We start from the raw sequence: 56891 nt of genomic DNA, 5'->3' as shown, positions 1-56891 counted from the left end.
TAAGAACAAAAATAAGGATACCAAGGCAACGACCAAGCCGCCAAAAACGAACTACAAAACGGATACTAATGGTTTGTTGAGTACCGCGACCAAAAGTGTAGGAGGCGCAGCGAAAGGCGTCTTGAAGGGTCTTGGTGTGCTTGGCACCATGGCAAATGTCGGTTTCTCTGCCTATGATCTTTATGGAGCAGCCAAAGAGAAAGGCTGGCGGGAAGCTATCTCCACTCAAGGCGGTTCAACGGTCGGGAGTTTGGCTGGCGGAACCATCGGGGGGATACTGGGGTCATTTGTTGGTCCACTCGGCACAGCTGCAGGTGCAGCCGTAGGTAGTTGGGCAGGGGAGAAGTTAGGCGCTCTTGCGGATTCCAGCGGAATAACCAGAGGTGTAGTCGATGCTGTTGCCGGTTTAACAGATAAGGTTAAAGGTTTGTTTGGATATGACAAGAAAGACGAGGTTGTCGGACCCCCGCCTCCGCCACCAAAAGCTGAGATCACAATTAATGCTGGGGTGTCCACTGAAGGTCAAACCAAAATTAAAGAAACCATGGAAAACATCCACTCTAATATTGTGAAGAGCGGACTAAGGCAAGGTCTTAGCGATGCGATCGATCAGAGCGGCGTTACAAAAGCTGCAGATGAGATTAAAGATAAGATTGTGGGCATGTTCAAAGGTTCCGATTCCAAAGAGGCGGAGAGCAACGTCAAGGCTGTTGGAACAGCTGCCAAAGAGACGGAGCAGAAGGCAAAGGATATGGGCATAACAGCAAAGAACAGCTCCAAGGATGTTGTAAGCGGGAATGGACAGGCAGCATCTAGTTTCAATGGTGTGGCTGTAGCAGCGAGAAGTGCAGTAAGCCAGGCACGAAGTGACTTGATGTCTCTGAGCAGCATATCCAGTCAAGGCAGTACCTGGGGAAGCAATCTCATTTCCATGATGGCATCGGGTATGCAAAGTAAATTCCCGACACTGACGTCTGTCGTGTCTAATGCAGCGGGGATTATGAAAAAATTCCTCGGTTTTGCTTCACCTACGGATGAAGGTCCAGCGAGTAATTCGGACAAGTGGGCTCCTAACTTCGTATCGATGTTCGCCGATGGGTTACGACCGGATTCGATCCGGGAGCGTATGAACTTGATCGCGGGAACAATGCGTGATGGCGTGGATGGCATGGAAGGTCCTAGTTTGTCGAGTAGTAACATTCCCGTTCGGACAACGCCACTATCAGCTCAAACAGCTACGGCTGGCAAATCGGTAACAATCGGCAATATCACCATGGATCTTGGTGGGCTTGCTGCCGGGATCACAGATTTTCAATCGTTCGCCAAAGCTATGACGAGCCCTGAAGGTCGAGCATTAATTCGGGATGTATTCGGCGAAGAATTGTACAAAGCATTGGAGACAGGGGGTTAACGAATGCTGGCAATGTCACAAGGGGCTATCCGGTTGACCTTCCCGATTACTCCTGCAGAGGTGCAAATTACAACGGGTAACGATGTCGATTCATTCAACGTTATTACCGGACAAGAGCGAACCGGGAAACCCACTGCCAAGCTGCAGCGGGTTTCTTTTTCGACCATTTTGCCGCGTGAGTGGCGGGAACTGTGGGAGACGGATAAGAAGCAGACTGTTACGTATAAACGGCCGGAAACAACCTGGCAATTGCTTGAGAAGTGGAAGCCCAAGCCTGTCGTGCTGAACTTTGAAGAATTGTTTTCCCAGACCATGTTGATCGAAAACATGGAGATCGTTTATAAAGATGGCCAAGGCAATATCCACATCACCATGAGCCTCGTACAGCATAAGCCGGTCAAGATTATTTCGTATAGTAACACGAAGCAGCTCCTGAAGCCTGGCGTGATTATTACCAAGGCCAGCAAGAGCCGTCCGAACACCACGAGCAAGACCGACAAGAAGGACGATAAAAAGAAGTCTACTGCCAAGAAAAAGGCAGAGGACAAGAAAAAGAGTACAGCTGCTGCCAAGGATGCAGCCGACAATGCAACAGGTGCGTTTGATTACACGGGTCGCAAGAACAAAATAGCAGCTGCTACGAACAAAGCGCACTATATACAAAGCTAGACAAGGAGGGCGACCATGGATAAATTCGCAGTGATATACGGTAAAAATGATGCCAGGTCTGCGCTGACTCCTGCAGTAACGGATATATCATGGTCTTCCCAAAGGGATGAAATTGCACGCAGCATGACCGTTCGGCTGCGTGATATCCCCACGGTGAGTGTGGCCGGTATGCTGATGTGCTTTTCCCATCGAATTGGGACACAGCTCCTTCATCACAAAAACCAGTTCTTCCATGGCCCGATTATTGATTATGAGAAGGACGAGTTTACGGGGGCATGGGAGATCAAAGCCCGAGAGATTGGGTGGTATCTGGCAAAGAACAAAGGGACTCGGCCATATCTGAAGGGTGAGGCAGGAGCTGAGCTGCAGAAGTACATCCAGACGACTGGGGTTGATTTTCGTTGTCCCAAACTCGGGTTCAATATCGATGAGCGATATGGGACGATGGCACATTCCGAGATCATTTTGGATGTGCTGCAAAAAGCATATGAGCGGAGCGGCTACCGGTACCATGTGGATGCGATCCGGACAGAGAAACATTTTTATCTGCAGGTTGTGAGGGAAGGCACCAATGATAAGGTGCCTATTTTTGTTCCTGAACAAATGGAAGCCAGCAGCTCAGGATACAACATCGAGGACACATATACAGTTGTCACCGCTCAGAAGTACAAGGATGACAAACTATCTGCTTCAGTCACGAAGACGGATGCCAGTGCCCTGAAGACGTTCGGCCGCATGGAAGAGATCATTGAGATTGAGGAAGACGAGAATCCGACCACAGTCGCAACGCAACGAGTGAAGGCGATGGCCAAACCCAAACAGATCAAGAAGATCACGGTACGTCATGAAGATTTCACACTAGCAGGTCTGCGGGCTGGTTGGCTTGTGCTGATCAAGACGACAGTCGTCACCAAATGGATCGTAGAGAGTGCAGACACAAGTTGGAGCAACGGCGTATTCACAGTGAAGCTGGTTTTGGAACGGAGGGAGGCGTAATGCTAAGTGATGCGATCAAGTTGATGAAAGACAAGATGAAAGGTCACATCGATGCGCGGGACACTGAACGCGCCACTCTCCTGAGCTGGCCAGATGCCAAGATTGAAGTGGATGGAGATCCGTACCCTTATGAGTCGGGAAGCCTGGTCTTCGCCGATTATCTGCAGGAACGTGAAATTGAGGTCACGTTTGATGTGATAGAGCCTGCTCCAACAACCATGAAAGGGAAGCTCGTGATACCGAGTCCACTTCAGGTTGGTGATCGACTCCTGGTGTCACGTATGACTGGCCAACGATATTACGTACTTGGAAAGGAGAGGTAACCCGTGGAAGAGGACGAAACGTTATTTCCCGCGATGGAGCTGGAAGAGGTAGACGTCACCGATCTGGTGGACAGTATCCCATCGGAGACCAAATGGACGTACAAGATGGACTACCGGAACCGTCGGGCTGTCCTGGATGAGTATGGACGGCCTGTCCGGACAACCAGCTATGAAGAATTCTTGGTTGAGACGGCCATGAAGATCCTTTGCACTGAACGCTTTCAGTATGTCGTGTACGGCGCAGACGTGGGTGTCGAGAAATCCGAGTGGCATGGATGGGAGGATGCCGAGATAACAAGGGATATCGAAGAAGCCTTAACTGCCCATCCAGAGATTGAACAGGCTGAAGTGACAGCTATGGTGCGGGTAGATCGTGGAATGGACCTGACCATTCAAATAACTGGATTGGTCGGTACTGCAGAATTAAGTGAGGTGATCGATTCATGAGTTTGGTATTGAATGACTTGCCCAAATTCCCATCGATGCCGATTTTGGAAGAGACCCCGGAAATGATCTATCAGCGATGGGTCAACCGAGCGGTTACGATGGCCAATGAGAGAGGGCTTCCACCGCCTCCTGTGGGCGAAGGGGAATACTTCTATGATCTTTGGTACCCCATTGCTCAGGAGATTGCTGAACAGCAAGAATTGTGGGGCTATGGCGTGCTGCAGTCCACGCCGATCTGGGCCGATGATGAGTTTTTGGACGCGCATGGTTGGGCAGATGGTATGGTCCGGAAAGATGGTGAATCCAACGATGACTATCGGCTTCGGATCCTCGACCGAGCTTTTACGGAAGAGGGAAGCGGCCGCCGAAAAGATTATGAGAGCTGGGCCAAAGAGATCCAGGGCGTGGGGGCTGCTGTGGCCAGAGAGAAGGAACGGCACGATAATTCCATTGATTTGTACCTTACTGACATGAACGGACAGCCGATTACGCTGGAATTTGCGGAGCAAGTCAAAGTATTGATGTGGGATGATTACCGCATCGCTGGCCATGACTTAGCGGTGTATCCAGCTCCGGTGTTTGTTGTCACCGTTAAAGCGACGTTGGAAACGACAGAAGATATTCAGCAGCTGGCCGAAATGATCCGGCAGCGTGTGGTCACGTATGCGAATGGACGCAGTAAGTTGCTTTACAACTATATTGCGGCGTTATTGCTGGTTCCTGGTGTGGAGAATTATAGTGGTTTCACCTTGAATGATGATGTTCAAGACGTAGACATCCCGCCTGTTTCGCTCCTGCAGGTTGAGGTGATCCTTTCATGATTCCAATTCGGTACCGTGAAGTATTACCGCCATATTGGTACGAAAATGAGGTAGCAGGCTGGCACTTTGGCGTAATGGAGGAAGAGATCGATCTACGCGGAAAGAAGATGAATGAGCTCGTAGATCAGTTCTTGCTGCAGCGGGCGACTTGGGGACTGGGCCTATGGGAATGGATTTACTTTCGAACGGAACAGATCGGCACCATCACCCAACGACGAGAAGCAATCCGCAGGAAGCGACTGGCCAAGAAGCCATTCAAACTCCCTATCCTTCGGCAGCTCGGTTCACAATATGGAAAACTCCTGCAGGTGAAAGAAGAGTTTTTGGCCAAAGAGATTCATTTCGAGTATGACAGCAGCTCCCCCATTAATGTGGCGGGGCTATTTGATGATTTTGAGTACATTCGGCCCGTTCATATTAACCGGGCCGTGCCGGTGGCCAAAACATCAACGCCGGCCATAACGTTGGGCGGTAAGGGCTATTACCATACTGTGGACTTTCCGATCTGCGGTCTGGAAATGCCGCTGGAGCTGGGTACAAGTGGAGTTTTGGCCACTCAGAATATGACAGTTACTGCAGCTGTAGCTCATTCCCGAATTGATAGCCCAATAACAGGATTTGAAATACCCATGCAAGGAGGGACGCCATAATGGCAGATGTTATTCAACCCCTAATGCTTGATTATGCAGTTTCAGATGCAGATTCACACTTTGATCACGCACTAGTCAACATTAGCGGAGAATTGGTGAAATATCCGATCCACAATACCGTGATCTCAGGAAGATCGATCCGCAAATACGTGTTTTTGAACGATACTGAAGTCATTGGGAAACAAATCCTTGGTGCTTCACTTATGGACGATCAAGGCCGGACACTTGCTAACCAGGCGTTGAATGTTGTGAAGAACGATCGGGGCTTTCTGATCGGGTTCGAATTTACGATTAAGCTGGAGGTGAAGGCAGTTGTATAAGAAACAAACGTGGTTGGACGAGATCCCCGATATGACAAAGCCCATCTATGACGCATCAGGGAAACAGAAAACAGATCCACAGACGGGGCGGCCATTGTTTGAGTTGGTTCAAGTCGGTACTCGAATCACTTCAAATCGCCTTAACACGATAGAAGGCGGTATCGAAGCAGCTCATACATTGGTTGAACAGTTGGCCAAAGAACTAGGCGGTAACTTTGTTGCCACAATCAATGGAACAATGGGACTTCAATGCAGCGCGCAGGGCCTCAAAGCATCCTGGACATCTGGAGTTGCCTATGTGGGTGGACGACGGTACCAGGTAGCTGCAGGCGAAATATCATTGAATCCAACTCAGGGACAGTACTTGTATGTGCACACCGATGGAGTTGTCAAAAAGACGACATCAGAGGCAACAGCCACAGCTGGCTTGCTGCTTTTTTATGTAGCCACAGACACTAGTGGAGTTATATCCTCCACTGATCATCGTGTCGATATCTCTCTTGAAGAGATCATAAAAAAGTTGGAGAGCGATCAAGTCCCGGATGCATCACTCATAGAAAAAGGTAAGGTAAAATTGTCTAATAAGGTGGATGACACATCACAAACGGATGCGGCCACACCAAAGGCTGTCAATGATGCCCGGCAAGCTGCGATTAATGCAGCGGCTGCTTATACAGAAACAACGGTTGTCCAAGGCTATAAAGATGCCCAGAACTATGTTGACAGTAAACCGTGGCAAAAGGTGGAGGTTACCAGCGCGTCTGGTTTCGCCCTTAATATATCAAGCGCGAACCTTAATGATCCTCGAAATACCGGGTGGTACATGGGTACTGAAGTTGTAAACGCTCCTTCAAACGAATGGCATTTTTTCGAAATCATTCGACACAACAACTTGTGGGAAGTTCAAAAAGCGTACAATTTTAACGGTGTGTCTTTCCGGCAAAGGATGAAGCAAAACGGGGTTTGGACCGCTTGGAGTCCTGACGTTTTTCAATCTGGCGTTGACGCGAAGCAGGGCATTGTAAATGCCATCAACGCCAAGGGCGGCAGTGCTTCGACGAACGATACATGGGCGCAATTAGCGGCAAAGATAAACGCAATTCAAACAGGCGCTAAGTACGCGACCGGAACAGTCATTTCTTCTGATTTGGATGGTCGAGTTATTTATACAAGAAGCACCATGGAAACAATTTTACGACCTTCAGTTGTGGTTTCCGGTTTAGGGTTTAAGCCAAGTATGATTTTTATCGGTGCTAAAGGTGTATTTAATAATGGCGAAGCCTTCACCACATTGAACGGCATGTACTCCAAAAGCATAAAACATGCTGCTTGGCCTTCGTATAGTTGGTACTGGGGTCCGGGTTATACTAGCACGCCAGAGTTGTGGAGGGTTATAGAGGATTCGATCCCTGCTCAGGACGCTTATGTCACTAATGGCGGTTTTAGACTTCCATTCATGTATACGGATTATAATTTAGTGTGGGAAGCCTACGGATAAGGAGGGATAGTCGTGGAGATTGGCGCAAAGATTTATTATGACAAAGAAACAGGCATCGTCATCCAAGAAGTTGGCGAACGTTCGGGGGGAGTCGTAGAAACGACTACAGAACAGGACTTTACCGTGTATTCTGCACTTGCTGAGCGTGTTCCTGATACCGTGGGCATGATTCAGTTTGAGTACATGGAACATGAGCAAGATCGTGAAGAGGGAGGGCGTATTACTCGTATTGATTTGAACACACTGGAACCACTGTTCACTTATCCCGAGTCCGTCGATCCCGAAACGCCACAGGAACCGCGCCCGGCACTCAGCAAACAGGTAGATGAGATGCAACGTGAGAACGGGGAACTTAAACAGGCTGTAGCAGAGCTGAGTTTGGTTCTGGCTGCAGTCATGGGAGGAGGTGAATAACCATGACATACACAAAAGATAGTGGCTTGGTGAAGGTGTGGGTCGGTCTTGTGATGACTGGAGTGTATAAAGTTGAACAGGTTCCGGCATTGTTCAACTTAAAAGTAGTAGTGACGGAAGTTGTCAACGGCACAACATCAGCTTAACAAGCGTTCCGAAATCGGAGCGCTATTTTTATGCCCTCTGGAGTGGTCAGGGGCTTTTCATATTAGAAGATGGGGGATGTTGAGATGGAGAATTTGGGGAAATGGCTATTGGTAGTGGGTAGCTGGCTGGTGTCTTACTTATTTGGGGGTTGGTCTGCTGTGTTGGGGGTATTGTTGTTCTTTGTAATTCTGGACTATTTAACAGGGGTGGCTGCCGGCGGAGCTACCGGCAAGCTAAAAAGCAAAATCGGCTTGATCGGAATTGCTCGGAAAGTATTTATTTTTGCCATGGTTGCGGTTGGCCATTTGGTGGATGGGATTTTAGGCGATGGCCATATATTTCGGGATACTGTAGCGTTCTTCTATATTGCAAATGAATTGTTATCTATCACGGAGAATGGCGGAAAACTGGGAGCACCTATTCCAAACGTGATCAAACAAGCCATTGAAGTGTTGAAGGGCAAAGGTGGTAACAACAACGATAAAGGAGCTGGTACAAATGTATAAAGTATGGATCGATGCAGGACACGGTGGTAAGGACCCTGGAGCAGTGGCTAACGGTATCCAGGAGAAAGACGTTGCTTTGAAGGTATCTCTTGGCATTAAGGAGCGACTGGAAGAAGGCTACGAAGACGTGCAGGTGTTGCTGTCGAGATCCACGGATATATTTCTGGAGTTGAAGGACCGAACAAACAAAGCGAATGCTGCCGGTGCAGATATCCTAGTATCGATTCACTGTAATGCTGGTGGCGGTAAGGGTGGCTTTGAATCATTTCGCTATACTTCTGCGTCCCAAAACAGTATCAGGCTTCAAGAAGCATTACACAAGGCTATTATAGGCAAACTTGGAGGGATTGACCGCGGAAAGAAGGCACAGAATCTGCACATGGTCCGAGAATCCAAGATGCCTGCAGTGTTGACCGAAAACCTGTTTGTTGATGTAGCAGCTGATGCGAATCGACTCAAACAGTACATTGTGCTCGATTCAATGATTGATGGCCACGTTCAAGGAATCGCTAATTATCTGGGACTCTCCAAGAAGACGAAGGGGGAAAAGACAATAACGCAGGAACGTGATATCAACGTGCCTAGCAAGTGGGCTGAAGAATCCTGGAAGGAAGCGCAGGCTAATGGATATTTTGATGGATCGCGTCCTGGTGCTCTGATTACAAGGGAAGAAATGGCTATAGTGATTAACCGATTGACAGAGGATATATTGGCACTTATTGCTGCAGTAAACAGAGACTTGAAAGTGCTGAATAAACGCTTGGGAAATTTTGAATCCGAAGGTTGAATTGAAACGTAAATCTTAATAATTCTGTAAATATTGGTTTAGATTCTAATTAATCAAACAATGTCCAATGATCACCCCAAATATCATCTCAAAATCATCTCAAAATCATCCCAAAATCATCTCAAAATCATCCCAAAATCATCCGAAAATCATCAAATTCTCGGCATCAGCAAAAGTGTTAAGGATTATTATTAGGTTATTAGTGCTCTTTATATTCAAAAAAAAGGAGATGAGGTTTAAATGTCGAATATCCAGTCATTACATACTTTCAATATGTAGCAATATGAGCTGGAGGAGTGTTTATGACATCCATGTTGAGCAATGCCAAGTTAAGTTACATTGTGATCTGTGAGGAAGCACAAATGATTAACACTGGACCAGGTGAAATGCGGACAGTAATTGTTCAACCAATACTTAAGCAGATTGTACCTTTTGTCCCTACTCAAATTACTTTTAACGTTGTAGTAGGTCTATTTCTAGAAAAAGTCCAGGCTTTCAAGATTGGCTTTTTTCTATACGCTCCTTCTGGAGAGCAGATATACGGTCATGAAGAAGTATCTGCTTATAATCCAGATGCTAATTTAACTAACCCTACGGTACAACTGGGGTTTGGACTAAAAAATGTAATCATTAAAGAAGAAGGAATCTTCACATTTAAGGTCTCATATGATGGAGAAGAAATTGGTGAGCAAGTTTTTAGAATTGAGAAGCAGGTGAATTAATAATGGGTCGATCTTCTGAACCTGTTTCATTATTTCCGGCGGAGAGAATTGTTGATGACGACTTACGAGTGTTATTCACTGAATTTAATGGGGGAGTAAGCGGAGACACGGTAGATAAGAATTCTTTAGCGAAGACCGTATATCAGCTAATACGAAAAGGGGATACTGGTAATACTTTATCTCAAAACATTAATAGTCAGCCTTTACAATCAATCAAGCCCCCAGGAAAGGGTGATGAAATGGACGAATCAACAAAAATGATGATGGAGAGGCTTGAGCGTGATTCGCGTGAACGTGAAGAGAGATATCATAAAGACGCGCAAGAACGTGAACAACGCTTCAGAGATGAAATTAAGGAACAGGCTGATCTATATAGACAGGAAGCAAAAGAACGTGAAGAACGAATTGAAAAGATGATTAATGGTTTGAGTTCCGAGATCAAAGAGGTTAGATCTGAAGCATCTCAAACTACTAAACATGTTCAATCGATGGTCACATCAAATACTTGGGGGTTTATAGCAACTGTTTTAGCTATCGTAGCCTTAACAGTTACACTGTTTATTGCCTTAAGCCCTTCAAATAAGGGTGAAACGGGCTCACCACCTCCTACACAAGTTGAAAGTACAAAGTGACCTTTTTAGATTGAAACTGAAGGACGATTGTGGTAGTATATGGTTAATCCGAAAGCATCGGTAAAAGAGGCTGGCAGCACTATGTTGACAGCCTCTTTATTTTGTTTGGAAAGGTATGTTTATAGATTACTAATAGCAGCTTTAACCCAGGTACGTGTATCCGTTTGGCATATCCAAGATAATCGAGAACAACTGATGGATTACGGTGGACCAATAGAGGAGTATAGCCCTCTATCCATTAAAATAATGGGTGGAAGATACTTTCGTAATATGTACGAATTCAGAGTACAAAAATAGAGCAGGAGGGATAACCTCACTGCTCTTTTTCTTCAGTTTGTTGTATATTCACTAACCTCAAACGTCAAAATCTTATCAAAGATTACATAGTCAGTACGTTTAGTGAACGGACCTTTATTGTTACTGTACTTATTAATGGCGAATTTTGCCGGTCCGCTTCCTACATCACGAGCATCATACCAATTAAGAAAGGCATTCACATCACTCATTGGAAGGTCGTATTCTTTCTCTAAGCCAGTTGTCATTGTGACTACAAGGATAGCACGGTCTCCAGATGGTTGCTCGGGCTGTGGATTTGGATTAGAAGGTTGCTCAGGATCTACTGGATCAGGTTCAGTTGGTTCTGGATTAGGATTAGTTTCTACAGGCTCGTATGGACTTAGCGGCCCATCAGTATCAAAGCCGAAAAGCGCTACGTATTCTTTTGTATTGTTAACAAATTCAATAGAGTGTTCTCCGTAACTTAAGTCAAGTTTCTCAAACATAACTCTCTTTGAACTATCATTGGAACCATGAAGTGAGATTTTTTCAATTAATTCTCCATCAATGAATACATCAATATCTTTTGAGAAGGACCACCATGTTGTTGAAATAAGTCTAATCTTTGTACCTGTAAAATTAAATTTTAACACAGCTCCTTCTTTTTGCCATTGAGAAGCATAAGTTGCTGGTCCCACATTTGCCTTCCAGTCTCCGCCTAGATATGTAATCTCCTCAGCGTCATAGCTGTGACGCGTCCAACCTTCCTCAGGTTTATCAAGAATATCTCCAACTGATGCTGCAAAGGTTTTGCTTTGAAATACCCCCATAATTAAAAAGAAGCTAAGTAATGCTAGTACCGAAACTTTTCTAAAACTTTTCATATGTATTCTCCTTAAAAATGTATTTACAGAGTCGATAATACAGTTTCCATATATCCATGTCTAAACAATAATGTCTATATATTCAATTAAGTGTTAGAAGCAATAAAAAAGCTCTATCGACCCTCAAAGTCGATAAAGCGTTCTATTCGTTTATCAAACGATAAACTCCTCAAACACAGGCGTCCTCAACAATCCGGATTTCGTCCAATTCCTCATCTTAACCTTTGCTTGTATCCTTGGTTCCAGGTATACATGATTCTTATCCTCACCTGTAACCAAATGCTTGCATACACCACGAAAGGCTTGCTTATGCTTCGGACTTGGTCCGTGCTCAATTATTCCTGCTGGCCGTAACTGCCCGGATGTATCCGGAACTGCTGCAAGCCATCCAAACTCAGCCTTTTTGTATCCCGTAATATACACATCTGCATATGACCAGTTGATGATCTTCTGCCACTCTCTGGACCGCCTGCTGACGTACTGGCTATCCTTGCGCTTACCGACTATACCTTCCATTCCCATCGACTCTATCTGGGCAAACAGTTCTTCTCCAGCTCCTTCAATATGCGGAATTACTCCAAAACTAGAAGAGGGTAAGGAGAGGCTGTGGAGAATCGCTTTGCGCTCTATAAGGGGCAGCTTGCGGAGGTCCTGACCTTTGTACTGAAGGATATCAAATATAGCGAAGGTGACCGGTAAAGTCCTGGTCAGTTGCTGAACTTTCGAGTGCTGCCGAGTGCTGAATCGGCTCATGACTGCCTCGAAGTCATCTAAACCCGTCTCCGGATCGGTGCATGCAACTTCGCCATCTAGAATAATGTCAGAGTCAAATGGCAGGATCAACTCTGGATACTGACGAGTGCAGTCGTTGTTGTGGCGTGTATATAACCGGACGTTACCGGACTGTTGCGAAAATATAAGACGGTGACCATCTACTTTCGGTTCAAAAATGAAATCCGAATGAGAGAAGGGACCTGGTGCTGTTTCAAGTAACATTGGACTAATAAACATAAAAAAACACCTCAACTCATTATAGCGTTTTGCCATAAAGAGTAGAGGTGGTAAGTTTTAGTGAGGCAGATCGTTCTCCTTCTTATCTTTGTAATATTGAGCTAACGTTTCCCGTTAGCGTAACGCCAAAGCTGAAATTCTGTTAAATACCTACAGAAGAATTCATATGTTCATTTAATAAAGAAGTTTTAACTATTTAAGAACGTTTTACCCCATACCCGCATCGCCTCTAATACTGGAAGGAATTGTTTCCCTTGCTCAGTCAGTGAATACTCTACTTTTGGTGGTACCACCTTATAGACTTCACGATGAACAGCCCCGTCCTCTTCTAATTCTCGTAATTGGCGTGTTAAGATCCCTTTTGATACGCCTGGTATCATACGTAAAAGATCATTAAAGCGAATCACACCATGCTCATGTAAATGCGATAAGATGATGATTTTCCATCGTCCAGCAATAACGTCCTGCGCTTTCGTCAGCGGACAAATTTGTTGTACTGTATCTATCGTCATGTTATTTGGGTCATACTGGTGTCTAGCCACTTTTTCCACTCCTTAAGTCACATTTTTGTTACTATGTCATAAAAATGTGCGTACTTACATTAACATTTATAATCCTCTATTATAGCGTTAAGAAATAAAAAATCTAGTTATAAGTGGAGGATGAATATATACATGAAATTTTTAGTAACCGGTGCTACAGGTAGATTAGGTGGCAAAATCATTGAGTTTCTAGCAAAAAAATTGCCGATTACGGATATTATTGCCGGGACAACAAACCCAACTTCTGAAAATGCACAATCTTTAAAAGCACAAGGTTTTGAAGTGCGTAAAACGGATTTCGAAGATCAAGCTTCGTTAGTTGAAGCGTTTACGGACATTGATAAAGTGTATATCGTTTCCACTTTTCCTGATGTCGAAATGGCCATACGCCAACAAACCAATATAGTAGAAGCTGCAAAGCAAACGGGTATTCAACAAATGGTGTATTCATCTGCACCTAATGCAGATGTTTGCGACTTCTTCTTAGCAGCGCATCACCGTGAACGTGAAAATATTATCAAAGAATCAGGCATTCCCTATGTATTCGTACGTAACAACCGGTATGTAGAAAATGAATTAGGTAAAGCACTAGCTTCAATAAACGGTGCCCCATGGGTAACAGCAGCTGGCGATGGACAAGTTGGCTGGGTTTCCCGTGCTGATTTAGCAGAAGCGACTGCGAATGTGTTAGCCGGTAATAGTCACGAAAATAAAACGTATGAATTAGGTGGAGAAAACTTAGCACAAGCTGATTTCGTAGCTGTATTAAACGAAATAACAGGGAAAGATATTCAAGTGATGCACGTAGATGATGCAGCATTTGGTGAGACGCTAAAAGGGAAAGTACCTGAGCAATTAGCAAGCATGCTAGCAATGACACAAATAGGTATCCGTGAAGGAAAATCAGTCAACAATTCAACGGACTTAGAAATGCTACTTGGTCGTAAACCAATGACGGTAAAAGAAGTACTACAACAATTATTAGCATAATGAAAAGACCTCTGCAGTGTTGTAAGGGGAAATTATATGAAGGAAGCGGGAGAGAGAAAATGAAAAAGATTTTGATGAGAGAAACTGGTTCTGTAGATGTTTTATATGAAGTTGAAGCTTCAATTCCTGAGAATGCCGATAATGAGTTGTTAATTAGAATGGCAGCCACATCCGTTAATCACTTTGATCTCGTTATTAGGAAGGGCGAATATTTTTCAACAATTCCCAAAGAAATGCAACCTACGTTTCCCCACTTATTAGGATTGGACTTATCGGGAGTTGTTGAAAAAGTTGGTAAAGGTGTAAAAGGATTCAATGTAGGTGATCACGTTATTGGATTGAACAAAACTGGGACGTATGCCGAATATGTGGTAGCTAATCCAGATGATATTACCAAAATTACTGAAAAAGCCGATTTAGAAAAAATCGCCGCATTTCCGGTAATAACTGGTACGGCCTGGAGTGCAGCAGTGAAAAACGGAAAAATCAAAGCCGGGGAACGGGTTTTGGTTCATGGTGGTGCAGGTGGTGTCGGACAAATGGCGATTCAGTTTGCGAAAAAAGCAGGGGCAGTTGTTTTCACTACCGCCTCAGAGAAGAATCGTGAATACTTGTTAAACTTAGGTGCAGATGTTGTGATTGATTATGTGACTACAGATTTTAGAGATGTCGTACGCGATATTGATCTGGTCATTGATACCGTGGGTGGAAAGACACTAGATAACAGCTATCAGGTTTTAAAAAAAGGAGGGCGGCTGGTATCTGTTTCCATGCCTCCTAATGCGGAAAAAGCCGCTCAATACAAAATAAGTGCTTCATTTGTCAGAGGAGAATTACCTTCCGACGTTATACAAGAAATTGTGGAAGACTATACCAATGGGAAAATTAAACTGAACATTGCTAATACCTTCAATTTTGATGTGGAAGATGTTAAACGGGCCCACCTTAGTTTTGATGATAGAGCAACAAGCGGTAAGATTCTAATCATAATGGGTGCGCAGTAGAATTTCTAAGTTGAAATAATTATAAAGCCCATATCATAGCTTAAGAAAAAAAGAGCGCCAATCCAAAGATGAATCGTATGTCTAGGTTGAAATATTTATGGATTAACAAAAAAATGAACTGATTGAATTGATCAAGATACTGCCTGGCCTCTTTCATCCATTGTTCAATATATTGGAGGTATCCTGCCCGTTAGTTTAATGATTGATTTTGAGATAATACCTAGTCATTTGACTGGGTATTTTTTCTGTTGAATAACGAACGTACATTCTCATATACTGATATAAAGCAAACAAACGTTCTGTTTATTGGAGGGATGAACATGCCAGTCAAATACCTTGGTTGGTTGGTCGAGATTATTTATGAGGATCAAAGTGGGAAAATTACAAAGCGACGCATACAAGTCAAAAGCATTCGATCCGGACTGATTAAGGCAGACGATCTTCTATCTGGCCAGCCACGTACATTCCTAGAATCAGGACTGCTGGCATGTCGTCCGATCAAAATAACAGCGTAGGAGGAATGGACAGATGCTAAATGATTACGAACGGAAAGTGCTGAGAATCTTGTATAACTACAGTGGGGTTCGGAGGAGGTTCCCAACTATGCATGAACTTACCGTTAAGACTGGGAGAGGCAAAGCAGACATAATGGCAGCTCTTGAAGGTTTGGCCTCTGCAAACTACATAACGTGGGCAGATAGATCTGATATTGCGAACATCGTCATCCTCGAAGGTTGGGAACGTGAGAGTGAGCAGCCCAAGCCGCCTGCAGCTTCGCAGTTTGACCGACCAGGTGATATCAGTTATTGACTGAATACTAAGGAGGGGACGAGATGGCCAAAAAATTAATTGATAACGGCCTGTTCGAATCTTCGCGTTTGATCTTACCGGAACACAAAGAGGCTTGGTTAACCCAACAGGAGAAGTTGATGGAGAGGGAGAAACCGGTACTTAATGACCAGGAGCTGGAGCAGATCCGCCGTACGTTGATTGACTCCTATAACAAACGCTTGCGTATTCGTGTCATGGTTTTTGATCCGCTTGATAACGAGATCTACGAGGGGATCGTATCGACGGTTAATACATATCTGAAGGAAATCAAACTTGTCTGGGGTAAGGGCGAGTACAAATTCATAAACATAGATAAAATTATTTCTACGAGTATTTAAAAAAGCGACCTTGTCTTTATGACGAGGGCGCTTTTTTGTTGGTTTGCGAGCACTACTTCGCAGACACACTAATTATCGAATTTCAAATTTCTGGCTCAAGTATAGCTTCAACTTACACTCACAAAAAATCACAAAAAAATAACAATCTCTGCGAATACATGTAAACAGTATCGAACAAAATCAGAAAATGTAGAATATAAATCGCTAGAAAACTTATAAACGGATGTTAATGAACACGAGCGAGAAGCAAAATCATATGCTTAGTATATCACAAAGGCTAGTTGGCGGAAGCGATTTTTTCCCGTGATTATGCGGTAGATCATTTGTACAATTAAGGGGTTCATATTATAATGGGATTGGTTAAAAATCGCTCTAATACGTATTCAACCAAGTGGAGGCACATTTATTTTGAGCCAATCTAATCAAAGTCGACATCAATATCCGCGAGGACCGCTGGAATTGATGAGAAGGGTGTACAAGTACACCATTCCGGAAACGCGGAAAGAACTGGCTGAGTGGAGAGCTAAAGCTGAGAAAATTCCGAATGAGGAATTGCGCAATCAGGCTCTGGCTAGTCTCAAGGACAAACAGTTTCACTGTGAGGGCGGAACGGTTTATGCTTTGCCCGATATGCCAAAGAGGCACATCTTGATTCCGCTCATCGTTTCTTATCAAACCATTAGTGATTATTTGGACAATCTGTGCGACCGCAGCACATCGATGGACCCGAATGATTTTCGGCTTCTCCATCAATCCATGCTTGATGCGGTAGATCCCGAAGCAACACCGGTCAATTATTATGCGCTCCGTGAGGAGCAGGACGACGGTGGATACTTGCGGAATCTGGTGACGACATGTCAGGAGCTCACACGTCAGCTGCCTGGATATGCGTCCGCCAAGCCCCAAATTCAGGATCTGGCAGGCCTATACACGGACCTGCAGGTATATAAGCACATCAAACCGGAACTGAGAGAAACGGCACTGCTCGAGTGGTGGGCAGAGCATCGCCACCGCACACCTCAGTTCCGTTGGAACGAATTTGCCGCCGCTACCGGCTCTACGCTGGGCGTATTCATGCTGTTTCTGGCTGCGAGTGATGATCAGCTGACTGAAGAGCAGGCGGCCTCAATCCATACTGCCTATTTTCCGCATGTATGCGCATTGCACATTATGCTCGATTATTTAATCGATCAGGATGAAGATCGTATCGGTGGAGATCTCAACTTCTGCAATTATTACGAAAATGTGGAGACGATGCTAGACCGCATTGCTTTTATTGTGGAGATGGCCCGCAGTGATGTGCAGAATATTCCGGGAAGTGCTTTTCACCGGATGATTATCGAAGGACTGCTTGCCATTTACCTGTCTGATCCCAAAGTCAGCGAACAGCAGGAAGTTCGCGCCATATCCAAGCGTTTGATGAAGAAGAGTCCAATGACCAGAGTTTTTTTCTTTATCTTCAGTCGCTGGATTCGCAAGCATATGTAAGTCAGGCGCATTATTGCGGAAGCCTGAAGTGAAACTAGAGGAGGAAGAAACATCATGACAGCAGTAAAAAAAATCGCAGTTTTAACGAGCGGTGGTGACTCACAAGGAATGAACGCGGCTGTTCGTGCGGTGGTTCGCAGCGGACTGTTCCATGGTCTCGAAGTGTACGGTGTTCAACGTGGGTACCAAGGCCTGTTGAACAACGATATATTCCCAATGGATCTGCGTAGTGTAGGTGACATCATTCAGCGCGGGGGGACGGTTCTGCAATCGGCCCGCTGCAAAGAGTTCTATACTGCCGAAGGTCAGGAAAAGGGAGCGGACATTCTGCGTGCACGCGGCATTGATGGTCTGGTTGTAATCGGTGGGGACGGCTCCTACAATGGTGCCAACAAACTGAGTAAACTGGGAATCAATACAATGGGTCTTCCGGGAACCATCGATAACGATATCTCGTTTACGGATTACACGATCGGGTTCGATACAGCAGTGAGCGTTGTGGTAGATGCAGTCAACAAACTGCGTGATACCATGTCTTCCCACGAACGTTCTTCCATCGTTGAAGTTATGGGCCGCCACTGTGGTGATATTGCGCTTCATGCCGGACTGGCTTCGGGTGCTGAAACGATTCTGGTGCCGGAAGTTCCATTTGACATGGATGAAGTGGCAGACCGGATGAAAGCCAACTTCGCACATGGCAAACGCCACAGTATCATTATCGTTGCCGAAGGTGTTGGCAGGGGTGAAGATGTGGCCAAAGAACTGATGGAACGCTGTCCGACATATGAGCCGCGTGTAACAGTACTGGGTCACATTCAACGTGGTGGTACGCCGACTCCGTTTGACCGCAACCTTGCCAGCCGTCTGGGAGACTTTGCAGTGCGCAGCCTGATCGCGGGAGAGACCGACAAGGGATGTGGCATTATCAAAGGTGAGCTTGTTCTGACAGACATCGATAAAGTTGTTAACACCAAAAAGGATTTCGATATGAACACCTACGAGCTTGCACAACGTTTATCTCAATAAACAACAAGCAAAAGAGCACAGCGCCGTCTATACGGGCTGTGCTCTTTTTGTATGAATCAACATGATGATCTGTTTGAGTTATATCGATCGGTTTATCTGGATTGCTCGATCATGCGGACAGCCTCTTTTCGCTGAACCAAGAATAGCCTCCATAACAGTGCCACAGCACCGACCGCGAGGCCGGAAATCAAGCCGATCCAGTATCCAAAAGCACCAAGCGTTGTATACGTAGCTGTAATGTATCCCACTGGAAGGCCAATGATCCAATAAGCCACAAACGTAATGATCAGTGCAGGATTAACGTCTTTGTATCCCCGAAGAGCACCCTGAGTCGGTGTTGCAATGGCATCTGAAATTTGAAAGAAGATGGCGTATATCAGGAAATGCTGAGTCAACGCAATGACCTCTTGCTCGTTTGAATACAGCCCTGCAATTTGTTCCCCGAACACGAGCAATACGACTGCAGTGAGCAGTGAGAGTACAATAGCTCCGCCGATGCCAAGCAAGCTGTATTGTTTGGCATCTTTCAAACGTCCTGCACCCGCCTCATAACCGACCAGAATGGTGAGGGCCATACATATGCTCACTGGCAGCATGTACAGCGTAGAGGCGAAATTAAGAGCAGCCTGATGCGCAGCAATCGTGATGGTATCAAATCGGCTCATCATTAATGTGACAGCTGCAAAGATTGACGTTTCAAAAAAAGTAGCGAACCCAATGGGTACCCCGATTTTGAGCAATTCTTTCCATTTGCCCAGCGATATGCCGGAGAGATGGCGGAACACGCCATACTGGGCGAAGGGTTCTATCCGGTGAACAAAGAAGATGCTGATCAAAAAAATGATCCAGTATGTACACGCGGTAGCGACGCCTGCACCCACACCTCCCAGCTGGGGGAAACCCCAACGTCCAAAGATGAGCAGATAATTCAGCAAAATATTAACCGGAAGCGACACTAACGTAATTAACATGGTTATTCGTGTCTGTCCAAGTGCATCCATAAAACTGCGAAGCACGGTATATCCGAACAGTGGAATGATGCCAAAAGCCAGTGCGCTCAAGAAATAAAGAGCTACCCGGGCAACCCGTGGCTCCAGCGGCATCCCATTCAGAATTGGAGTAAGTACCATGGCTCCGATGGCCAGAACGGCTAGGCTCACCGCGATGCCCAGATAGAGTGCCTGGATCACGCTGTGGCCGATCTGATCATTGCGCTTGGAACCCAGCAGGTGGGATACCACGGGAGTGATTCCGATAAGAATACCGCTAAGCCCGGTTTGTACCGGCATCCACAGACTCGTGCCAATGGCTACACCAGCGAGATCCGCGGGGGAAAACTTGCCTGACATATTGGTGTCGAAGAAAGACATGGCAGACAGGGCAATTTGTGTTGTAAATATCGGTAGAAATATGATCAGGAATTGCTTTACTTTTTGCGAAAAACGGGTGGTTGTCATGTTCACTTGAAGTGCCTCGCTATTCATATAAGAATGATCATCAAACTATCATACGACAGCTACTCATTGTAGTGGATTTTGCTGAATTTGAACAGGGAAAGGCCGGAATTACGTGGCAAAATAATAAAAACCCCGCTCCGCGTGAGCGGAACGGGGAGATGATAGGTAGGGGAAGAGTGCTTTACTTATAGTTCACACCTGAGGTATAACGATTGGACGCATTCCAGAGCAGATACTCATCCACATCCATGTCTTTCATTGCACGAATCTGGTCTTCAACCTGCTTTTTGCCATATTTGATGTAGTGTCCACTGCCGAGCCAGCTGGCCGTAAAGTCCTGAATCCAAGGCCGAATTACCGGCTTGAGATCCTTGGTTGGGTCGAGTTTCTTATGTGTATCCTCCATGGAGCCTTTGATCGTTGTATAAGGGTCCTTGTCAGGATCCTTTACGCCATACCATCCGGTGGAGTAGTGACTCGGATAGACCATCGGTGAGATCACGTCCACATTTTCGGAGATTTTAACAAAGTCCTGACCGATTCCTTCTGCTGCGGGTACGGAGGCCGCATAGCCGAAAATATCAACGGAAACCCGGACACCCAGAGGCGCAAGCTCCTTGCGGGCGTATTGAACAAATTCCGCAACAACATCGACCCGCGATTTGTCGGTTTTGGTGTATTTCAGTATATCGGCACGGTTCTCGAAACCTTCTGGGAAACGCACATAGTCAAATTGAATTTCCTTGAATCCAAGCATGGCGGCTTCCTTGGCGATTTCTATATTATAGTCCCAGACTTCCTTGCTGTACGGATTCACGAAACTGTCGCCTTTGCCATTGGCCCATACCGATCCATCCTTGTTTCGGAAGGAAAGCTCCGGATTTTTTTTGGCAAGAATCGTATCTTTGAATACAACGACCCGGGCAATCGGGTAGACCTCATGTTTTTGCAGTCGTTTCATTAAGGCGTCAATATCCCTTATAAACGGTTGGGATTTGCCCATTTTCTGTAGCGATTGGTTCTCTGTAGTGTAGGTTATGTATCCGAGGTCGTCCTTGATATCAATAACCATGGAGTTAAGCTCTGTGTTATCAATCAGATCGAGCAGCTCCTTCATCCGGGCTCCGCCGGCACTGTAAGCCGTAACATAAATTCCTTTGACAACTGGAGCATCCGGTTGAGGGTCAACTTTGGCAGGCGGATTATCCGCATCAATGACGACTTGGTCCTTTTGGGATTGAATAATGGCGGTGTTAAAACTATTGGTTAACGATTGAAGCTGCTGGTTACCCTGATCGGCTGTTGCCGTTGCTCCACTGATGCTTCCCAAGGCCATGGCCAGTAAAGCCCAAAACGTGTTCATTTTTATTCCCACTCCCTTTATGTACATTCCATGATTGAATTATATAACAAAGCCTCTGGGCTTTTAACCATATTAATCAAGCGATGAAACATTCCGGAAAAAATGAAAACCGCTTCCTGCGAGGATAACCTCCCGAGAAGCGGCGTGATCAATCGAAAAATATTATTGAATGTAGATGTCGTTCTGATGCTCACAAATACTGTACTGAATGATTTCCATTGCGTCTCCCTGCTCCAGAATGCCCAGCCCATCCCGGAGAACAATAAGTGAATCGAGCTCATTCGGTTTCAAGAAAGGGAGCATTTCCGGGCACCATCTGTTGACGATTTCAAACAGTTTTACCGTTTCCATATCCACAATAATCACCCTTTCCTACTCGAATTCCAAAATGGTAAGTCATTCGGCGCGAATCGGAAAAGCATATGGCCTGTGAAAGTGAAGGGCAGATCCTGCTATACATCATATTTAGGAGCAGTGCACAATTATTATACCACAATTATATAAATTGTTAACCGTACATGTGTCTCAACTTCGGCGGAAAGAACCCATGACACCGACTGTTTCTACGATATTGACGAACGCATTTGGGTCGGTTTCTTTGATGATGCGTTTAATCTCAACCAGCTCATACCGAGTAGTCACTGTCATTAACATGTCCTTTTCAATGTCGGTGTATGCTCCCTGAGTTTTGATCTTGGTGACACCACGGGGACGAACCAGCAATTTTTTCAACATGGCTTCCGTCTCGTTCGTAATAATGTACAATGTCACCTTAACATGGCTGATGTGGATCAGATCAAGCACCTTACCTGTAATGTAGATCGAAACCATGGAGGCGAGAGCGATATTCCAGTCATTGTTCAGATAACCAGCGAGCATAATAATAGCTCCATTCATACCCGCCATAACGGTACCGATTGGGAAATCCCGGTAACGCGTGAAGATGGAACCCACAATGTCGAGTCCTCCTGTAGAACCTCCTACACGGAAGGAGATACCTGTACCGAGACCTACGAGCACGCCGCCGAACACACAGCTGAGCAGAGGGTCTGTTGCCACGACAAAAACAGGCAGCAATCCGATAAACCAGGATGTGGCTGCTACCGACACGATGCTTAATATAATAAATCGTCGTCCAAGAATAAACCAACCTGCGACTAACAGAGGAATGTTAAGAACAAAGTACATTATACTAAGATTCAAACTTGTAAAATAACCCAGAAGCATGGAAATACCGGATACCCCGCCGCTTAGTAGCTGATGGGGGACCAAAAACCAGTTGAAGCCACAGGCAATAGCTGCAGCACCCAATATGATCACTAAAGAGTGCCATATTATTTTGGGCAATTTAATCACCTCATTTATATTTAAAACCAGATTGCTGGTAATCTTGAATTGTTTTGTGATATAATGATTTGTGGATATTCTTGAGTAGGGAACTTTTTCCAAATGGAACGATAAAATTTGAAATGTTTCACACACATGTATGTAGTTTTAGTCTTATGTTGGGGACCCATTCACGAATTATGTTGATAATGAAAATAATTTGCCCAGATGGGATACCCTATAAATATTAACGCTACTTAAGAATACAGACAACAAAGTGGATTGTCCACCATGTCCACCCTATAGAAGGAGTATGAATAATTTTGACAAATTTAAATTTCGTAGATTTCAATCTTGAACCACTGGTGCTGCAAGCCATCACCGAACTCGGGTTTGAAGAGGCGACGCCGATTCAATCCAAATCGATCCCAATTGCGCTAGAAGGCAGAGATTTGATCGGCCAAGCTCAAACAGGTACCGGTAAAACAGCTGCATTCGGTATTCCGCTGATCAGCAAAATCTCCAAAAGTGACGAAAAAATCCGCGCCCTCATTATGGCACCTACACGTGAACTTGCGATCCAAGTTGCCGAAGAGATCGAAAAACTTACCCGCTTCAAAGGTTTGCGCTCCCTGCCAATTTACGGAGGACAAGATATCGTTCGTCAAATCCGTGCACTGAAAAGAAAACCACAGATTATCATCGGTACACCTGGACGTCTCCTGGATCACATCAACCGCAAAACGATTAAACTTGAAGATGTACAAACTGTTGTATTGGATGAAGCAGATGAAATGCTTGACATGGGCTTCATGGAGGATATCCAATCCATCCTGAAACAAGTTCCAGCTGACCGTCAAACGATGCTCTTCTCAGCAACAATGCCTCCTAACATTCAAAAATTGGCTCAGCAATTCTTGAACAACCCAGAGCACGTGTCCGTTATTCCGAAACAAGTTAGCGCACCTTTAATCGACCAAGCGTACATTGAAGTGCCAGAACGTCAAAAGTTTGAAGCGCTTAGCCGATTGCTTGATATGGAATCTCCAGAGCTCGCAATCGTATTCGGTCGTACAAAACGTCGTGTTGACGAATTGGCTGAAGCATTGCAAAAACGTGGATATTCTGCAGACGGTCTCCATGGTGACCTGTCCCAGAACCAACGTGATACAGTAATGCGTAAATTCCGTGATGGAAGTATTGACGTACTCGTTGCAACTGACGTAGCTGCACGTGGCCTCGACGTATCTGGCGTAACACACGTTGTGAACTTCGACCTTCCACAAGATCCGGAAAGCTACGTTCACCGTATCGGTCGTACGGGACGTGCTGGTAAAGAGGGTGCTGCTTGGTCCTTTGTTACACCGCGTGAGATTGATCACCTGCACTTTATTGAGCGTGTAACTCGTCACCGTATCCCTCGTAAGCCTCTGCCAACATTGGCCGAAGCAGTAGAAGGAAAACAACGTTTGACAGCTGAGCGCTTGCTCGAAATCGTACAAAATGGCGAACTGAACGAATACAAAGGTATCGCTATCCAATTGCTTGAGCAATACGATTCTGTTCAACTGTTGTCAGCTTCCCTGAAGCTCCTTACAGGCGACAAAAAAGATGCTCAAGTTGATCTGACTCCTGAAGATCCGATCCGTGCGAAACGTCGTAAACCGGATGTTCGCTCTGGCGGACGTAAGCCATCAGGATACAGCAGCAACCGTAGCGGTGGTGGCGGTGGCTACAACCGTGACCGCAACAGCAGTGGTGGCGGACGTGGAGGATACAATCGCGATCGCAACAGCAGTGGCGGTGGAAGCAGAGAAGGTGGTTACAACCGTGACCGCAAACCACGTCCAAGCAACAACGAAGGACGTCGTCCTGCGAAAGATTCTTCTTTTGAATAATATGCAAGACTGATTTAAGAAATGGGGCAGGCAACTGCTCCATTTTTTTTATGTCTCAAATTGCCTGAATCCGTTACGCTTTAGAACTCTTAACAAGGAGGGTTACTGATCTGTTTTCGGGAAGTACTGGCTTTTCCTATCAATAATAAGGTATATTAATATTAGACTTCAGGTTATACGCAAGGCTGCGGAGGAGGAGAAATGTTTGGAATTTAAAGGAGCTATGGGTGGGATCTATCGGCTTACAGAGTGGATTACGAGACTGGCCGCAACCAATCTGTTGTGGGCTATTTGTTCGTCTCCGTTCTTGTTTTTCTTGATTATGAAACTGCTCGTTATGCAGCAGAACCTCGCAAATGAATCATTGCAAATGAACTGGGCTATAGCTATTGTGGCACCGCTTACACTATTTCCGGCAACATCGGCCCTTTTTACGGTCGTTCGTAAATGGAATATGGGTGACACGGATGTGCCGATCTTCCGTACGTTCTTTGTAGGCTACAAAGAGAACTACAAACAAAGCTTAATCGGGGGCATATTTTACACCTTGCTTTTTGCCATCATGTATCTGGATTACACGGTATACATGACACAGTTCCGCAATATGCAGCTTGTGGGAATTATCATGCTTGTGCTGCTGTTACTTTTGTTTGTTTCCTTGTTTAACTTTTTTTCGATGGTTGTACACTATCATATGTCAATCGGACTCATTATTAAAAATGCAGTACTTTTGACTCTGATCAGACCGTTTCGTGTGTTCTCCACATTGCTCGGAAGCGGACTATTGTTTTACATTGGATTCCGGTATCCAGTATTGTTTGTCTTCTTTATTATCAGTATCATTGCCTGGTTTGCATTCTTTAACTTCTACGCAACCTTCATGAAGATGCAGGAGCAGATGGAGAAAATGCAGCAGAAGAAGGAAGAGGAAGAAGCGGCGCAAAATGATGATGGAGTAGAAAAAATCGGTGATCTTGAAGCCTCTGACGTGAAAAGCGATAATCTTCAAAAATAAAACATGAGGCGTCACCATTTACTTTTTACGCGGTTAGGGATATAATAACTGTACATCCTGCGATGTACGTTTCGGTTATTCGTTGTTTTGAACCAATGATGATGTCTTCGGGAGATCTACACAGAATGTTGCTGAAACGCCCTGTCTATACGACATGGGGACTTCAAAAATACATTATTGCGGTCACCCACCTGCCAAGCAGGTTCATAAGACAATGTAGCCGGACGGCATGGCGGGTTCCTATGTTACAAGTACAGCACCCTGACTCTTTCCTCTAATCCAGGAAGCTCAGGGTGTTTTTTGTTTGAACATTTATATTTTGACTAGTGTATTTGCGTTAAAAGCGCGGTACGCCCTTTTGTTACTACCTGAACAATGTTACACTAGAATACATAAATGGAACGGTTACATTCAAAGGAGGAAGGGTCTTGACCTTAAAGAGAACGCTCGTCGGTATCATCCGCAGTATGGAGGGAACCAGCGATCGAGCCAAGGATCCCAAATTAAAAACACGGTATTATAATTTATCCAAAGAAAGAGCCTGGGAAGAAGTTTCTTCGACATTGAAAAAGATTCCGGGTTATAAGGTGCTTCACGAGGTTCCTTCGGTCGGAGAGATTATTCTGGAGAAACGCACGACGTTTGGGAGGACCATGGATATTACGGTTTCAGTTATTTCGGTAAGTCCGGTTCGAAGTGCAGTAGATATGTATTCAGCTTCACGTGGTTCGCTTGGAGATCTGGGTTCCAATTATCGAACGATCATGAATCTGTTTTCTGTGCTCGATAAGAAGCTCGTCAAATATAAGGCAAACGATTGAAATAGATGGATGGTAAAACAAAAAGCGAGAGAAGGTGAACCTTCCTCGCTTTTGTTCTGAACGTGGATTCCTTTTACAGCAAAGCTTTTACAGCAGCAATGGCTTGCTCGAAGTTAGGGGATTCTGTCATCTCAGGCAGATATTCCACATATGTAATCCGGTCTTCGGTATCCACTACGAAGATGGAACGCATGTCCAATTGGAATTCCTTGATCAGAACACCGTAGTTTTCGCCGAAAGAGCGTGTTTTGTAGTCGGACAATGTTACAACGCGGTCTACACCGGCTGCTCCGCACCAGCGTTCCTGTGCGAATGGAAGGTCAACGCTTACCGTCAAAACGACAACATTGTCGCCAAGGTCTCCGGCTTCAACATTGAAGCGGCGAGTTTGGGCATCGCATACTCCAGTATCCAGTGAAGGAACGACGCTGATTAGTTTGATTTTGCCTGCGAAGTCTTTCAGGGATGCATCTTCAAGCAAGTTTTTGCTCAATGTAAAATCGGGAGCTTGATCGCCCACTTTCAATTCGGGTCCGATCAATGTAATAGGGTTGCCTTTGAATGTGGCTGCGCCTGTACGTTCTTGTGCCATAATAATGTTCCTCCTTAAATTGGTGATCCGTGCCAAAATCCATTATAATCTTTTATGAAAGGCATTGTCCAATTCGGGCGTGCGATTATGATAATGAACACCAAGTGAAGGAAGATCTGAACAGGGTGGAGTGAAAGGGAAAACGTATGATATTTATTCGGTATGAAAATTGGAGAAGTTATTTGAAGTTTTTCCCGCTGACGTCAATTTTGTTGGTTGCCAATGTCGTGATGTTTATATTACTTGCTGCTAATGGTGGATCGACGAATACAATGACATTGCTGAGATTTGGTGCTTTGACTAACCATGAGTTTTTCTCGGGAGAATGGTGGAGATATTTTTCGTCCATTTTTCTTCATGCTGGTTTCAGTCATCTGCTGTTTAACAGCTTTGCACTGGTTGTATTCGCGCCTCCGATGGAGCGCTTGCTCGGGTCGGTAAGATATGGCTTATTATATCTGGGCAGCGGGGTTCTGGGTAATGTCTTGGCACTTGCCTGGTATAACTCTGCAGGAGAAACAACGATCTCTGTAGGTGCATCAGGAGCCATTTACGGGATTTATGGTGCGTTTCTGTATGTTGCTCTGTTCCAGCGGACGATGATGGATGAAGCATCGCGCAAAACGTTGTATACACTGCTTGCATTCGGTATTATTTTCTCATTTGCCATGTCGGGCATCAACTGGATGGCTCACTTGGGTGGATTGTTGGGTGGATTCTTTATTTACGGACTTCTTATCCGATTGTGGCGGCCGAGGAAATTCAGAAAGCAATAAACACGTGAGGGTGTAATGATCTGAGGACGGAATGCAGGCAGGTCTAAGAAGGGTATAGCAGAATGGAGAGATCAGGCGAGTGGAATTAAGACAGTTGCATTACTTTTTGAAAGTGGCACAGAAGGAGCATGTGACCCAGGCAGCTGAAGAGCTGCATGTCGCACAGTCAGCAGTGAGTCGCCAGATTCATCAGCTGGAGGAAGAGCTGGGTGTTGACCTCTTTATGCAAAAGGGGCGGAATCTGCAGTTGACCGCAGTAGGTCAGCTCTTCTGCAAACGTGTTGAAGGGATTTTAAAGGATCTGGACAAAGCAGTCGGGGAAGTTCATGAGTTTTTGGACCCGGAACATGGTGAAATTCGTATTGGTTTTCCTCATAGTCTGGGTATTCATCTGATTCCTTCGGTCGTGGCCGCATTTCGTCAGCGTTATCCCAATGTCAAATTCAGATTTAAGCAGGGCATGTTCCCGACGCTCATTCGTGACGTGCTGTCTGCTGAGGTGGATCTGGCTTTCATATCACCTTTCCCGGAAAAGCATGATCAGGTCGCAGGTGATATTGTGCTAACCGAAGAATTACATGCCATTCTTCCTCCAAATCACCCGCTTGCAGGAGAAGAGGAAATCGCACTTGAACAGCTCAAAGATGATAAATTTGTTCTGTTCAGCAAAGGGTACTCATTGCGTCCGATCGTCTGGCATGCCTGCCTGGAAGCAGGGTTTACGCCGAAAATTGCTTTTGAAGGTGAAGAGACGGATACCATCCGCGGGTTGGTTGCAGCGGGCATGGGAGTGAGTCTGCTGCCAGAAATGGCACTTTTCCAGACGAATCCACTACAACCGGCACATGTGGCCATTTCTCATCCAAAAGTAACGCGGACCATTGGTTTAATCCATCGTGCGGATGACAAATTACCCCTTGTAGCACAGTCATTTCGTTCGTTTTTACTTAACTATTTCGGTTTACAGCAAAACAATACCCCATCCGAGTAAACGGTGGGGTATTGTTTTTTTACTATTATGTTTGATTAGTCGCGACTGTTGAAAATTCCGATGTAACGGATCAATTCAAGCAGGGAGATCAGTGCAGCTGCTACATATGTTAACGCTGCGGCGTTCAGAACCTTGGCAACGCCTTTTTCTTCTTCATTTCGAATGTAACCTTCAGAAACCATGATTTCACGAGCGCGATTGCTGGCATTAAACTCTACTGGCAACGTGATGAGCTGGAACGCAACGGTAACAGAGAAGAAGATGATACCGAGACCAACAAGGTTCATTGCGCTAAAGATGAATCCTGCAATGAGTAGAAAAGGTGCAATTCCGGATGCAAAGTTCACAATCGGGAAGATCCGGTGACGAAGTACGAGCATCGGATAACTTTCCTTGTGCTGTATGGCATGGCCGACCTCGTGACAGGCTACGGAAACAGCTGAGATCGAATTTTCATAATATACAGGTTCGGACAATCGTACAACCCGGTTGATCGGATCGTAGTGATCTGAAAGGGCCCCGCGCACGGGTTCGATTGGGACATCGTGCAGACCGTTGGCATCCAGCATATGACGAGCTGCATCATACCCGGTCATGCCGTTCAGGTTTTGGACACCAGACCAACGGTTGAATGTGCTCTTCACGCGAAATTGCGCCCACAAGGAGAGCAAAAAGGCGATAATGATCAAAACGAACATACCGTTATTAAAACTCATATTCATTCCTCCGCTTTCTAATAATAAGCTACATCATGGTGTTCTCAAGCAAGATTTTCAAGGCTTCCATCGTACCAGCACTTTTCGTAAGTAGGCCAGCCATCATCTTACGTGCTTGTACAGGTTTCATCTCGCCAAGCAGCGGTTTGAGTTCATTGACCTCTCGCTCAAGTTGTTGAACATGGAGCTCAAGTGTTGTCAGTTTGCTGGCAACCTGCTCTTCTGTGCTAACCAGACTCCACTTCTCAAGAGATTGCTTAATCTCGTCGAGACTATATTTCTCTTGTTTCATCTGTACAATACGTTCGAGCCTGGTTAAAGTTTCATTACTATATAGACGATAGTTTTTTTCTGTCCGCTCTTCAGGAGCGATCAAACCAAGCTTCGTGTAGTAATCAATCGTCCGTTCACTCACACCAGCGGTCTTGGCAAGTTCGCCAATCCGAAACAGTTTCATATCCCCAATGGTATTCACCTCGCTTGCAAGTTCTATTGTAGGGAATTGTAGATTCCACTTGCGGCTTTACAGACTCCGCCCCATTCTTTTCTTACTATATAGTTATGATACATGATCTTTAACCATACAGTCAAACGTTATGCTTTTATTGTGAAAGAGGCATGCTTCTATGTCTATGTGCTCACAGGACATGAATATGTACTTAAGTGCAAGAAAAAGACGTATGACTTTATTCCCAGAAATATTTTTCTGATTTGATTAAAATACTCTTGTCAACTTTCCTGTCTTCTGCTTATAATGACATTAAGAGTTTCACGATATGTGAAGAAACTTAACATAAGAGGGAGTGGGGTATATGAGAAAGAAATGGTTGGTTGCGGTGTTATTAATGCTTACGTTACTGGCTTTCCCAGTCAGCGCATTCGCTTCTGCGGAGGGGCCGACTAACATTGAACTTCAAACAGGTTTGAACTCAGCCTTTACGTTTTTGGCTGTTGTGCTGGTTTTCTTGATGCAAGGGGGATTTGCTTTATTGGAAGCAGGTTCAACACGAATGAAGAATGCAGGACATATTGCGGGTAAAACGATCCTGACATTGGGTATTTCGGTTATTGCCTTCTGGGCTCTCGGCTTCGGTCTTGGCTTCGGTAACGGAAACAGCTTTTTTGGAACAACAGGATTTTTCCTGAGCGGTGACCAAATGGCTGCATCCTTCGAATCACTGGCCTTCTCCGATGTCCCACTTACCATTAAATTTGTATTCCACCTCGCTTTTGCTGCAGTATCTCTGGCCATTGCCTGCGGTGGTATGGCTGAACGTGCAAAAATGAGCGTATATATTGTTTTCGGAACACTTTATACCATTATCATGTATCCGGTTGTTGCTCACTGGGTATGGGGCGGCGGCTGGCTCGCAGAGCTGGGTATGCAAGACTTCGCAGGTTCAACTGTAGTTCACTTGACGGGTGCAACAGCAGCATTAGTAGCTACGATCCTGTTGAAACCGCGTATCGGCAAATACAACAAAGACGGAAAACCTAACATTATTCCGGGTCACAACCAAGTTTACTCTGTTCTCGGTGTTATCATCCTCTGGATCGGTTGGTTCGGATTTAACCCAGGTAGCACATTGTCTGCTATGGGCGATGGATTCTTCGGTTATGTTGCATTGACTACAAACGTTGCCGCTGCAGCGGGTGGTGTTGCTGCACTGTTGATCTCTTGGGCAGTTCTTGGTAAATCCGATATTCCTAGCATGCTGAACGGTGTGCTTGCAGCACTCGTTGCGATTACAGGTGCTTGTGCCTTTGTAGAACCATGGGCAGCTCTGGTTATCGGTGCTTTGGCAGGTATTATCACATTCTTCACGGCTCAATACTTCGATCGCAAAGGAATTGACGATCCAATCTATGCTTTCTCCGTCCATGGTATCGCTGGTATGTGGGGAGCGATTTCCACAGGATTGTTCGCAACTCCGGAGCTTGCTGAAAATGCAGGTGTAGGTCAAGCGGGTCTGTTCTACGGTGGTGGATTCCACCAGCTGGGAGTTCAACTTTTGGGTCTGGTTGGCGCATTCGCCTTCGTACTGGTTGTTTCCTTCATTATCCTTGGCGGAATGAAAGCCATCATGGGCATCCGTGTAACTGAAGAAGAGGAAACCATGGGTCTGGATCTTAGTGAGCACGGTACTTATGGGTACCCTGAGCAAATGAAAAATATTGAAGGTAAAACGAGTGGTGGCGGTACGTTCAGCTCCTAAGGTGAATGATGACTGAATCACGCTTCAAGGAGGCAGGACATGATGGAACCTATCCCGTTTATAAACCATTCTTGGTCCTATCAAGGGATCGATGGTGCTGCTTCAACCGAGGAGCTGCGCCAGGCACGTGTAGTATTGCAGAATGAGCTCCAGGAATTGTTGTCCGCTTCCTTGTCGCCAATCGAGTGGTACCAAACGGTAAATGAACTGCATGACCGAATATACCGGAAAGCAGTAGAGTTATGCATCCAGGGGATGGTAGAGGAAGGCTTCGGCCGGCCTCCCGTCCCCTATGCCTTTATCGTTTTTGGTAGTTCGGGCAGGGAAGAAGCTACATTATGGAGTGATCAGGACAATGGCATGATTATCAGCGATAACCCGCATGAGGGAAAAGAGGAGTATTTTGCCGAACTCGGACGACGAATGGCTGATATGCTTGAAGATCTAGGCTATGCCAAATGTGAAGGGAAAGTGATGTGTTCAGAGCCGTTATGGCGCAAAACACTGGAATCCTGGAAGGAACAGCTTCGGGCGTGGAGGTCGGATCTGGCGTGGGAACCTGTACGCAATTTGATCATTGCTTCGGATATGCGTTTTGTGGCAGGGGAGAAAGGTCTAGCTGATGAATGGATTGCTGCCTTCTATGATGGGTTCAGAGCCGTTCCCGAGCTGTCTGATGCTGTCCTGCGTAATACCGTTAAACACAAGGCAACCCTGAATATTCTCGGTCAGGTGGTCACAGAAAGGTTTGGAGAACATGCTGGCGGATTCGACGTCAAGTATGGACTATATATTCCACTGGTAAACAGTGGGCGTTTCCTGGCACTCCAGCATGGAATTAAGGAAACATCTACGCTCAAGCGAATACAGAGATTGGTGTCCCTTGAAGCGGTCCCCCTTACACTGCTTGATGCGGCAGGGCGTGCTTTTATGATAGCACTGAAGTTTAGACGCAGTACACCAGTCGTCATTAGAGGTGGGCTGCAGCAGAGCAGTGGTTTTCTGGATGAGAAACAAATGAAGCAAAAACAGATGCATTATGAATTGAGGGATGCATTAGGACAGGTGCGACGTGTGCATCGCGCACTGCAAAGACAACTTCGTTTTGCAGAAAGGAGACGTCCATGAGAGAGCCGGCAAGGGGCAATACTGGATTTTGGAATTCGCTGCGTCAGGGAGGGGTTCCTTCTGCCATCGCTTCCATAATGGGGGCCCCAACGGCGCAACACATGGCGTTCATTCGTTCAATGATGAGGGAGCAGCGCAGACCGGAAGTTCTGCATACGCCGCTGAATGAATTGGATGCGGTTGTATTCGATCTGGAGACGACAGGCTTTTCTCCGCAGCATGGAGACGAGATTCTATCATTTGGCGCCGTGCGCATCAGCGGTGGTGTAGTGTTGGAAGGAGAACAGTTTTATACACTCGTTCAATCCAAAGCTTCAATACCAGAACACATTACCGAACTTACAGGTATCACAGAGCAGATGTGCGTTGATGCACCTACTTTGCTGGAGGGCCTGCATGATTTTATGTCTTTTGTTGGAGGCAGTGTACTGGTTGCGCATGCAAGTGCGCATGATCGGGCATTTCTGAATGCTGCTCTGTGGCGCACCTCCAAAGTGAGGCTGAGCCATCGGCTGATCGACACCATGATGCTGGCTCGCTGGCTGGAGCCGGGAAGACCGGGCTATGGTCTCGATGAACTGCTGGAATCAAGGGGGATACCGATATACGGACGTCATCATGCATTGGAAGATGCCAAGATGACCGCGCAGCTATGGTCCTGTTATTTGGAGGATATGACTCATAAAAATGTAGAAACACTGGGTGACTTGTATACCCATTTAAGTCATGCGTAGTTGTACTGGCTGAAGATCATAGCGCTTTTGCTGATTTGACTTACTTGGGTTTTCCGCGTTGTACAGGATCTCATAACCATTCAAATGCATACAAGGTTCTGACTTGCTTGTCAGAGCTGGCGTGCCAATCAGATACACCTTGATTAATTCGGCGTAAGCTGGAAGGGCCATGAGGTCCTGATGGGACGGTACGGGACTGGTTTGCGGATGTGAGTGGAAGATACCAACGAGCTGTGGCTCGTTAAATATGCAACGAATCCATTCCGCCTCATCCAGGCTGAAGTGATGCAGCGGGTTAGGCGCAACGTTGCGAATTGGCTGAAACCGACTGATTCGTATGCCGCCCGCTGCAGCTTCACCCAGCACAACCCCGCAGGCTTCCTGCGGCAGCGAATTGTACATGTGTTTCGACATTTCTTGCTCTACGGAAGAAGAAATGAAGATCGTGTTTTGCTGTCCGTGAAGTGCTGCCATTTTGTATTCACCCCTCTCTCTTTGGCTCCTGCTTAGGCAGGGGTCCTTTTTTTTGTTTGAATTTGCATGATCCCTGATTGTAAAATTTTAAAGGAAAAGGGTACAATATTAAAGATAGTATTTTACAACAAGGAGTAAGTGACCTCACCATGAGCAAACGTAATCAAGTGGTTAGGACCACTTGCAATGAGTGACGGTAATGAAGTCATACCCGAGATGCTGATTCTACAAGAAGGTGGCTGGCCATGAAACGAAACATATACATACTGCTTGCTGTTGTATTGCTCATTGGGGTTGCACTGGCTCAAAATGTGGATAACGGAATAGCTGCCGTGTTCAAACAAGAAGAGCCGCTTCCGACGGAAACAGGACCGAGAGCTGGATTACTGGCCCCAGGGTTCTCTCTTAAAGGCATGGATGGAAAAACATATACCGCAGGAGGAGCGAAGGAAAAGGCTGTATTTGTCAGCTTCTGGGCTTCCTGGTGTGAACCCTGCAAGGAGGAAGCGCCAGCGCTTAATACCTTGGCGGCTAAATATAAAGATGAAATGGATATGTATGGAGTCAATGTTACCCCTTACGATAAGCTGAAAGATGCTAAAGCTTTTGTGGATGAATACAAACTGACGTTCCCTATTTTGCTCGATGAAGACGGGGAAGCCTATGCCAAGTATAATGGTGTCGCTTTTCCTACTAATGTGCTGATTGACAAGAATGGGGTGATCCAGGAAGTCATACTCGGCATTTTGCCTGAGAAGGAATTGGAGCGTAGAATCAAGAAAGTCATCAACTAGTAAGTTTAATAAAAAGCGCCTATCCCCAGTAATTTTGGAGACAGGCGCTTCTTTTATTTTCCGGGAAATAAGCGTTAATGGTTGCTTAATCCATGCATGGCTGTGTGGACAACATTTGGCTCGTCCTGTAACTTCTCCTGAAGCAAGGCATAGCGGAAACTGTGAACAAGGGCTTCCCAGCTCGCTTCAATGACGTTTTCGGAAACGCCAACCGTATTCCATGTATTCTCTGTATTTTTGGATTCAATTAATACACGTACTTTGGCTGCCGTTGCATCCTTCTCATCAAGTACACGGACTTTATAGTCAGAGAGATGCATGTTAGCAAGCGAAGGGAAATACTGGACAAGTGCTTTCCGAAGGGCGTTATCGAGAGCATTCACCGGACCATTACCCTCCGCAGCGGTATAAACGCTTGTTCCAGCAACATTGAGCTTAACGAATGCTTCGGAGACAACGGATTTGTCGGCTGCTTTTTCCACAAGCATTTTGAAGGATTCAAATGTGAACAGTTCCTTCATATCTCCGTTTGCTTCGCGAATGAGCAGCTCAAGGGAAGCGTCCGCACCTTCAAACTGATAACCTTGGTGCTCCAAATCTTTGATTTTTTCAATGATTTGGCGTGAATTGGCGCTGCTTGGATCGAACTCCAGTCCGAGTTCCTGTGCCTTGGAGACGATGTTGCTCTGTCCAGCCAGCTCCGAAACGAGTACACGCTGTTTGTTCCCGACAAGTTCAGGTACGATATGTTCGTAAGTACGGGAATCACGCAGGATAGCAGAGACGTGAATGCCGCCCTTATGAGCGAAGGCTGCATTACCGACATAAGGCTGATTGATCGGCATGTTCACATTGGCAATCTCGCTAACATAGCGGGCTACGTTTGTGAGCTGTCTCATCGAATCTTCGGACACGCATTCATATCCAAGCTTGAGCTGTAGGTTCGGAATAATGGAAGCCAGATTGGCATTACCGCAACGTTCTCCATAACCGTTCATCGTGCCTTGAACCTGTCTAGCCCCGGCTTGTACAGCGCTAAGCGTATTGGCGACAGCCAGTTCACAGTCATTATGTGTATGAATTCCGAGATGAGCATGAGGGAGACTTCTAGAAAGTCTGGATACAATCTCGTATACTTCATGCGGCATGGTGCCGCCGTTGGTATCACACATCACGAGCCAGTCTGCACCAGCTTCATGAGCTTTCGTTAGCACAGCTTGAGCATACTCCGGGTTATGCTTGAATCCGTCGAAGAAGTGCTCGGCATCGAAAATAACTTCCATTCCATTTTGCTTCAAATAAGCAATGGAATCATAGATCATGGATAGGTTCTCTTCCAAAGTGGTTTGCAAGGCGGTATGGACGTGGAAGTCCCACGATTTACCGACCAAAGTTGCTGCTTGTGCACCGGATTCGATCATCCGTTTCAAATTGGCGTCTTCGCTGGCGATGCTTCCTTTGCGACGTGTACTGCCAAAAGCAACGACCTTGGCATTGAGATTTAATTCTTTTACTCTTTTGAAAAACTCAATGTCCTTGGTGTTGCTGCCGGGAATTCCGCCTTCAATATAATGAGCACCCAGGTCGTCGAGTTTCTTGGCAATTTTAAGCTTGTCATCTGCCGATAAACTGACACCCTCCCCTTGTGTGCCGTCACGTAAAGTCGTATCGAAGATGGAAATGGCCTTTGACATGAAGATCCTCCTTTGAGATAAAGCGCTTTTTTTAAAAGTTGAATTTTGTGTTAAGGAAGCGTGCAAATAAGTTTGCATATGAATCCTTCGGTTCTGCAACGCTACACTGTATTAAACTCTATGCGTTGATTTGCCCGAAAGTCGCGAATTTGTATAATTAATTATTATAGCACCATTATGGCCAAATGCTACACAGAAATCGCAGTTTCGTGTAACAAATTTTTGTTTCTCGATGATCGGATAAGTGATTGATATCAAAATGTATGTTATATTAAAATTTGACTGGTAAATGGGATAAATGGAAAAGAGGAGGGGTATAAATGTCTTTTGTATGGGAAAATACAATTATTTTCTTGATTTCTCTAGTCCTTTTTGTGAGTGTAGGGTGGCTAATTATACGATCGATCATCCGATCTAATCGGAAATGAGAAAATAACAAACGTAACTGATTTTACATAACAAACTTGATATAATAGAGTGAATAGATTTTTACACTTCATTAATTAGAAGTACGAAAGGGCGGAGGAACATGTCTGGGGATGGAACCCGTCACACGAATGTGGATCGATATTATCCTGCCGCCGGAAGAGTCATTTTGCATGTCGACATGAACGCATTTTATTGCTCGGTGCATGAAGCCGAAGAGCCGGAACTATACAGAGGTAAAGCAACAGCTGTTGCAGGCAGTAGTGAAGTGAGAAAAGGTGTTATTGTAACGTGTTCATACACTGCACGAAGAAAAGGCATTTCAACAGGCATGGTCGTGCATCAGGCGATGAAAAAATGTCCGGAATTAATCGTAATTCGTCCTGATTTTCATCTATATCGTCAATATTCAAGAGCATTTATGAAAATAGCCTACAGTTATACACCGCTGCTGGAAGCAACCTCAATAGATGAATGTTATCTGGATATCACAGGCTCTAAACAGTTCGGCACACCCATGGAAATTGCGGAGAGCATCCAGCAACGAATACGGGAAGAACTGGGACTTCCATGTTCCATTGGCATTGCACCCAACAAACTGCTGGCGAAGATGGCTTCCGATCTGAAGAAACCTAACGGTATTTCCATTTTGCGAATGAGAGATGTTCCTCAGATTCTCTGGCATAGACCCTGCAATGAGTTGTTCGGTATCGGCAAAAAGACGGCTGAAAAACTGAAAAAGCTGGGCATCGAAACCATAGGACAGCTTGCAAAATCGGATGAACGGATGCTGACGGATGTATTTGGAATTAACGGTACCTGGCTGAAGAATTCAGCCAATGGCATCAATCATTCTATCGTTCAGGCAGAGCGGGAAGCGAACAAATCCATCGGTCACACCACGACACTCCCAGCGGACATTACCGAGATAGAGGACGTACACCGGGTACTGCTTAACATTAGTGACCAAGTGGCCAGGCGTTTGCGCAAGCACGAGATGTTGAGTCAGGGGATTCAGATTACTATTCGAACACCCGATATGAAAACCATCACCCGTTCACGGATGATGGAAGTTCCTACGGAGGATGCAACGATAATCTACCGAGAAGCCTGCGCTTTATTTGCCAAGCACTGGAGTAGTGGGAAGCCTGTACGCATGCTGGGAGTAACCCTTCAGAATTTGATTCCACGTGAGGAATCAGCTGTACAGCTGGATTTGTTTGAATACGAACAGAAGCCGAAAAAGGAGAATCTGATTCGCATTATGGACCAGCTGCGTGACAAATTTGGAGAGAATGCTGTTGTAACAGCGGGCATGCTTGGGGATGACCCTTCCGTTTTGCTCCGTAATCACAAGGTTAGGGGCACGTCTCTGCAAAAAGATAACTTGCAAAGTCCTGATTAAATAGGGCATAATATACTCTTGATGTTGTCAAAATAATTTGAAATTACTTTTACTTTGGTTTAATATGTTTTCTAGATAAAAATACTGTACGTTTTGAATTTTAGGAGGAGAGATTGTAATGAGTAAGTACACTTGGGTTGAAAAAGATACATGTATTGCATGTGGTGCTTGCGGAGCAACGGCTCCTGACATTTATGACTATGATGATGAGGGCTTGGCAGAAGTGATTTTTGATGGCGATGCTAACCAAGGAATCAAGGCGATCCCGGACGACCTGTTCGATGATATGCAAGATGCTTGTGATGGCTGCCCAACGGATTCCATCAAAGTAGCGGATGAACCTTTCAACAAAGAAGGCTAATCATACACCATATAACCAGGAAGAAGCACATTCCTCTGTCTTAGGGCAGTGGGACGTGCTTTTTTTAGTGCGTAGAAATCATGTTGGTACGGGTTTTATACTTTATCAGGTTGTGATATTTTGTCGAATGCTTTGCGTTTTATCCGGGTACTCAAGTCCTATGGATTTGATTCTGTCCTATGCCGATATAATAGATAGTAACGGAAAAAGAGAAATCAAGCGGAGGATCGGATGCAGAATACTCACCTAAGAACATATGTTAAGAAACATCCTGATAATAAAATGGCCTGGTATTTGCTCGGTAAGGAGTATGTGCGTGAAGGTCAGGAAGGCAAGGCCAACTATTGTTTTCAGCAAGCGGGCGAAGTTTACGAAGCATTTGAACGGAGTAAGGCTCCTGCAGACATATGGGTGGATTATCAAAACAAGCTGGTGGAGATGGGAGAACAGAAGGAGAAGAAACAGCGCATTCGCAAAATGTGGCTGACTCTGCTGATGCTGCTTGTGTTAGCTCTGGTACCGCCTGCAGATGCTCCAGGATTCAATCGTGATGCCGCTGAAGCGTTGGCCTCAGCTTTGGAAACCGGGGATGATGATTGGGCGGATGGCCCAATCTCTGATGAGCGTGAAGCTGCTTCAGCTCCTATCACCAATTCGAATGTTTTTACAGCTGCGAGATTCGGAGGGAATCATCAGGGAGAAACTGCGCTCGTTGCTGCATGGTCAGGTGCGGGACCCAAGGTAGCGACCTCCGCTGTTCTGGGCATGCAGACTTCTGACGAATGGGCGTTATGGAAACGGAATATGCCGGTAAAATATATTGTGCAAACAAATAGCAGCGGCAGATTAACAGCCCAAAGTTTCGATGCCGACCAGTGCAACTGCGAACCGCCTGAAGTTTCAAAAGACATCAAGCAGCTTGCACAAGCGTGGACAGCCAAACAAGAATCAGCAGCATCGTTGTCCAGTGCAATCCATACATACTACAAGCAAAACAAAACCTGGCCCAAAAACGTAAGTCAGCTTGCGCAGCCTTTTCCAAACAACATTTTGGGTGAGACAGCCCCGGGGATGAAAGACATGTTTCCTGCAATACTTGCGATGCAGAAGCAAGGAAAGGAAGAGGCAGGTCAACAAGCAGGTCAGGAACAAGCCGGACAATCACCTGCTCTGCAAGCGGATGGTCCATTTGCAGACACGCTTGGAGGGGAACTCTTTTTACAGGATCAATTGGAGATCGTAGTCGATAAGAGCAACCACAGACTTGCGTTGATTAGCGGTAATACCATTATTCGCAATTATGAGGTCGGGCTAGGGGGAGGGCGAACACCAGAAGGCACTTTTGTCATTACGGACAAAGTCGTGAATCCAAATGGTCGCTCTGATGGAGAATTTGGGACAAGAGGCATGCAGCTGTCGGATACGAATTATGCCATCCACGGGACCAACGAGCCTGACAGTATTGGGCTGGATGAGTCCCTTGGATGTGTGAGAATGAGTACTGGGGATGTGGAGGAACTGTTTGCACTCGCACCTCAGGGCACCCCTGTACGCATTGGAACGAATCTGCTGCCAGAGACCATCCTTGTACCGGAAGCGAAGGAGCGCTATCAGCATACGCTTGTCCCCAAACAAAACAATCCAAACAAGACGTATCATTGGCTGAACTAATCGATTCCTGTAACCTGTTACGATGGCGTGTACTCCAGCTGAAACAATGTACTGGACTGGCAGTCGGTTTGACCGTTTACATATTGGCGATAATGATGAGTGCGCCGATAATAATGATCAATCCGATGACACTGGCCGCTGTCCAAGCAATGGCTTTCCGATTTACTTCTTCTTTCTTTTGCTGCAAAGCAGGCGGTTTACGTTTGGGAGCCATGGGCTGTCCCTCCTTCGTTCATTGGTACTGGTATATCGTTGCCATGCTCTCATTGTAAAGAATTCACCTCGTCATTTCCAGTATGCGGGATTATTTCTTCCATAAGGTTTAAAGTGGCTTGCAGACATGGACAAAATGAGGATGTCTATGCGCAAACTACTTTCCTTTTGATGAAGAAACGGATAGACTTGTGTGTAGAGTGTTTTTTTACATATGAAAAAGACGGGAAAGCATATTTACGGCGTACCGGACGAGAACGGAGTGAGTGATTTGTTATATAGAAGTCTTGCGAAACCCTTGTTGTTCAAAATGGACCCTGAACAAGCCCATCATCTGATTATTGGCGGCCTTAGCGGCATGGGCAGTATTCGCCCGGTGCCTTCCGGCTTGCGGGTGATGTATGGCGTGCGTGAAACGGAAGATCTGGCTGTTGACATGTTCGGCTGTCATTTCCCTACCCCAGTGGGCCTTGCAGCAGGTCTGGACAAAAACGGACAGGCCGTAATGGGTTTCTCATCCATTGGATTCGGGTTCATGGAAGTCGGCACCGTAACACCGCTTCCGCAGCCAGGCAATGATCAGCCACGTCTGTTCCGTCTGCCTCCAGATGAAGCTCTGGTGAACCGGATGGGGTTCAACAACCTTGGAGCGGAAGCCATGGCAGGTGAATTGGCACGTCTGAAGGAGCGTCGTATTCCCGTTGCAGTCAACATCGGCAAAAACAAGGCAACACCTAATGAAGAAGCACACCTGGATTATGAAAAATGTATTCGGGCGCTGTATGATTATGCGGATTTGTTCGTCGTGAATATCAGTTCACCAAATACACCGGATCTGCGTAACCTGCAACATGGGAATGAATTGAAGGAACTGCTTGCTGCAGTAATGAGTGAAATGGAAGCACAACGCACAAAAGCAGGCGGATCGGTCAAATCGGTGCTGGTCAAAATCGCACCGGATGTCAACGACCAGGAGCTTGAATATATGGTCAGCACGATCGCGGATAGCGGCGTTGCAGGCATCATTGCCACCAACACGACGGTTAACCGGGATGGTCTGTCCCATCAGCATGCCAAGGAAACTGGTGGACTCAGCGGTAAACCGCTGCGGGATCGTTCCACGGAGGTTATTCGGCGCATCTATCGTCAAACCGAAGGGAAGCTTCCGATTATCGGCTCCGGTGGCATTTTTACAAGCGAAGACGCATACGTAAAAATTAAAGCCGGTGCAAGTCTGGTGGAAATATACACAGCTCTGATCTATGAAGGACCTGAAGTGAATCGGCGTATCCATGCCGGATTGCGTGACTTATTGCGCAAAGACGGCTATCGTCATATCTCCGAAGCTGTCGGTGCAGAGCACAGATAAGAACATGAAGGATAAGAAGTTCCCCGGAGCGAAAATATAGAAGCTTGGAAGAGGGTATTGCGTACGGGACTCTTCCCCCCGCTGAACATCATGTATAATAGACTGGAACAGGGGACGCTATAGAGACAGGAGGCATAAGCATGGACGGTAGAGACTGGGGTACATTTTTACTTCCTTATGAACAAGCGGTAGAGGAATTGAAAGTCAAATTCAAGACAATGCGAGCGGAACTGAAGAAACGGGAAGAATACGCCCCGATTGAATTCGTTACCGGTCGTGTCAAAAAAATATCCAGCATTCTGGAGAAATCCAGACGTCTGAATGTGCCACTAGATCAGGTAGAGACGGGAATTGAGGATATTGCGGGAATTCGTATTATGTGTCAATTTGTGGATGATATTCGCAGAGTGGCGGAGTACATTCGCGGACGCAAGGATTTATCGGTATTGATTGAAAAGGATTATATTACGAACTTCAAAGAGAGCGGTTATCGTAGTTTCCATATGATTATTGAATATCCTGTTCAGACGGCTCTGGGACAGAAGAAAGTGCTGGCTGAGATCCAAATCCGGACGCTGGCCATGAACTTCTGGGCTACGATTGAGCACTCACTGAGCTATAAATATCGGGAAAGTCTGCCAGATGATATGCGGGCAAGGCTGAAGAAAACGGCAGAAGCCGCGTTTGTATTGGATAATGAGATGTCAGCCATCCGGCTGCAGATCCTCGAAGCGCAGAAGGAGTTTGAAGATGATTCAAACATCGTATCCAAGACACTTTCCATCATACATCAGTTGTATTTCTACCACCTCGTTAATGAGGCCATTGAGGCTCAGAAGCGCTTTAACGACTGCTGGGAGCGCCATGACATGGAAGCACTAAAAGACTTGTTGGATGATGTGAAGGCTCTTCTGAATTCGGCTAGGAAGGGCGAAAATCCCGATGAGCAGCTATGAGCCGCTGTATATTGATTATCTGATCTATTTTAACCGGGATCAGGACTATTTCGAATGCCATGAGGTATTGGAAGAGTTGTGGTTGGAACTGGATCGGGACCCTTTCTATAAAGGCTTGCTGCAGATTGCAGTTGGCTTATATCATTTCAGAAACAAAAATCTTCGTGGAGGCCGGATGATGTTGCAGAGTTCGGTTGAACTGCTGGAGCGTTATCCTGCTCGTACAAAAGGGATTGAACTCGGAGAATTGGTCGAGGAAGTGAAGGGACTGGTCAGCGGACTAGCAGGTCCTGAATCGCAGCATTTTCCATACAGGGATCTGACCATACGGATCTGGGATGAGACACTGACTAGTGCATTTCAAGAACGATCTAAGGAACTGAAACCCAACATTCCGCAACGTCGCAGCCCGACGCGGGGACGCATCTATGAAGAGAAAATGAAAGCAATGCAGCAGGCGAACAATTTCGGCGAAAATCAGAATTAGTATAGATGGCATGATGCATATCGTATATAACATAAATCACCCCGGCTGAACCTTGGATAAGGATTAGCCGGGGTGATTTTTTGGTCTGCGTTTATTGGCTATAGAGCTCTGAGTAAAAACGGAAGAGCCTGTCCACATGCACAGCTTGAGATGTTAATTTGTAGTCAATGATTACTTCTTAGCTTGCCGAAGCAGCAGAGCTGCCTTTGTACTTGTCAAAAAATTGTCTGTAGTCATCCAGCGTATAACCGTTCTCACTACCATTCTCCTGAAGTCCGCCAACCATGCGATCCTTCTCAACGCCATCTTGATAATAAACCAGCGTAGGTGTAAATTCGATATTATAATCTGTCCAGCCTGAATCAAACTCACGCAGATTGAATTGTGGCAGCTCAATACCTACTTCGTCTACCAGCGGCATCAACTGTGGTGTCGTTGCCCGGCAATGTGAGCAGTCAGAGGCAAAGAAATAAACGAAAAAGCTTTCCTTATTGTCAATTTTGGATTTGAGATCATCCGGCAGAATAATCTGTTGATAGTTAGGGTCATCGAGCAATTCCCGTGTGGCTGGATTAAGCTTGGAAGCTGCAATACCATAAGCATTCTCCACAGCGTCCATTTGTTTCTTGGATTGTTGGTTTACAACGATAAGTGCTGCGATTAGGACCACGAATATACCCAGGAAAATCAGGATTGAGGCACTTTTCTTTTTCTTCGATTTCATTGGACATCCCCCATCAATCATATCAAAATATAGTTTTGGCAAAAATAAAGGTTGGGATAATATACATAAACACCCGTTTTTTGCACGAGAATCAACCTACTTGTCATTATACAACATTACACGCTGTAGTGGAATATGCAGTGAATCAATAGGAAAGCTGCACCGGGATATGATAACATAGAACAATATGCATTTTAACAGGACAGGATGAGTGAATATGGCTGTACAGCTACCTTCAATCTTCGCCGAGCGCATGGAAAACTTGCTCGGAGATGAGTTTGAACAATTTATGAAATCATATGAACAGTCTCCGCATGCGGGACTTCGAGTGAATACGTTAAAAATATCGATGGAGCAATTTGATGAATTGGCTCCTTTTGATTTGCGGCCCATTCCGTGGTGCGGGACGGGCTTTTATGTGCCACATGGCGTGAAGCCAGGTCTACATCCGTACTATCATGCAGGTCTATATTATATTCAGGAACCAAGCGCGATGGCTCCGGTGGAGCTGCTTGACGTTCAGCCAGGGGATCATGTACTCGATTTGTGTGCAGCACCTGGCGGTAAGTCTACCCAGATCGCAGCAAAGCTGCAGGGTAAGGGTGTGCTGGTTACCAATGATATTCATTCCGAACGGACCAAAGCACTTGCCAAAAACGTGGAGTTGTACGGTGTGCGAAATGCTGTTGTCCTGAATGAGTCTCCGGAACGGATTGCCGGTGCATTTCCGCATTATTTTAATAAGGTACTCATTGATGCTCCTTGTTCAGGAGAGGGAATGTTCCGAAAAGATGAAGACATGGTTAAGTCATGGGAGCATCATTCGGTAGAGAAGTGTGTGCTAATGCAGCGAGATATTCTGGAGACAGCTGCGAAGCTGCTCGCTCCGGGAGGAACGATCGTATATTCCACGTGTACGTTTGCGCCGGAGGAAAATGAAGCCATGATCGCCGAATTTCTAAATCTCAACCCAGACTTCACTGTTCATGATATTCCGGAAACGGCCGGATTCGCTCCAGGAAGACCGGATTGGGTACGCCAGATGCTGCCTGAAACGGCAGAAAAAACAGGCGCTGTACTGGATCAGACACGTGGTACAGCAAGATTGTGGCCTCACTTGTTGGAAGGCGAAGGGCATTATGTAGCTGTGTTGCAGCATCGTTCTGAGACTTCTACAGAGCAGATCAGCAGCGTTGAGGATGAGAAGGAGACTGTATCCAAGATCGACGAGGATCAAGGGATTGCTGTAACTCAGCCGCTCAGCAAAGCGGACCGAAAACGTGAACGATTGATGAGAACTGAATCGAGAGAACGGAATGACAGACCAGCTCGAGGCGGTAAAAATGAGGGGAAAGCCGGAAGAAACAACGAGCGTGATGCGCGTAAGTCCAATCGTGGAAAAGGTCGAGGAACTGATCAGGTGAACATTGACCCAGGGACCGTGTATCAACAATTCATTGAAGAGCATCTGGAAATTGAGCTTCTTGGGGAAACGGTATTTTACGGTGACCGTGTATATCAATCGTCTGTTGGCGCATCGCGTCTGGAAGGGCTCAAAGTGATCCGGCCCGGATGGTTTATGGGTACCGTAAAGAACGGAAGGTTTGTCCCGTCTCATCCACTGGCATGTGCGTTGAACAGCTCTGAGGCGAGAAGGGTTATAAACTTAGCTTCTGCAAGTGGAGAAGCGGTAAGGTACCTGAAGGGCGAAACGCTGAATATCGAAGAAGCGCGCGTCGAGTGCAAGTCTGGAGCAGCAGCCAAAGGTTACGCGCTGGTATGCGTGGATGGATATGCTCTTGGTTGGGGGAAATGGCTGGATGGCGTGCTGAAAAATGAGTACCCTGCTGGCTGGAGGTGGACATCGGTATGAGTGACAAAGGAAAGAAAACACAGCGTCTCGACAAAATATTAAGTCACATGGGTGTAGGCACCCGGAGTGAACTCAAGAAAATGGTAAAGCAGGGCAGAATTTTTGTCGATGGCAAAGCCGTGAAGGATAGTGGGATGCAGGTGAATCCAGAGACCAATGTCATTGAAGCCGATGGAGAGCGTATCGTTTACCGTGAAACGATTTATTTAATGCTGCATAAACCTCCGGGTGTTGTGTCGGCAACGGAAGACGCCAGGGATAAAACAGTTCTGGATCTTCTGCGTAAGGAGGACCGGGTATTCGATCCGTTCCCCGTAGGACGGTTGGATAAAGATACAGAGGGATTGCTCATTCTGACGAATGACGGTCCGCTTGCGCATGATCTGTTATCTCCACGCAAGCATGTACCGAAAACATACGAAGCCCGTGTACTGGGGAAAGTGGATGATGAGGATGTTCAACTTTTCAAGGCGGGCTTACAGCTGGATGACGGTTATGAAGCCATGCCAGCCGAATTGACCGTGCTTCATCATGAGGAGACGGAGGAGGGAGTGATCTCTTCGATCTCTCTTATTATCCACGAGGGTAAATTCCATCAGGTAAAACGGATGTTCCAGGCTGTAGGCAAACGAGTGGTTTATCTGAAAAGGGTAGCCATGGGCGACCTGCAGCTGGATACGGAGCTTCCGATCGGCAGATACCGCGAACTAACCGCAGACGAGCTGGCCTGTCTGCGTAAGTAAAGCTCCCGCCCTTCGCGGAGCGGAGCAGGGAGCCCCGGGCAGAAGGCGAAGCCCTGCCCGCAATGGTCGCCCTTAAGCTTGGCCTGGATTTCGCGATAAGCGGAGATCCAGGCAGACAAGCGCTCCCACACCTACCGTCACATAGCAAGAACCTACCAAACGCCGATCAACAGACGGGAGTCCAGAGGGCAGAGCCCTCTGGGGCCCTCCCTCGGAAGGGAGGGTTTGGGAGGGTGCGATTACCTTAACAGTTGAGGAGTGAAGACCCGATGACAATCAAATTAATTGCGCTTGACGTAGATGGCACACTGCTTAATGATCATCATGAGCTTACCGAATGGACCCAAGAGATTCTAATCCGTGCTTCCCAGCAGGGAGCCGAGATCGTTCTGTGTTCGGGCAGAGGCCCAGCCAACACCATTCCTTTTATGAAGCGAATGGGGCTTGACGGATATGTGATTACACATAACGGAGCCGTAACGGCCGAAGTGGAGAGCCGTGAAATTGTGCACAGATTTGCCATGGATGGTCAGGGACTAGAGCCCTTTGTCACGTATTGCCGTACAAATGATGTGCATTTTGACATTAACACGGCATTTGGATTATATGTGGATCAGCCGGAAGGATTGGAATTACAGGTTCGGGAGATGTACAACAACTTCATGATGGAGCCTTTAAAGCTGCCGCAGTGGGCAGACCTGTCAGAACCACTTGCCAAATTCACCGCGTTTGGCCCAATAGAGCAGATGGACAAGGTTCAGCAGGAATGGGGAACTTGGAATCTCCCTTACTACATGACTCGCAGCGGAGACTTTTTCATTGATCTGATGCACCCGGAAGCCTCCAAGGGAGCGGCGCTGAAGAGACTGGCCGAATCCAAAGGTATTGTACCTTCCGAAATTTTGGCAATTGGCAACTATTACAATGATATCACGATGCTGACTTATGCAGGCAAAGGGATCGCAATGGACAACTCGCCGGAAGAGGTGAAGGCTGCTGCGGATGAAGTGACACTCTCCAATAACGAGCAGGGTGTTGCGCATGCTATCCAAAAACACGTCCTAGCTGTCTAATGACAACCACATTTTTCATTTTCAAAGGCTCCTGCTTCATAATCTACTGGCCTCATGGGTAACCTATGAGAATACCATTAGAAATGGAGGAGGACAGGCACATGAAACAGAAAGTGGAGCTGATTCCGGATCTGCGTACATCAGGTGGTGAAGTGCTCGATATAATGGTGAATGATCAATACGCGGGTTCACTTCTGCTGGTATATAGAGAAGGAGACCGTTTGTCTGGCAGTCTTCAGATGGAACGGGAATTGGTTTCAGCGGATGAGGAAAAGCACATCATTGATCAGGTTCATGCATATATCCGATCACTTACGGATGCAGTGGAGGCGATCTATTATGAAGTGCTGGTCAGCTGTGGCACATTGCATTCCGTTCTGCAAAACCTGGACTTTGATCCAGAGCGTCAGTCGGATGATATGCACTATGAGGCTGATGGATACTTGGATCAGATGGATGTGGATGATGATTCACGCGTAATTCCGGATGCAGCAGATGAAGCTTTTACATATGAAGATCGGGAACATGTGCTGGAAATGGAGCTGGTAACCGCCGGACGAAGCATATCGACCTATGTGTTTAACGATGCTGACGGGACTGAGCTGGCAGAGGCCTCATTGAAACAATATGGAGCCGACATTCAAGGCGAGATACACTGGTATGAGGTGCCTCTCGAGAGCCAGCTCGATGCTGCAGCAGAGCTACTCGTAAGAGAACTCGACGAAGAAGTGATCGACACGATTACTCTTCGCATGTGGCATCAGGGGAATGAGCTGGAATCCATGGAGTGGGTACACCGCGACTTTGTGGATGACTCGGAGGAAGAGGAGTTTACCGAATACGAGGACTGGGATGATTCTGAAGACGAGATGGACGAAGCAGAGGATTCCTGTTATGTCATGCTGGTTCGCAAGGACCGTGAATTCAGGGTCTATGAGCTATTTCTGCAAGAACGTGGCGGATTGCCTGTGGGGACAGCAACCATTGATACATCTCATGCCGACCTGACGGGCTATATGGATTACCAGGTACCCGGAACCAGTGCACAGCGGCGGGATCTGGTTGAGGTGCTGCTTCAGGAACTGGACAAGGACCTTGAATTCGACACATTGCACCTTACCATGCTTTACCGGAACCAGATTATAGATGAAGCGAAGATCGACGGGTAAGAGGCTTAGGCCTTTTACCTTTTTTGATTTGTTTTGACGAAAAATTCATTTCCGGGTATAGTTCCAATAGTTCTAAAGAGATCTGGAATTGGAGGAGAACCATGAAGCACTCATTTAAAATCATTACAGAATATATTAACGATGATTTCAGAGCGATGCAGGCTCAGCCGGAAGACACGGAAGATGTACTATCCTTGCTTAGGGAGACAGCCGAATGGTTGCGCAGCCAGGGATCTTCCCAGTGGAGTGCGCTTTTGAAAGGTGAAGATTCCCACGATACAGCAGGGGCCATTCGCCGGGGTGATGTGTTTGTCTTCAAGAAAGACAATGAAGTTGCAGGGATGGTTATTCTGATGCAGCAGCCAAGTGCTTGGGATTTCGAGCTATGGGGACCGAAAGCACATCAAGCGGATGGCGCCGTTTATTTGCATCGTTTGGCCATTCGGAGAAAGTACGCCCGTACCGGACTGGGTCGGGACATTTTGAGTTGGTCCAGCAGTGGAATCCAATTCGACAACAAACACGTCATGCGATTGGATTGTGTGGGTGACAATGAGAGGTTGAATGAATTTTACCCGCGGAACGGATATACCTTTGTAGGGAAAATGAATGGGTATAGTACGTTTGAGAAGCCATTTCAATCCTAAATATATCTTTAAAAACAGGTCATTTTATTTCATCAACCTGTTAACTCCATTAATGAACGGAAAATAAAGCCGGGAGCACTAATGCTCACCGGCTTTGAGTCGTGATAGGGCTAGTCTATTGCATGCGTCTAAGGCCTTTAGGCAGACGGTTCTTTAGCTGTCCTGCACTGGCTTTGCCCCACCCCAGTGGGAGCCCGTTGAAAGTCACAAGAGTCCATCCGGTAAGTCCGCTTTCGGCAGGAAGGCTCTCACCGCGAAGATATGCCGCCACTTGGCTGGTCTCTGCATCTAGTGCTGCATGCTGTATGTTAACAGCCTCCTGTTGTCCCAGAGCCAGCGCGAGTGCATGAGCAGGCTCGAAGCGCCCTTTTTTCCAGTCACCGACATGAAGCCCTGGACGGGGCAGCTTCAATCCGTTTAACCGATCATCGGTCAGCAGCTGGGCAGCCCGCTCTGGCAATACATACAAAGCTTCACCAAAAAGCAGAGGTCTGCCGGTTCCGTTAGCTACCGTGTCTGTATGGTCAGAACTCCAGGCCAGATAAGCATTCCACGCAGATTCCACTTCTTTGGATGACGCCGTTTGACGTGGATTTCTTCCTCTTTTATCTTTGCGTTTGCGAGGTGGTTCTTCCAGCTCTTGGGATGCATGAGCTTGGGATGCTGCTTTGGTTATTACAGCTACAAAGTGTCCCTCGCCCTGGGCTAGGTGAGGCCAGATTCGTTCAGTCCGTACAAGAGTCAGATCTGGATAAGCGGTAACGAAACGTTCCATCATGCCTTCATTCTCTTCCTGATTGAAGGTGCAAGTGGAATAAGCCAAAGTCCCGCCCGGTTTAAGCATGATATAGGCATCCTGCAAAATGTCCCATTGTCTGTTCACACACAGTGTGACCAGATCATCGCTCCACTCGGTGACCGCATCCGGATCTTTGCGGAACATACCTTCGCCAGAGCAAGGGGCATCCAGCATAATCCGGTCAAAGGCTGCAGGAAAGCGGGCCGACAATTCTCCCGGCGCTGCACTTGTAACAACGACGGAAGAGAGTCCCATTCGCTCTACGTTCTCTGCCAAGATTTTGGCTCTGGCCGGATGAATTTCATTGGAAACGAGTAGCCCCTGGTCTTCCATGAGTGAGGCAATGTGGGTTGTTTTGCCGCCTGGTGCAGCCGCGAGATCCAAAATAATCTCACCCGGTTGTGGGTTCAGCATTTCCACCGCTGACATCGCAGAGGGCTCCTGAATATAGTACAGTCCTGCAGCATGATACACATGTTTGCCAGGACGCTCATTCGATTGGTAGTAGTATCCCGTCTCGCACCAGGGAACCTTGGTCAGGTTAAACTGCTCTATCACCTGTTTTTTTAGCTCTGGTGTAGCTTTAAGGGAGTTAATACGCAACCCCTGTACACGAGGCTGATCATAGCTGTCAATAAATGCTTCTGCTTCTGAGCCGAGCATTTCCCGAATATGATGTATATACGACTCAGGGAGTGAAGGCTTGCTCATGTCTTGTTGCTCTCCTTTTCATTAGCTTGTCCGCATGACCCTTCCCGGATAACCCTCAGGGTCTGCAAGCTGCAACGTTGTTGTTAAAATGCTGAGGAATAAACAGTTATTTCTTTACTGAAACATACGTTCTAATATATCATGATTGAAGATGTACTGAAAGACTGAAGCTAGAAAGGGGGTAACTAACGGTGAAATTGCTGCAGGCGCTTTTCTTTCCTCCGGAGCAGCCCGGAGGTGTATCCTCTATGATTCCGTATATGCAGGAGAGGTTTACGTCCCCGAGGTGGGAGATGGACTTGTTCTCGCTGCCGAAGCGAATTCGCAACAAGGGCAGGGAGGACGTGCAGTTCGAAACGTTCGATTGGACCAAGTATCAGGAAAGTCCTGTCGTCCAAAAATATATGCAGACGTACCGTGATTATTTATGGTGGACGAAGCTGCGCATTCAGAAGCCTTATGATTTAATTCATGCTCACCATCCCATTGCAGGTCTTGCCATGAAAAGTGTATTTCCAGATACACCGCTCATTCAAACCATTCACTCCAGTTATGAGCGTGAGTTGATATTAAATGGACGAATTGAGCCAGGCGGTCTGGATCATCAGTTTTTGAGTGCCATTTATGGCGAGCTGGAGCATCAGGCAGAGCAGTTGTTAACCGTCTCCGAATCTTTTCGGCAGTATTTAACTCCTTACGTGAAACAGCCTGACGTCATTGGCATTATTCCGAACGGATTTGATGAGAAACGTTTTAAACCTATTCCTCATGATAATGCGATCCCGCAACTGGTTACGGTATGCCGGCTTGTCCCGGCCAAAGGACTGGATATTTTGTTCAAAGCCTGTGCGGAGCTCAAAGGTCGAGGACATGACTATGTTTTACATATTATCGGGGATGGTCCGATTCGACCTGATTTGGAAGAGCTGGCTCAGCGTTTGGGTATCTATAACGAGACTATTTTTTATGGATACACCCTGCATCCGGAAGAGTTCATGCCATTTTTCGATATATTTGTACTTCCTTCCAGGGCAGAGGCGTTTGGTTCCGTGTTTGCCGAGGCAGCACTGAGTTGTCTTGCACTTATTGGTACGGACGTGGGTGGAATTCCTGAACAGATCGAGAACGGCAGCAACGGGCTGCTCGTTCCCCCTGAGGATCCTTCGGCACTTGCTGAGGCGTTGGAGAAAGTTATGCTGGATCCTTCGTATCGTTACGAACTTGCACGCTCCGCGTGTGAGAAGGCCAAAACACACTATTCTTTGGGCAGATCGGTTAATGAACTGAAAAAGCTGTACCTGCAGTACGCCAGCAAAGTCTAGATTCATCCCTGAAAATAAAATAAACAGAAGAAGCCGCTGGAGAACAGCGGCTTTTTGCTTGCGAGAATATGGCATTGAAATGTAATACATTTTGGAAGACAGTATAACTTACAAGTTTTTATGTCTCGTGCGAAAGCTTCCCCAACGGTCAATCACCAATCTTCCGGCCCAGACTAGGGCAAGGCTGCCGAAGATCGGATAGAGAATGGATAGGAGAGAACTGAATCCAAACTGGCTGAGTGAGTAGCACAGCATCATAATGGTTAATGTAATTAATCTAGGGGGCACTTGTAAGTGCTGACCAAGCTGAAGAGTCATACCAAAGATATCTGCGACGAATGTTGTGAATATTTCCATGAAGATCAGAGTTACATACACAGATTGCACAGCCCATCCAAGTTGGAAGGCGATGCTCCCCATCGGAATTTCGAACTGCATGATACCTGGCATCTGGGCTGACATGGCGAAATGGGCGGCTAACAGCATGAAGCCTACGCCGATTCCGCCGAGTACACCGCCCCATTTCAGGACATTACGATCACGGATTTGATTGCCTACCGGCACTAAAACAGCTTGGGCCAGTACCAGATTGAAGGATGAATACAATAGTGGAGACAGCCACACCTTTATAGGATTGGTATCCGTAGTCAGTGTAACGAACCGTAAGGCACCGGGATGGTGTATGGTGCTTGTAATCATGAGAATGGACAACAGGAGCATCATCGGAACCACAATGCTATTCATTTGCAATATGGCTTTGATGCCTCGTCCAAGAAGCAGGTACGTTCCCACTATCGTAATAATCAAACCAGTCTGGTAATGCAGTCCAAGATGCTCCACGAAGACAGAGCCTGCTCCGGCGAGCATTACACTGTTTACACCAATAAGTATCAGAAGCGTTATCCAGGTAATCCACTTTCCAGCCTTTTGGCCGAATAGGTGCTTGTTCAGGTCCTCGTAAGAGCGGGAGCCGGTATCATGGGCGATGAGCATCATTTTGGTGCCCAGCCAGACAAATAGTATGGTCGATAAGCCAATGGTGATGGTGGCCCATTTGCCATACTGGGTAAAAAACTGCAATATTTCCTGCCCTGTTGCGAAGCCTGCTCCTACAACCGTTCCGATGTATGTAAATGCGATCTGCAGCACCCGGAATGCCTGTTTCATGCGTTTCCCCTCTCAGGCCCCATAATAGTTTGGACATGCGGGTACCATGGTACAAGGTATGCTTGACCCTGGTAACTCATGACAATTGAAAGAAAGCTTTGTGTTCCCAGAATCGGTCAATGATGGAGGAAAGCCGATTTCGCTTGAACTGACAGCCTCATCTATGATACTTTTACCTCATAGGATAGGCTTGGGAGGTCGAATGATGGAAGTATTAAAACAACGAATATTACAAGAAGGCGTAGTCATCTCGGATCAGGTGCTGAAGCTGGACGGATTATTGAATCACCAGATTGATCCTGCACTGACAATGGAGATGGGCCGCGAGTTTGCTGCTCGCTTTCGTGAAAGTGGAGTGACACGGGTCATAACGGTGGAGTCTTCAGGGATTCCAGTTGCTTTTGCCGCAGCACATGAACTTGGGGTGCCGCTCGTTTTTGCCCGTCGAAAAAAGACACTTCTGGCAGATCCCGATGCCTACTGTGAACGTGTACCTTCCTTTACCAAAGGGATCGTAACCGATATTATGGTATCCCGCGAATATATTCATGAGAATGACCGTATTTTGTTTATAGACGATATTATCGCCAACGGAGATGCAGCTCGCGGTGTCATTAAGATCATTGAACGTTCAGGGGCGGAGCTCGTCGGATTCGGTGTCGTGGTCGAGAAATGTTTTCAGGCCGGTGCACGTACGATTCGTGAGCAGGGCATCCCGGTGGAAGCCTTGGTTCGCATTCGTTCACTGAATGATGGAACCGTGCAATTTGACGATAACCAAATGTGACAGTTTAAAGGAAAAAGCCTATTTTTTGAACAATGCCTTTGCATGACCGCGGATTTCATTTATAATGGGGTTATGTTAGGGAGAGGAGGCAACACCATGGGGAACCAACCGGCATCAGAACAATTTTTTATTGAAAAGCTGGCGGAGTCGAAAGTTCATTTTGAACGTGCCCTGGATTGTAAACATACGGAATTTGATGACCTTTATCCCTATATGATTGAACATCCTCAATTTTTCTGGTACAAACGCTATGTTGCCTGGTCAGAGTTGCTGACTATTGTAGGCTTGTGTGAAGAGTTGTCCTTCGCTTGGAAAGAACAATTTACACCACATCAAGTGGAGTACCTTGAAGAACGTGTGATGTCCGCCAAAGTGCTTGATTTTTGGTTCGAGAAGAACGACAGCAAAGAGCACGCGCAGCGGTAACTTTCAGTCGGGATATTTTTCGAATGACATAACAGTCCAATACAGTCACGTGAGACCTAAATGACTCTTCATTTAGGTCTCTTTTTGTAAATTATTTTGGAACATAGGAGCCATAGACATGATTAGTGATGCAGAACTGGATGCACTGCGTTTATCGGGTGAAAAAGTAAGAGTGGTACGGGATGGTTTGGAATCCAACGATGTAACAGGGATTGTTGTTGCATGGGATGGGGAACAGGTGCTTATCCGTCGCCAGAACAGACGTGTGGTCAAGCTGGACCGTAGTTATCGCTATCAGCTCTTTAGCGAACCGCGCCAAAGTCCGGCTGAATGAATAGAGCCGCTCTGGAGACGGATGCATGGAATTACCATGGAGGGTTTGGCATAATTCCGCCACTCGAGAGAGAAGATAGGTACAGCGAGAATTCGTAAACTTATCAGCCGAGAGGATGTGCAGGTAGCCATGACATTGATGAATGATAAGGTACATGCCTACAAGGATCAGATTGGAGAATTAAGCGATGTATTGCCTGGCGTAGTCAAAGCGTATCACGAATTTACGGGTGAATGTTTCCAGTCAGGTGCCATTGATGCCAAAACCAAGCAGCTGATTGCCCTCGGCATTGGATTGTTTGCCAATAACGAAGTATGCACGTTTTACCATGTAGAAGAGGCCCGTGCGAAGGGCGCAACCGATCAGGAGATTATGGAGACCGTTGCGGTAGCCGGAGCGGTAGGCGGCGGTCACGCGCTGTCTCAAGGTGCAATGCGTGTGCAAAAAGCATTGCACTAGGTTTTTCCTGCAAGTGAGTCTGAATAACAAGACAGCAAAACAGGCTCTGGAATGATCCAGAGCCTGTTTTTTGTCCAACTTATATTTTTCCAAGCATCTTGTTATACATGAACTGTCCAGTCACCCGGCGTGCTGTTACATAACGGTCACTGAAGTATGGATTCGACATTTTGGTGATGCTAACACCTTTACTGCTGGAAGCATGAGCGAATTGTCCGCCCCCGATGTATACGCCCGTATGCGAAATGCCGCTACCTGAAGTGTTGAAGAATACCATGTCACCTGTACGCAGATTGGCTTTGGATACCGGAGTACCCGCCTTGGCCTGTTGCTGTGAAGTGCGTGGCAATTCAATGCTATATTTTTTGAAGATATATCTCATAAATCCAGAGCAATCAAACCCGGCCAGCGTTGTGCCGCCCCACTTGTAAGGTATTCCAGTCATGTTGTTAACGACGGTGTTAATACTGCTCGCCTCAGTGCTTGCTGCACCAGATGTAAATAGAACGGCTGCGCCAAAAATAGAAATGATCAGTTTTTTCAAAATCAATGTTCTCCCTTCGATGCCTACGGAGTTAGCTAAGGGTTCGGTAGAAGGTTCCCTATATTTCCTATGTATAAGAATAATTCACCCAAAATGGTTCCCCCGTTTTCAAACATGAAACTCGGCAAATGAATAATTAATATTTTGTAACCTTTTGAAACTATATTGCATAAATGCGTAATTGTCAAACCTTTCTTCCTCCTGCAATGTTAACGGAATTCAAGACTTTTTGTGGAAAGTAGTAGTTCTCCATGTTTATTTATGATGACAAAAACGTAATTTGTGTTTCATCAGCACATAAATTGGACAAATAAGTAAATTGGAGTAGTAGAGTAGAGCAAGGTTCATTCTCAACAGGGAAAGGCAGGTTTCGACCAGATTTTATAAGTTTCGGTTATCGTAGTCTTATACTAATCATTTAACTGTTGACACGTTAAATTTCACATGATATATTATTTCTTGTCGCCGCGATAGATTATCTCGGAGATATGCCATAT

The 56891-nt window shown here is 46.2% G+C and carries 64 protein-coding genes, 1 other RNA gene and 1 riboswitch (1 of these 66 running past the window's edge); of the genes, 48 read left to right on the top strand and 17 right to left on the bottom strand.

Features of this window, described 5'->3' with window-relative positions; genetic code table 11:
- The 15 genes from CHH60_RS08775 to CHH60_RS08710 form a co-directional block, all read left to right on the top strand.
- Positions 1-1411, top strand: partial view of a tail tape measure protein gene (locus CHH60_RS08775; RefSeq protein ID WP_095358876.1) — the 3' end only. 1859 nt of this gene lie to the left of the window's left edge; 1411 of the gene's 3270 nt are visible here — the last part of the coding sequence; its start codon lies beyond the left edge, outside the window; it ends in the stop codon at positions 1409-1411.
- 3 nt (positions 1412-1414) lie between these two features.
- Positions 1415-2080 (top strand): hypothetical protein, encoded by a 666-nt coding sequence (locus tag CHH60_RS08770; protein WP_095358875.1) that lies wholly within the window; start codon positions 1415-1417, stop codon positions 2078-2080.
- Between the two features lie 15 nt (positions 2081-2095).
- A complete protein-coding gene (locus CHH60_RS08765) occupies positions 2096-3076 on the top strand; it encodes an XkdQ/YqbQ family protein (RefSeq protein ID WP_095358874.1) in 981 nt (326 codons plus the stop codon).
- Entirely contained in the window at positions 3076-3399 is a 324-nt protein-coding gene (locus CHH60_RS08760; protein ID WP_095358873.1) for a DUF2577 family protein, read from the top strand. The genes CHH60_RS08765 and CHH60_RS08760 overlap by 1 nt, the downstream gene beginning before the upstream one ends.
- Before the next feature lie 3 nt (positions 3400-3402).
- Complete coding sequence (locus CHH60_RS08755) at positions 3403-3846, top strand: DUF2634 domain-containing protein (protein WP_255247874.1); 444 nt, start codon at positions 3403-3405, stop codon at positions 3844-3846.
- Positions 3843-4667 (top strand): baseplate J/gp47 family protein, encoded by an 825-nt coding sequence (locus CHH60_RS08750; RefSeq protein ID WP_095358872.1) that lies wholly within the window; start codon positions 3843-3845, stop codon positions 4665-4667. Before CHH60_RS08755 ends, CHH60_RS08750 begins: the two co-directional genes overlap by 4 nt.
- Positions 4664-5317, top strand: coding sequence for a DUF2313 domain-containing protein (locus CHH60_RS08745; RefSeq protein WP_095358871.1), 654 nt, complete (start codon positions 4664-4666; stop codon positions 5315-5317). The genes CHH60_RS08750 and CHH60_RS08745 overlap by 4 nt, the downstream gene beginning before the upstream one ends.
- Positions 5317-5637 (top strand): hypothetical protein, encoded by a 321-nt coding sequence (locus tag CHH60_RS08740; protein ID WP_095358870.1) that lies wholly within the window; start codon positions 5317-5319, stop codon positions 5635-5637. Before CHH60_RS08745 ends, CHH60_RS08740 begins: the two co-directional genes overlap by 1 nt.
- Positions 5630-7135 carry a pyocin knob domain-containing protein gene (locus tag CHH60_RS08735; protein ID WP_176476017.1) on the top strand — a complete coding sequence of 502 codons (1506 nt, stop codon included), beginning with the start codon at positions 5630-5632 and terminating at the stop codon, positions 7133-7135. The genes CHH60_RS08740 and CHH60_RS08735 overlap by 8 nt, the downstream gene beginning before the upstream one ends.
- A gap of 12 nt (positions 7136-7147) precedes the next feature.
- Positions 7148-7549 (top strand): hypothetical protein, encoded by a 402-nt coding sequence (locus CHH60_RS08730; protein ID WP_095358869.1) that lies wholly within the window; start codon positions 7148-7150, stop codon positions 7547-7549.
- Between the two features lie 2 nt (positions 7550-7551).
- On the top strand, positions 7552-7695 hold the full coding sequence (locus CHH60_RS29740; protein ID WP_176476016.1) for a hypothetical protein: 144 nt from the start codon (positions 7552-7554) through the stop codon (positions 7693-7695).
- Positions 7696-7779: 84 nt separating this feature from the next.
- Positions 7780-8202, top strand: coding sequence for a phage holin family protein (locus CHH60_RS08725; RefSeq protein WP_095358868.1), 423 nt, complete (start codon positions 7780-7782; stop codon positions 8200-8202).
- Positions 8195-8989, top strand: coding sequence for an N-acetylmuramoyl-L-alanine amidase (locus tag CHH60_RS08720; protein WP_095358867.1), 795 nt, complete (start codon positions 8195-8197; stop codon positions 8987-8989). The genes CHH60_RS08725 and CHH60_RS08720 overlap by 8 nt, the downstream gene beginning before the upstream one ends.
- 302 nt (positions 8990-9291) lie before the next feature.
- Positions 9292-9711, top strand: coding sequence for a hypothetical protein (locus tag CHH60_RS08715; protein ID WP_095358866.1), 420 nt, complete (start codon positions 9292-9294; stop codon positions 9709-9711).
- 2 nt (positions 9712-9713) lie between these two features.
- Positions 9714-10343, top strand: coding sequence for a hypothetical protein (locus CHH60_RS08710; protein WP_095358865.1), 630 nt, complete (start codon positions 9714-9716; stop codon positions 10341-10343).
- 329 nt (positions 10344-10672) lie between these two features.
- Here the strand turns inward: CHH60_RS08710 and CHH60_RS08700 are convergent, their stop codons facing one another.
- The 3 genes from CHH60_RS08700 to CHH60_RS08690 form a co-directional block, all read right to left on the bottom strand.
- Positions 10673-11503 (bottom strand): hypothetical protein, encoded by an 831-nt coding sequence (locus CHH60_RS08700; protein WP_095358863.1) that lies wholly within the window; start codon positions 11501-11503, stop codon positions 10673-10675.
- A gap of 153 nt (positions 11504-11656) precedes the next feature.
- Complete coding sequence (locus CHH60_RS08695) at positions 11657-12514, bottom strand: ATP-dependent DNA ligase (protein WP_095358862.1); 858 nt, start codon at positions 12512-12514, stop codon at positions 11657-11659.
- 188 nt (positions 12515-12702) lie between these two features.
- A complete protein-coding gene (locus tag CHH60_RS08690) occupies positions 12703-13056 on the bottom strand; it encodes a winged helix-turn-helix transcriptional regulator (RefSeq protein WP_441339385.1) in 354 nt (117 codons plus the stop codon).
- 132 nt (positions 13057-13188) lie between these two features.
- Between CHH60_RS08690 and CHH60_RS08685 the strand changes: the two genes are divergently transcribed.
- The 7 genes from CHH60_RS08685 to pfkA all read left to right on the top strand — a co-directional run bounded on the left by CHH60_RS08685 (position 13189) and on the right by pfkA (position 18733).
- Positions 13189-14046 (top strand): SDR family oxidoreductase, encoded by an 858-nt coding sequence (locus tag CHH60_RS08685; RefSeq protein WP_095358861.1) that lies wholly within the window; start codon positions 13189-13191, stop codon positions 14044-14046.
- A 59-nt stretch (positions 14047-14105) separates the two neighbouring features.
- The gene (locus tag CHH60_RS08680; RefSeq protein WP_095358860.1) at positions 14106-15050 is read left to right on the top strand and encodes a quinone oxidoreductase family protein; all 945 of its coding nucleotides are present in this window, start codon (positions 14106-14108) and stop codon (positions 15048-15050) included.
- A gap of 320 nt (positions 15051-15370) precedes the next feature.
- Entirely contained in the window at positions 15371-15565 is a 195-nt protein-coding gene (locus CHH60_RS08675) for a hypothetical protein (RefSeq protein ID WP_095358859.1), read from the top strand.
- Positions 15566-15653: 88 nt separating this feature from the next.
- A complete protein-coding gene (locus tag CHH60_RS08670) occupies positions 15654-15860 on the top strand; it encodes a hypothetical protein (protein WP_255247873.1) in 207 nt (68 codons plus the stop codon).
- A gap of 23 nt (positions 15861-15883) precedes the next feature.
- The gene (locus CHH60_RS08665) at positions 15884-16219 is read left to right on the top strand and encodes a YolD-like family protein (RefSeq protein WP_095358857.1); all 336 of its coding nucleotides are present in this window, start codon (positions 15884-15886) and stop codon (positions 16217-16219) included.
- 462 nt (positions 16220-16681) lie between these two features.
- Positions 16682-17707 (top strand): tetraprenyl-beta-curcumene synthase family protein, encoded by a 1026-nt coding sequence (locus CHH60_RS08660; protein ID WP_095288097.1) that lies wholly within the window; start codon positions 16682-16684, stop codon positions 17705-17707.
- Positions 17708-17761: 54 nt separating this feature from the next.
- Positions 17762-18733, top strand: coding sequence for a 6-phosphofructokinase (gene pfkA, locus CHH60_RS08655; RefSeq protein WP_095358856.1), 972 nt, complete (start codon positions 17762-17764; stop codon positions 18731-18733).
- 92 nt (positions 18734-18825) lie between these two features.
- Here the strand turns inward: pfkA and CHH60_RS08650 are convergent, their stop codons facing one another.
- The 4 genes from CHH60_RS08650 to CHH60_RS08635 all read right to left on the bottom strand — a co-directional run bounded on the left by CHH60_RS08650 (position 18826) and on the right by CHH60_RS08635 (position 22900).
- Positions 18826-20217, bottom strand: coding sequence for an MATE family efflux transporter (locus CHH60_RS08650; RefSeq protein WP_441339384.1), 1392 nt, complete (start codon positions 20215-20217; stop codon positions 18826-18828).
- Positions 20218-20371: 154 nt separating this feature from the next.
- Complete coding sequence (locus CHH60_RS08645) at positions 20372-21553, bottom strand: putative glycoside hydrolase (protein ID WP_095358855.1); 1182 nt, start codon at positions 21551-21553, stop codon at positions 20372-20374.
- Between the two features lie 162 nt (positions 21554-21715).
- Positions 21716-21904: a hypothetical protein gene (locus CHH60_RS08640; RefSeq protein ID WP_170948057.1), complete on the bottom strand. Its 189-nt coding sequence runs from the start codon at positions 21902-21904 to the stop codon at positions 21716-21718.
- Between the two features lie 174 nt (positions 21905-22078).
- Entirely contained in the window at positions 22079-22900 is an 822-nt protein-coding gene (locus tag CHH60_RS08635) for a YitT family protein (RefSeq protein WP_095288017.1), read from the bottom strand.
- A gap of 302 nt (positions 22901-23202) precedes the next feature.
- Here CHH60_RS08635 and CHH60_RS08630 point away from each other — a divergent pair, with 302 nt between their 5' ends.
- The 4 genes from CHH60_RS08630 to CHH60_RS08615 all read left to right on the top strand — a co-directional run bounded on the left by CHH60_RS08630 (position 23203) and on the right by CHH60_RS08615 (position 26613).
- Positions 23203-24777, top strand: coding sequence for a DEAD/DEAH box helicase (locus CHH60_RS08630; protein ID WP_095288016.1), 1575 nt, complete (start codon positions 23203-23205; stop codon positions 24775-24777).
- A gap of 205 nt (positions 24778-24982) precedes the next feature.
- A complete protein-coding gene (locus CHH60_RS08625) occupies positions 24983-25792 on the top strand; it encodes a YesL family protein (RefSeq protein ID WP_095358854.1) in 810 nt (269 codons plus the stop codon).
- A gap of 51 nt (positions 25793-25843) precedes the next feature.
- A non-coding RNA gene (gene ssrS, locus CHH60_RS08620) (6S RNA) lies at positions 25844-26035 on the top strand.
- A 185-nt stretch (positions 26036-26220) separates the two neighbouring features.
- Positions 26221-26613 (top strand): DUF1499 domain-containing protein, encoded by a 393-nt coding sequence (locus CHH60_RS08615; RefSeq protein WP_095358853.1) that lies wholly within the window; start codon positions 26221-26223, stop codon positions 26611-26613.
- 73 nt (positions 26614-26686) lie between these two features.
- On the opposite strand, the gene tpx is transcribed toward CHH60_RS08615, so the two are convergent.
- The gene (gene tpx / locus CHH60_RS08610; RefSeq protein ID WP_095288013.1) at positions 26687-27205 is read right to left on the bottom strand and encodes a thiol peroxidase; all 519 of its coding nucleotides are present in this window, start codon (positions 27203-27205) and stop codon (positions 26687-26689) included.
- 146 nt (positions 27206-27351) lie between these two features.
- Between tpx and CHH60_RS08605 the strand changes: the two genes are divergently transcribed.
- Positions 27352-27981, top strand: a complete 630-nt coding sequence (locus CHH60_RS08605; protein WP_095358852.1) for a rhomboid family intramembrane serine protease — start codon at positions 27352-27354, stop codon at positions 27979-27981.
- Positions 27982-28060: 79 nt separating this feature from the next.
- A complete protein-coding gene (locus CHH60_RS08600) occupies positions 28061-28972 on the top strand; it encodes a LysR family transcriptional regulator (RefSeq protein ID WP_095288011.1) in 912 nt (303 codons plus the stop codon).
- Between the two features lie 35 nt (positions 28973-29007).
- On the opposite strand, the gene CHH60_RS08595 is transcribed toward CHH60_RS08600, so the two are convergent.
- Complete coding sequence (locus CHH60_RS08595) at positions 29008-29688, bottom strand: zinc metallopeptidase (protein WP_095358851.1); 681 nt, start codon at positions 29686-29688, stop codon at positions 29008-29010.
- 28 nt (positions 29689-29716) lie between these two features.
- The gene (locus tag CHH60_RS08590) at positions 29717-30145 is read right to left on the bottom strand and encodes a MerR family transcriptional regulator (RefSeq protein WP_095288009.1); all 429 of its coding nucleotides are present in this window, start codon (positions 30143-30145) and stop codon (positions 29717-29719) included.
- Positions 30146-30500: 355 nt separating this feature from the next.
- Between CHH60_RS08590 and CHH60_RS08585 the strand changes: the two genes are divergently transcribed.
- The 3 genes from CHH60_RS08585 to CHH60_RS08575 are packed head-to-tail and all read left to right on the top strand — an operon-like array spanning position 30501 to position 33766.
- On the top strand, positions 30501-31904 hold the full coding sequence (locus tag CHH60_RS08585) for an ammonium transporter (protein ID WP_095358850.1): 1404 nt from the start codon (positions 30501-30503) through the stop codon (positions 31902-31904).
- A gap of 42 nt (positions 31905-31946) precedes the next feature.
- Positions 31947-33032 carry a DUF294 nucleotidyltransferase-like domain-containing protein gene (locus CHH60_RS08580; RefSeq protein ID WP_095358898.1) on the top strand — a complete coding sequence of 362 codons (1086 nt, stop codon included), beginning with the start codon at positions 31947-31949 and terminating at the stop codon, positions 33030-33032.
- Positions 33029-33766 carry an exonuclease domain-containing protein gene (locus CHH60_RS08575; RefSeq protein ID WP_095358849.1) on the top strand — a complete coding sequence of 246 codons (738 nt, stop codon included), beginning with the start codon at positions 33029-33031 and terminating at the stop codon, positions 33764-33766. Before CHH60_RS08580 ends, CHH60_RS08575 begins: the two co-directional genes overlap by 4 nt.
- Here CHH60_RS08575 and CHH60_RS08570 read toward each other — a convergent pair.
- Positions 33752-34240 (bottom strand): Mov34/MPN/PAD-1 family protein, encoded by a 489-nt coding sequence (locus tag CHH60_RS08570; RefSeq protein ID WP_095358848.1) that lies wholly within the window; start codon positions 34238-34240, stop codon positions 33752-33754. The two genes, CHH60_RS08575 and CHH60_RS08570, sit on opposite strands and share 15 nt — an antisense overlap.
- Positions 34241-34485: 245 nt before the next feature.
- Between CHH60_RS08570 and CHH60_RS08565 the strand changes: the two genes are divergently transcribed.
- Positions 34486-35034: a TlpA family protein disulfide reductase gene (locus CHH60_RS08565; protein ID WP_095358847.1), complete on the top strand. Its 549-nt coding sequence runs from the start codon at positions 34486-34488 to the stop codon at positions 35032-35034.
- Between the two features lie 74 nt (positions 35035-35108).
- Here CHH60_RS08565 and cimA read toward each other — a convergent pair whose 3' ends face one another.
- Positions 35109-36728, bottom strand: a complete 1620-nt coding sequence (gene cimA / locus CHH60_RS08560) for a citramalate synthase (protein WP_095358846.1) — start codon at positions 36726-36728, stop codon at positions 35109-35111.
- Positions 36729-37257: 529 nt separating this feature from the next.
- Between cimA and CHH60_RS08555 the strand changes: the two genes are divergently transcribed.
- From CHH60_RS08555 to CHH60_RS08545, 3 genes are all read left to right on the top strand, one after another.
- Entirely contained in the window at positions 37258-38559 is a 1302-nt protein-coding gene (locus tag CHH60_RS08555) for a DNA polymerase IV (RefSeq protein ID WP_095358845.1), read from the top strand.
- A 118-nt stretch (positions 38560-38677) separates the two neighbouring features.
- On the top strand, positions 38678-38920 hold the full coding sequence (locus CHH60_RS08550; RefSeq protein ID WP_062322102.1) for a ferredoxin: 243 nt from the start codon (positions 38678-38680) through the stop codon (positions 38918-38920).
- Positions 38921-39151: 231 nt separating this feature from the next.
- Positions 39152-40591, top strand: coding sequence for a L,D-transpeptidase family protein (locus tag CHH60_RS08545; protein WP_095358844.1), 1440 nt, complete (start codon positions 39152-39154; stop codon positions 40589-40591).
- Between the two features lie 76 nt (positions 40592-40667).
- On the opposite strand, the gene CHH60_RS29735 is transcribed toward CHH60_RS08545, so the two are convergent.
- Positions 40668-40805, bottom strand: coding sequence for a hypothetical protein (locus CHH60_RS29735; RefSeq protein ID WP_164764163.1), 138 nt, complete (start codon positions 40803-40805; stop codon positions 40668-40670).
- Positions 40806-41075: 270 nt separating this feature from the next.
- On the opposite strand from CHH60_RS29735, the gene CHH60_RS08540 reads away from it, so the two are divergent.
- The 3 genes from CHH60_RS08540 (at position 41076) to CHH60_RS08530 (ending at position 43616) form a co-directional block, all read left to right on the top strand.
- Complete coding sequence (locus CHH60_RS08540; RefSeq protein WP_095358897.1) at positions 41076-42173, top strand: quinone-dependent dihydroorotate dehydrogenase; 1098 nt, start codon at positions 41076-41078, stop codon at positions 42171-42173.
- A gap of 140 nt (positions 42174-42313) precedes the next feature.
- Positions 42314-43129, top strand: a complete 816-nt coding sequence (locus CHH60_RS08535; RefSeq protein ID WP_095358843.1) for a GTP pyrophosphokinase — start codon at positions 42314-42316, stop codon at positions 43127-43129.
- Complete coding sequence (locus tag CHH60_RS08530; RefSeq protein ID WP_095358842.1) at positions 43116-43616, top strand: DUF309 domain-containing protein; 501 nt, start codon at positions 43116-43118, stop codon at positions 43614-43616. The genes CHH60_RS08535 and CHH60_RS08530 overlap by 14 nt, the downstream gene beginning before the upstream one ends.
- Positions 43617-43794: 178 nt before the next feature.
- Here the strand turns inward: CHH60_RS08530 and CHH60_RS08525 are convergent, their stop codons facing one another.
- Positions 43795-44340, bottom strand: coding sequence for a thioredoxin family protein (locus tag CHH60_RS08525; protein WP_095358841.1), 546 nt, complete (start codon positions 44338-44340; stop codon positions 43795-43797).
- A 217-nt stretch (positions 44341-44557) separates the two neighbouring features.
- On the opposite strand from CHH60_RS08525, the gene CHH60_RS08520 reads away from it, so the two are divergent.
- The 5 genes from CHH60_RS08520 (at position 44558) to CHH60_RS08500 (ending at position 49845) form a co-directional block, all read left to right on the top strand.
- Complete coding sequence (locus CHH60_RS08520) at positions 44558-46213, top strand: RsmB/NOP family class I SAM-dependent RNA methyltransferase (RefSeq protein ID WP_095358840.1); 1656 nt, start codon at positions 44558-44560, stop codon at positions 46211-46213.
- Positions 46210-46956 (top strand): pseudouridine synthase, encoded by a 747-nt coding sequence (locus CHH60_RS08515; RefSeq protein ID WP_095358839.1) that lies wholly within the window; start codon positions 46210-46212, stop codon positions 46954-46956. Before CHH60_RS08520 ends, CHH60_RS08515 begins: the two co-directional genes overlap by 4 nt.
- 269 nt (positions 46957-47225) lie before the next feature.
- On the top strand, positions 47226-48029 hold the full coding sequence (locus CHH60_RS08510; protein WP_095358838.1) for a Cof-type HAD-IIB family hydrolase: 804 nt from the start codon (positions 47226-47228) through the stop codon (positions 48027-48029).
- 101 nt (positions 48030-48130) lie between these two features.
- The gene (locus tag CHH60_RS08505) at positions 48131-49198 is read left to right on the top strand and encodes a hypothetical protein (protein ID WP_095358837.1); all 1068 of its coding nucleotides are present in this window, start codon (positions 48131-48133) and stop codon (positions 49196-49198) included.
- Between the two features lie 101 nt (positions 49199-49299).
- Positions 49300-49845 (top strand): GNAT family N-acetyltransferase, encoded by a 546-nt coding sequence (locus CHH60_RS08500; protein WP_095358836.1) that lies wholly within the window; start codon positions 49300-49302, stop codon positions 49843-49845.
- A 115-nt stretch (positions 49846-49960) separates the two neighbouring features.
- Here CHH60_RS08500 and CHH60_RS08495 read toward each other — a convergent pair whose 3' ends face one another.
- A complete protein-coding gene (locus CHH60_RS08495; RefSeq protein WP_095358835.1) occupies positions 49961-51355 on the bottom strand; it encodes an RsmF rRNA methyltransferase first C-terminal domain-containing protein in 1395 nt (464 codons plus the stop codon).
- Positions 51356-51546: 191 nt separating this feature from the next.
- Between CHH60_RS08495 and CHH60_RS08490 the strand changes: the two genes are divergently transcribed.
- Entirely contained in the window at positions 51547-52677 is a 1131-nt protein-coding gene (locus CHH60_RS08490; RefSeq protein WP_095358834.1) for a glycosyltransferase family 4 protein, read from the top strand.
- A gap of 108 nt (positions 52678-52785) precedes the next feature.
- Here CHH60_RS08490 and CHH60_RS08485 read toward each other — a convergent pair whose 3' ends face one another.
- Positions 52786-53844 (bottom strand): YkvI family membrane protein, encoded by a 1059-nt coding sequence (locus CHH60_RS08485; protein WP_095358833.1) that lies wholly within the window; start codon positions 53842-53844, stop codon positions 52786-52788.
- A 205-nt stretch (positions 53845-54049) separates the two neighbouring features.
- Between CHH60_RS08485 and CHH60_RS08480 the strand changes: the two genes are divergently transcribed.
- The 4 genes from CHH60_RS08480 (at position 54050) to CHH60_RS08465 (ending at position 55850) form a co-directional block, all read left to right on the top strand.
- The gene (locus tag CHH60_RS08480; protein WP_095358832.1) at positions 54050-54631 is read left to right on the top strand and encodes a xanthine phosphoribosyltransferase; all 582 of its coding nucleotides are present in this window, start codon (positions 54050-54052) and stop codon (positions 54629-54631) included.
- Positions 54632-54727: 96 nt separating this feature from the next.
- On the top strand, positions 54728-55057 hold the full coding sequence (locus tag CHH60_RS08475) for a hypothetical protein (protein WP_095287969.1): 330 nt from the start codon (positions 54728-54730) through the stop codon (positions 55055-55057).
- Between the two features lie 118 nt (positions 55058-55175).
- Positions 55176-55391: a hypothetical protein gene (locus CHH60_RS08470; protein WP_095358831.1), complete on the top strand. Its 216-nt coding sequence runs from the start codon at positions 55176-55178 to the stop codon at positions 55389-55391.
- Between the two features lie 129 nt (positions 55392-55520).
- The gene (locus CHH60_RS08465; RefSeq protein ID WP_095358830.1) at positions 55521-55850 is read left to right on the top strand and encodes a carboxymuconolactone decarboxylase family protein; all 330 of its coding nucleotides are present in this window, start codon (positions 55521-55523) and stop codon (positions 55848-55850) included.
- Positions 55851-55929: 79 nt separating this feature from the next.
- On the opposite strand, the gene CHH60_RS08460 is transcribed toward CHH60_RS08465, so the two are convergent.
- Positions 55930-56394 (bottom strand): C40 family peptidase, encoded by a 465-nt coding sequence (locus CHH60_RS08460; RefSeq protein ID WP_095358829.1) that lies wholly within the window; start codon positions 56392-56394, stop codon positions 55930-55932.
- Positions 56395-56399: 5 nt separating this feature from the next.
- A riboswitch (cyclic di-AMP (ydaO/yuaA leader) is annotated at positions 56400-56531 on the bottom strand.
- Positions 56532-56891: the final 360 nt, after the last annotated feature.

Source organism: Paenibacillus sp. 7523-1 (assembly GCF_002276415.1).
Lineage (GTDB): Bacteria > Bacillota > Bacilli > Paenibacillales > Paenibacillaceae > Paenibacillus > Paenibacillus illinoisensis_A.
The sequence above is the reverse complement of the archived record's forward strand: the minus strand, read 5'-3'. Positions and strand labels throughout refer to the sequence as shown.

Coding starts and splice junctions, on each gene's coding strand:
- CHH60_RS08750 (WP_095358872.1), top strand. CDS start 3,843: ATGAGTTTGGTATTGAATGACTTGCCCAAATTCCCATCGATGCCGATT.
- CHH60_RS29735 (WP_164764163.1), bottom strand. CDS start 40,805: ATGGCTCCCAAACGTAAACCGCCTGCTTTGCAGCAAAAGAAAGAAGAA.
- CHH60_RS08605 (WP_095358852.1), top strand. CDS start 27,352: ATGATATTTATTCGGTATGAAAATTGGAGAAGTTATTTGAAGTTTTTC.
- CHH60_RS08640 (WP_170948057.1), bottom strand. CDS start 21,904: ATGGAAACGGTAAAACTGTTTGAAATCGTCAACAGATGGTGCCCGGAA.
- CHH60_RS08570 (WP_095358848.1), bottom strand. CDS start 34,240: ATGGCAGCACTTCACGGACAGCAAAACACGATCTTCATTTCTTCTTCC.
- CHH60_RS08680 (WP_095358860.1), top strand. CDS start 14,106: ATGAAAAAGATTTTGATGAGAGAAACTGGTTCTGTAGATGTTTTATAT.
- CHH60_RS08475 (WP_095287969.1), top strand. CDS start 54,728: ATGGGGAACCAACCGGCATCAGAACAATTTTTTATTGAAAAGCTGGCG.
- CHH60_RS08555 (WP_095358845.1), top strand. CDS start 37,258: ATGTCTGGGGATGGAACCCGTCACACGAATGTGGATCGATATTATCCT.
- CHH60_RS08510 (WP_095358838.1), top strand. CDS start 47,226: ATGACAATCAAATTAATTGCGCTTGACGTAGATGGCACACTGCTTAAT.
- CHH60_RS08645 (WP_095358855.1), bottom strand. CDS start 21,553: ATGAACACGTTTTGGGCTTTACTGGCCATGGCCTTGGGAAGCATCAGT.
- CHH60_RS08595 (WP_095358851.1), bottom strand. CDS start 29,688: ATGAGTTTTAATAACGGTATGTTCGTTTTGATCATTATCGCCTTTTTG.
- CHH60_RS08745 (WP_095358871.1), top strand. CDS start 4,664: ATGATTCCAATTCGGTACCGTGAAGTATTACCGCCATATTGGTACGAA.
- tpx (WP_095288013.1), bottom strand. CDS start 27,205: ATGGCACAAGAACGTACAGGCGCAGCCACATTCAAAGGCAACCCTATT.
- CHH60_RS08670 (WP_255247873.1), top strand. CDS start 15,654: ATGCATGAACTTACCGTTAAGACTGGGAGAGGCAAAGCAGACATAATG.
- CHH60_RS08720 (WP_095358867.1), top strand. CDS start 8,195: ATGTATAAAGTATGGATCGATGCAGGACACGGTGGTAAGGACCCTGGA.
- CHH60_RS08545 (WP_095358844.1), top strand. CDS start 39,152: ATGCAGAATACTCACCTAAGAACATATGTTAAGAAACATCCTGATAAT.
- CHH60_RS08485 (WP_095358833.1), bottom strand. CDS start 53,844: ATGAAACAGGCATTCCGGGTGCTGCAGATCGCATTTACATACATCGGA.
- CHH60_RS08765 (WP_095358874.1), top strand. CDS start 2,096: ATGGATAAATTCGCAGTGATATACGGTAAAAATGATGCCAGGTCTGCG.
- CHH60_RS08660 (WP_095288097.1), top strand. CDS start 16,682: ATGAGAAGGGTGTACAAGTACACCATTCCGGAAACGCGGAAAGAACTG.
- CHH60_RS08515 (WP_095358839.1), top strand. CDS start 46,210: ATGAGTGACAAAGGAAAGAAAACACAGCGTCTCGACAAAATATTAAGT.
- CHH60_RS08530 (WP_095358842.1), top strand. CDS start 43,116: ATGAGCAGCTATGAGCCGCTGTATATTGATTATCTGATCTATTTTAAC.
- CHH60_RS08525 (WP_095358841.1), bottom strand. CDS start 44,340: ATGAAATCGAAGAAAAAGAAAAGTGCCTCAATCCTGATTTTCCTGGGT.
- CHH60_RS08590 (WP_095288009.1), bottom strand. CDS start 30,145: ATGAAACTGTTTCGGATTGGCGAACTTGCCAAGACCGCTGGTGTGAGT.
- CHH60_RS08700 (WP_095358863.1), bottom strand. CDS start 11,503: ATGAAAAGTTTTAGAAAAGTTTCGGTACTAGCATTACTTAGCTTCTTT.
- CHH60_RS08760 (WP_095358873.1), top strand. CDS start 3,076: ATGCTAAGTGATGCGATCAAGTTGATGAAAGACAAGATGAAAGGTCAC.
- CHH60_RS08520 (WP_095358840.1), top strand. CDS start 44,558: ATGGCTGTACAGCTACCTTCAATCTTCGCCGAGCGCATGGAAAACTTG.
- CHH60_RS08650 (WP_441339384.1), bottom strand. CDS start 20,217: ATGAATAGCGAGGCACTTCAAGTGAACATGACAACCACCCGTTTTTCG.
- CHH60_RS08770 (WP_095358875.1), top strand. CDS start 1,415: ATGCTGGCAATGTCACAAGGGGCTATCCGGTTGACCTTCCCGATTACT.
- CHH60_RS08665 (WP_095358857.1), top strand. CDS start 15,884: ATGGCCAAAAAATTAATTGATAACGGCCTGTTCGAATCTTCGCGTTTG.
- CHH60_RS08685 (WP_095358861.1), top strand. CDS start 13,189: ATGAAATTTTTAGTAACCGGTGCTACAGGTAGATTAGGTGGCAAAATC.
- CHH60_RS08580 (WP_095358898.1), top strand. CDS start 31,947: ATGGAACCTATCCCGTTTATAAACCATTCTTGGTCCTATCAAGGGATC.
- CHH60_RS08725 (WP_095358868.1), top strand. CDS start 7,780: ATGGAGAATTTGGGGAAATGGCTATTGGTAGTGGGTAGCTGGCTGGTG.
- CHH60_RS08495 (WP_095358835.1), bottom strand. CDS start 51,355: ATGAGCAAGCCTTCACTCCCTGAGTCGTATATACATCATATTCGGGAA.
- CHH60_RS08500 (WP_095358836.1), top strand. CDS start 49,300: ATGAAGCACTCATTTAAAATCATTACAGAATATATTAACGATGATTTC.
- CHH60_RS08715 (WP_095358866.1), top strand. CDS start 9,292: ATGACATCCATGTTGAGCAATGCCAAGTTAAGTTACATTGTGATCTGT.
- pfkA (WP_095358856.1), top strand. CDS start 17,762: ATGACAGCAGTAAAAAAAATCGCAGTTTTAACGAGCGGTGGTGACTCA.
- CHH60_RS08465 (WP_095358830.1), top strand. CDS start 55,521: ATGACATTGATGAATGATAAGGTACATGCCTACAAGGATCAGATTGGA.
- CHH60_RS29740 (WP_176476016.1), top strand. CDS start 7,552: ATGACATACACAAAAGATAGTGGCTTGGTGAAGGTGTGGGTCGGTCTT.
- CHH60_RS08710 (WP_095358865.1), top strand. CDS start 9,714: ATGGGTCGATCTTCTGAACCTGTTTCATTATTTCCGGCGGAGAGAATT.
- CHH60_RS08505 (WP_095358837.1), top strand. CDS start 48,131: ATGAAACAGAAAGTGGAGCTGATTCCGGATCTGCGTACATCAGGTGGT.
- CHH60_RS08470 (WP_095358831.1), top strand. CDS start 55,176: ATGATTAGTGATGCAGAACTGGATGCACTGCGTTTATCGGGTGAAAAA.
- cimA (WP_095358846.1), bottom strand. CDS start 36,728: ATGTCAAAGGCCATTTCCATCTTCGATACGACTTTACGTGACGGCACA.
- CHH60_RS08550 (WP_062322102.1), top strand. CDS start 38,678: ATGAGTAAGTACACTTGGGTTGAAAAAGATACATGTATTGCATGTGGT.
- CHH60_RS08565 (WP_095358847.1), top strand. CDS start 34,486: ATGAAACGAAACATATACATACTGCTTGCTGTTGTATTGCTCATTGGG.
- CHH60_RS08695 (WP_095358862.1), bottom strand. CDS start 12,514: ATGTTTATTAGTCCAATGTTACTTGAAACAGCACCAGGTCCCTTCTCT.
- CHH60_RS08575 (WP_095358849.1), top strand. CDS start 33,029: ATGAGAGAGCCGGCAAGGGGCAATACTGGATTTTGGAATTCGCTGCGT.
- CHH60_RS08675 (WP_095358859.1), top strand. CDS start 15,371: ATGCCAGTCAAATACCTTGGTTGGTTGGTCGAGATTATTTATGAGGAT.
- CHH60_RS08585 (WP_095358850.1), top strand. CDS start 30,501: ATGAGAAAGAAATGGTTGGTTGCGGTGTTATTAATGCTTACGTTACTG.
- CHH60_RS08535 (WP_095358843.1), top strand. CDS start 42,314: ATGGACGGTAGAGACTGGGGTACATTTTTACTTCCTTATGAACAAGCG.
- CHH60_RS08740 (WP_095358870.1), top strand. CDS start 5,317: ATGGCAGATGTTATTCAACCCCTAATGCTTGATTATGCAGTTTCAGAT.
- CHH60_RS08480 (WP_095358832.1), top strand. CDS start 54,050: ATGGAAGTATTAAAACAACGAATATTACAAGAAGGCGTAGTCATCTCG.